Here is a 57,671-nt window from a genome sequence, read left to right as displayed (position 1 = left end):
TCAACTGGTCAGGAAGATAGCCCTAGTGACAATCGTTCAAAAGCAGCTTGGCCAAACTAAGGCAACATCAGGAAGGAATAACCCGAAGCATTTCGGGCAGCCACGGAACCTCACTTGTGGAGCTGACGATCAACCCAACAGTTCCAATTAGTATGCCCGTCATCAAAGCCTACGGCCTTCATGATTGTGAGAGAAACGAGCATCGATAGGCTGAAAAGATAATTTGCACAGTTCAGGGTTACTTGATCGCTGTTAATTTTTACTGTCGCTGAGAAGTCACCCTGATGAAACAGGGCATTTCGAATATGGAGATAGCTGGAAATAGAACGAGCTAGGCACTTTGGATTATCTTGATAAACTTCAAACCCAAAGCCCTGTAGAGTTTTCGTAATAGGAATTGCTGCATTCTTGCTCGTATAGTCCTTCTGAATCGCTCGAGATAATGCCTCCAAACCTGAGATTAGGAGAAAGTATGTAATATCTAAGAACGGCTGACGCTGCCTAAATGTCTCTACACACTTGAACAGCAAAGACCTAAAACGAGTTTCTTTACAAAAGCTTTCATCAGAGAGTTTATTCAAAGCAAGCTCGATAAACATTGAGCGGGAATCTCTCCATGGATTGAAGGCATCCGATTCGATTACTGCACCACCACCATTGTTGCGATGTCGCTTAATGAGCGCCGACTCAAAGTAGTCTCCTGGATTATCGGCTGCATCTTTTGCACTTTCCGGCTCCGAAACAAGAACCTCTAGATGCTCTATGAATGATAAAACTCCCTCAAGGTCAAACAGGGTTTCTCGCGTAAGCTTTTGCCCCGAGACAGTACCAGTGATCTCGTGAGCACTCAGATTTCGCGCTCTTTTCTTAGCAGCAGAGTAATCTGCCTCGACGGGCCTAAATAAAAATCCTGAGGCAGAAAAACTTCTAGTGAACTCAAATCCATATATAGCCGATGTCTTCAATGTTATTCTTCCAATTTAGAATTATAATTTGATATGTAAAAACGGAGTTGGACTTAATCCTAAGATGAACCTGACCCTGAGGTTAAGCCGAGCCACGAAGCGGCTTCGGCTTGGACGAATTGTTGAGCAGCTGGCTAGAACGGTTGTGCACACATGGGAACCCTAGCCCAACCCTCGCAGAGCAAAAAAACATCTTTAAATCAAATACCTGAAGAGCGATCCTAACGCTTTTTTAAACGAACTGAGCCGAAACCGTAGATCTCCCATCCCCCACGCGCACGCAGACTTTGAGAAATTCACTTATCAACCAGGCTCCCTATTCCGTCTACCATCTTTCTAGCTCTCGACTTGCACACAGGCCCGCCCTTTCATGCCGCCCACCAGCACGTCGGGGGGGCCAGCGACGACCAACGGATGGGGCGGCGTGATGCCGGTAGAGGGTCCAGTGAAATGTAAGCTGCTTAAGCGCGGTTTAAGCCAGCAGGCGGCGCTTTACCGATGCGCTCCTTTACCTCCTTCATCTTCGTCACCGCCGGTAGCGCTGCCTCGAGTTCGGGGCCGAAATCTTCCAAACGCACATCGATGACCGATATAGCTAGTTGATTGCCGCCGTGAGAATGGGAAATGAGCCTCTGGTGCTCTTTGTCGTAAGGTGCTTGAGCGGTGGATCCACCGAACTCGCCAATGTTTGCAATCAAGATGTGCTGGTACATGTGGTACCGAAGCGCGGCAACCATGCCATCGAAAGTCTTTACGTCCTTGTTCATGGCCGAAACCACGTACATGTGACTTTCATTTCGCAGATCTGAGGCTAAAGAAAGATCTGTAGCATCGAAGCAAACTGAGCCCGTAAGTCGGTAGGATTTCCCGGTCTTCGTGGTGGAATCAAGTAGTTCGATGACGACCTGGTATGGTCGCCACGGCTTTATGCCTAGGCTATGCTCCTCAGGAGTAAGATTGAATTTACCTTGATCTACTTCGACCCAAGAGCGGCGGCCCGCATGTCGCTGCGGCACGAGCCATCGAGCCGCATTGATAGGTTCGTCACTGGTCGGATCTTTCGCTCCCAACAGCCCGTAAAACAACATCGCACCAGTCGAGTCAGAGAACGATCGCATGAGATCCTGGTCGCCGACGTGGATGCTGAGCTCAGGGAATACGACGACATCAATATGTGGTTTCTCCGAGACCCCCAGTACGTACTCGCGTGCACCTAAATGCTTACTTGTGAGGTGCAGCAGCGCCGCAGTGTGGTTCCGATGCTTCTCCCGATAACCAGGATTATCGAGGCCGGCCAGCCCATCCTTAAAGTGGTGATGGAGCGGCATTAGACCCTGGACCATAGCAACTCGCAGCCCACGATCTTGATTCAATGGCCATTCGATTGGATAGCGGTATATGGGCACGCCGCTGCTGACTCCGTAGAGCTTCTTTTGAAATCCAAGACGATTCCTAACAGCGTCGTTGAAATCTCGCCGTGTCGTGATCGTCGCTGCCCCTAGGCTCTTCCGTTCGGCTACACCCGGCCATCTCAACAAATGCATCAGCAAGTCCGAAAACCAGGGTGTGATTGCAGCTGTAGTGCCCCTCAGGCCTTCGGCAGAATGGAGCATGCCCAAGCGACGCTTGTGCCATGTACTCTTTAGGCCGCTGTACCAACCTGTATCTTCGCTGGCGAGCCAGTGACGTGCAGTGAAGTCGGGCTCTCCCGTAGCCGCAGCGCGCAGCAAGCGCCCAAACGCATACATCCAGGCATCTTCAGGCCGACACCAGGGAGGCGTGTCATAAGTACCGTCCGTTTTTTTTAGTGAAATGACCGCCTGCGCCTCAAGTGTAGCAAAGCCCGGATTTTTCAATTCTTCCCAGTCATCGGACCTAACTTCCACATTTAATGGAGTGAGGAGTTCAGGGTCAAACGTTCGTACTGTTTTTGACTTGCCTAATGCTTCCGCAAGCTTTAGTAGCGCATTCTCTTGACTGAAGAATTGGCGTGGATGGGTGATAACTGTCAGGAGTGGCAACCACTTCTTTGTGGGCAGAGGCGCACTCCCGGCTGACCATCGCCTTTCTGCAAACCGGGTCAGATGCCTAGGCGCCCAAGCAATCAACGGCTGCATGCCATTTCGCTTGGAATTAAGAAGGTGCCTAAACAGCACCGGAGATGACTCAGCCACTATTTTCCAGGCCTTTGATACCTGTTTCCTGTTCCTCGCATCGCCAAAGCTGATGAACCACCGCGTGTAGTGCGCGTCGTCCATAAGAAGTTGGTGACCAACGAGTGACACCACGACTTCCTCCTCGAAGGAAAGGTCCACGGCAGGCGACTTTGCTCGAGCGAAGAGGTGAAGGGCTCTATGGAATCTAAGTTCAGGTGCATTCTGTGGAACTATTGCTGCCTGCCCGACCGAAGCTAGAAGGAGACTAGCCTGTTGTTGGACGTACCAAGGAGCATCCCGCTCATCTAGCATTCGCGATGCGAGGCCTGCGAGCGCAACTCGGTAGGCTCCCACGTCAGAAACCTTAAAGTTAGAGTCCTGTATAGCTTCTCTGCCAGTCTCAGTTGCCCCGGCTTTGAACAGGTCCGCGAGCACATAGAAGGCAACTCTTCGCCCAAACTCCGAGTTTGGGCGGGTGTCGTCCAACTTGCTCAACAGCGCCTGCTCTATGGGCTCCAACAGCTCGACGCTTGGCCATAGGTCCAGCGCATATCGAAGCACCTGAACAAGGGAAGGATTGAGTGCCCACGCAGAGACTAAGCGTCGTGCAGCAGCCTGGTAGTCATGCCGTAACGCATCAACTGCCTTCTCACCATCGTTGGCCTCAGTCAGGTCTGTAATCCTCCTGCGTTGGCGCAGCGAACGCACAAGTCGGTAGGCAGAGAAACGCGTAAGCGAATCATCTCTCACCTCGTGCTTCAGCGCAGCCACAGTCGCCAGGCTAAGAATACCCCTTGCAGGTCTTGTGCCCTCTACGAGCCCAAGTTCTGCGAGAGAGAGAAGCCCGTTGAGCCCGGCTTCAGCGTGACGCAAAGAGTCGAGGTCAAAAGGACCACTTAGTTGCTGCTGAAGCGTCTTCATGCGCGCCCCGGTACCGGACTCAGTCCCAATCTCGACGAGCGCTTCCAGTTGGGTCTTCTGCGCGTTCAGTCGCAGATATGTGCCGTCGGGCCCGAATGTCGTAGTGTGCTTTTTTAGAAGGCCCTGAACCCAATCAGTGATTTCGCCACTCAGATTGGCGAGATCATGAGGCGTCTCCTCGTCGGCTTCCACTGAAATGACCAACTTCAGGTCATCGACATAGCGGCAGTAATCGTGAATTCGGAAGCTCCTTCCCCGAGGCTTACGATCTATGAAAGAACCAATTCCACGGTCAAAATCGAGCAAGTAGGCATTTGCAAAGAACCCGCTCGCTACCAAACCCTGTGGAAGCCCGAGCGGGAGTACGCCATCTCGAAACAATGGACTCAGAGCCAAGTCACCTTCGCGCCACTTGAAACTCAAAGCCCTCAGCGCAATATCCCAGAAGGCATTATCCGCAGGTTGCAGGTCATCCTTAGAGCTATCAAAAAATACTTGGTACGCAGCCTTCAACTTGTCCACGAGCAAAGCGATGTCTATGTTGTCAAAGAAAGCGCTCACGTCCATGCTAACAATGAATATTTTGGCGTCTTCGCCCACTTCAATGTTTTTTGCGATTACTAAGGGCCTCTCAATGTACTTTTGGTAGTCCTGGAAGTACCTGCTGTACGTGTTAGAATTTCCCCATGCGAACGAGGCAACAGTACTACCCTTTGACCAATTGCAAAAGAGCCTGTTCCCGTAGCTAAAAACACCCATTTCCGCTGCTCTCTCCGCAGGGAGCGAAGTATCGCCTTGTGCTGATTCAACGCAATCAGCCAGGCAAAGCATAACGGCGGTAGCAATCGATTGTTCTCGCACACCAATGTGAGCAAGGGGGCGTAGCACCGGTGTTTGCTCCCCTTCGACGCGCCGTGGCTGCCAACCACCCTCCGATTCAGGAGAGAAACACCACAAGCCGTTTTTTGGCGCCGGAACTAGCCATGCCGGAGCTGTCGCGTAATCTCCGTTTGCGATGTCTGCGGACCAAGCAGCCAGGTTTTCTGGTAGGCAGACTCCGGACACGTCGAGTTCCAGCACATCTGCGTACCAGTTGTATCGACGAACAAATGTGTGAGTCTTTTTCCATGCCTGTGCAAGAACGATCTCATCTTGAACAATTCTTGCTCGCGGATAAAGCTTATCGTACCGCGAATCAACAACACTCATATGCAACCCTTTAAATGGCTAATGCGCGGTGTGCGCTCGGCTTCTTCCATGAAGAAGTAGCCCCCTACTGCCTCTTTCGGGAAACGGTCGGGGTGCAGCATCTCTGAAGACGGTCGTATGAAAACTTTGAATCCCGGCCTTGACACTGCAAGGTGCATTCGAATGGCATCCGTATAAAGTGGTGAGGTGAAGTCAATAAGCCAAGTTTGACCGCCAATACGTACCACTTGCACCCAAGCATGAAATGCGTCCTTATCGCTGCACTGGGCTCCGCTATCTTCGTCTCGCTTGGCATACGTGAGAGTATTCAACCCACTATCTCCTCGGATTCTGCAAAGAGGACCGCAGCCTGCCGCGAACGAGGTGCGCAGACCGTACTTTTGGACTCAATAGGTACGTTCCGGTGAGCGCAAAGAAGACGCGGGACTTGGCGATGTCCGACACATCTACCCAGACACCAGCTAGAACGCCTTGAATAACACCGTGGATTCGGGAGAACTCCTCAGCAGAGATGGGAGGCCTAGTGGGTGATTTGATCATATCCATATGCGTGAGATCGGTTCTGTAACAACGATAGGCCAATCATCTACCCAGGGAACCCGCCCCGCAACATTGCCACTGGTACAGTGCGGGCGCTGGCTCGTCACTCTGCAAGCCAACAACCAGGGTCTGAAACAGACATACAGAGCTCGTCTTCAAACGGCAAGTGGTCGACTTTCTGACAGGCACGAGAGACCGTCACGCGCGTTCACACATCGGTGTATAACGCACGAAGCTCTCTGGACGCTATCCCCAGAGGATCGGGAAATTTCTCCCACGCCCAGCTCTCCTATCAAAATTGGTCGCAGACTAAGAATCCAACGCCAATCACAAAGGCACTGTGTGCCCCAGCTTCCCGCGCGGCCCAGTACGGCAGCGCCCTGTCTATAAGGAGTACTCCTCCGATTGTTGTTGGCGACCTTGACCTCATCAATGCGACACTTTGTACTCATAACTAGGCGATTCACAAGTCGATTAAGGGCTAACGATGACCTTGATGTCCGAGCCCGAGATGCTCTTGATGTAGGAGTAGCTCGTTCCTAAAACGGCAAGCTGATCCTTCGACACCTTCTCTGCCGATATCGCAGGTTGCACGATCACAAATTTAAATATCAACTCGTGGTCGTGGCACTTGTTGCGCAGTATCTCTATCTGCTGAGGGGTGCCCTTCAAAATTCTGTCGAAGTCCTTGAGCAGTGATTGCTGGTAGCGATCCATCAGGCGGTTAAAGAACTTATCACCGGTATACAGCCATTTCACCGATCTCGACGTCTGCCCGCATACCTCGTAGACGTCGGCGACGCGAGCCCCGGGCGCGGCTACGCCATCAGTCATTGGGCAAAACTTGCAGTGGAAGAGGTCAACGTAGATAGCACCCCCACTCTCCCGGATTGCCACTAAGTCAGAAATCTCTCCTTTTCCGTCATCGTTGAAGACGATCGAGTAGTCATCAGCGATCTTGGAAAAGGTGAAGCCTTGTACAGAATCCATACGTCGCTCAGCACGCATAGACTCCTGATGAATTTTAGTCACCCCCCAATCCCAGGGCTCGAGCAAACCGTCGGGCAGTCTTACATCAGTGCTGCTGAGCGAATAGTGGCGGTAGTTACCTTGCACCATGGATCCGTCAACCTTGAGCAGCACAAGCGGGTCTCCATCCAAGTAAGCGTCTAACGGCATTTCGTGTGGGTATAGTATCTTCACGCCTGGGCAGGAGGTCTTATATCCGTCTTCCAATAAATTTATCGCAATGGACGTGAGGAGACGCTCCTCGCCATCGTCACCCACGATCCAGACGGGGATATCCAACGTCCGTTCGCCACTATACTCAGGCTTACCAAGCTCAATGTCGATAAGGTTATAAGTCTCCCCCTGAAAAAGCAGCGAGATCCTCTGCTCGTTTTCGATCGCGATCGATTCAGGCCAGTCGGCGTAAAAGAGGCCTGCCGGCCAACTTCCACTGATTTTCTCGGCACGCATGACGTTCTTGAGCACATCAGCAGGATCAATGGTGTTGTCATTTAGCTTTACCGACATTCGCTTACACCACTCAACCCAGTAATTAATAGGCGAGGAGTTCATTTCCCATATTTTACCTTTGTGCGAGCAACCAACGGTAGCTCGCGCTCCACCCTCAAAACCGGTCGCAAATATATTCGATTTTTTCGCGTTACCTTTCTCGATATCGCTGATTACTTGATTGATATCGCGCCCCACGTGCATCGTGAACCGAAGGTCTTTCCGCGCACGTGATAAGCCAACGTTCTGCAGCTTCATCAATTTGATGCCGTGTAGCGTACGGAATGTCGGCTCACCATTGATGCGACGGGGAGCACTTGCCACCAAGGTAAGAAAGCGATTTGCCTGGGTGTCGTCACCCGAGACGTGAACGAAGAGGGTCTCCAGCACCTTGTCATAGAACGCGATGTATAGATTCCAGTTAGTATCAGTGATCTCTTCGGTCTGAGCCCAGCCAACCAGAGTCTCTCGCCGGGTTACGGCAATGACTGTATCGGCTTCCTCGTTGATCGAGATGTGCTGAAGGACTTCTCTGCGCCCATCCAAACCGTGCGCACGTTGTGGCGTCCAGTCTTTGGGAAGAACGTGATACGCCACGGCGCTAATTTTTGGATTCGGGTTTAGTCCGAAAATCAACTGGGCATCGTCACCGTCGGCAAACTGCTCGTTGAACTCCGCCCTCTCAATTTCCCGGTTTACCTTCTGCTCGCTAACATCTCGGATGATTGCTCCCCAGTCGGCGCTCTCCTTGTAAAGGGCTGACATTTGGTGGTCGGTCCTCTGGTTAGCGACATTGGCAACGAATTTGGCGTCACCAAGAGCCGCATCTACCCTCGTCAACCGACCAATAAACTGAAGCGTCACGGCAGGACTTTGGTGTTGATCATGAATGGCGGCGATCTTAAGCTCGGGCAGATCGAATCCTTCGCCAAGCATGTCGACGCAGACTATGATCCGGTGTTTTTTCTTCACGATCTCCGCCATGATCCTGGCTTGGTCCGGCACCTTGCTGTGGATCAATACGGGTATCAGATCGGGGTGCTGCTTGTAAATTTTAAATAGGTCTGTCGCCCGCTTATGCGATTTAGCCCGCACCATCATCAAATGGTTGTAGCCTGCATTGAGGTCGGCCCTGAGCAGCTCAACTGCCTTATCAGCGATGGCTTGGTCGGACAGCTTGAGGTTGTATTCTCGTACTGGATGGAACTCGATACCTTTGAAATAGCCATCGATCTGCGCATCCCTGAGCGGGTAGCTGTAGACGATCTTGCCACCCAGAGGCAGACCATCCTCCCGGAAGGGCGTCGCTGTGAACTGCATGCAAGGTTTGCCGCTGAAGGCTGTTTTGATCCGATTCCAACTGACTGCTACGACATGGTGAGCCTCATCGATCATCAGGTGGCTGCACATATTCACCAACGCCGCCAGAGCGCCGCCCTCGAATAACTGCAGGGACTGGGGAGTGGCCACAATGATGTTCGCGGCAGCTAATTCTACAACCTGCGTCTCAGATAGCTTCGAGTCGATTGCCGAAACAATGGGGTTGTGAGCCATCTCCGATATCGCCCCAACTGTACGAAGGGTCTTCAGCTCCGCGCACTTGCTCACTAGTTGAGCTCTGAGAGCGTCCGAAGGAACAAGGATCAGGGTTCGTCTCATTCTCGCCGCGATAATCAGTGCGAGCATTGTGTCGGTTTTCCCTGTCCCCGTTGGCATAACCACGGTGGCTGTGGCAGTGGGATCGATCAACAGATGACCAAGGGTCGCGTAGAGCGCGGCTAGTTGAGGCTTGCGCAAGCCAAGCGCCTTGGTTTGAGGATCATCCAGCTTGAAATTGAAGAGATGGTTTTGCCAGCTCTGGTACACATCCGAATGCGATATTACTACTTCGTCCATGGTAATTACCTGAGGGCAGAAAGGGCTTCGTGGATAACTGGCGAAATGGTAGCACCACCTGAGTTAAGCCACGCCGCGAAGCGGTGTCGGCTTTAATTAATTTTTAGACCTTGCCCCAGTTACTGGTACGGAGGTCGTCATGAGAGAACACGAGGTTAGGTTGACTTATCAAGTGGACCTGACCCCGTTTTCTTGAGGCTAGTTTTTCCTTGGAAGTAATTCGTGCTGTAGCTAAGAAATTCGGAAATTAATTGCTTAAAAATGAAAATATCGAGGTCGAGCAATGAAGGCTTTGCCCGAAACGAGACATGCTTCGCGTTACTAGACGCAAGATTGAATCCAACGGCTGCGATCCGCTTCTCGCTTATCAAGCGTCTTTCTCGGTTCTCAGGTGACGCATAACGCCTGGATGAAGCCGGATCGCAAATCAGGTTCGGCTTGTTATTTTCAGGCTTACTTTGGTAGGCTTGCTTCCGGAACACCATTTTCTCTCTGTGCGGCTCTTAGCTCCGCAGCCTCAATCGTTCCACTAACCGATTTAGAAGCTAGGGACACCACATGCTCCCAATCAGGCCCCAACTCATGCAGGATAACGTCGTAGCCAATTTCTTTCAGGATAGTGGCAAGCATATTCGCAGATGGACGTGCGTCGAAGAACCAATAGCGATCATTATTATTAATTGATGACTGAGCTGCGGCCAGATGGGTTTTCTCAACGGCTTCTCGAAGATCGCTCATACCTCTCCCTTTGGACCTAAAGCGTGAATTAAGCCGCGCCGCGAAGCGGCGTCGGTTTGAATGAATTGTTATGCCTTAATTGCTCTTGCTCTCTAGAAGCTCGGCGATTTCATTAGCGATTTCTTCCACGGTGTGAGTAGCAGTACTTCGAGCAAGCTTGTCGGCTAGCGAGGGGCTAAATTCAATAACCTGCTGCTTGGTAATTTCGTGCCAAATTGGAAGAAGTATTTGTTCGCCAGATACGGTACGGGTGACGATTCCATCTAGCTCGTAGTTGGTCCAACCCTTTGCAATGAAAGATGGTGAGAGAACAACGAGACCGACGCGGCTATTGGCCAAGCCCTTATCGATTTTTTGCCTGAGGCTGTCACCGATCCTAAGAGTGAACTCGTCGTACCAGACTTTCAGTCCTTTGCCGATAAGAACACTGGCTAGCGATCTAACGATGGACTCCTTGTCTTCAGATGCGTGGGAAATGAAGACGTCATAAGCCTCTGCGCTTGCCGCAACTTGGGGCGGAAGGTCTCTGATTAGGCTCGGAACAGACGCAAGAGGTGCTTCCCTAATTACTGGAAGTGGGCCTGGCAAGGTTTTGACGGAGGCGCGAGTGCTTCCACGAAGTCCTTGCATATCCACAGCGACGTACCAGTGCCCGGATGTCGGAATTTGAAGCCGGATGGGGGACTGCTTGGCGAGACCGCCGACAAAGCGATGGGCTCTACCATTCTTGTAGCTAGAGAAGTCGGAACTGCTCATCAGACGCACATTTGCGCCATTTGTGAGAGTTACCTCGACGATCTCGCCGCGTTTGCGATTTCCTAGGTCAAACTGCAGAAAGTTCAAAGGCGCTCCGATTTAGGAATAACTACTATTGGACCGCCTAAGCGCGTCATAAAGTGATCTTTATCGAAAACGAGAGGACGTAGGCAATTAGTCCCCAATCGCTGCCCTCTTGGCTAATAGCAGCCACCCTTGTGCGAGGCGCCGTGGCCTGCGCTGTAGTGACCGCCGTGACTGGTGGTGTGGTGCGCGCCGGCGGCCCTGACGCGCGCTTGCGCGGATGCGGTAAACAATCCCAGTGCGGCCACAGTCAGTGCCACGACGCTCCATGCCTTGCTCAACATTGTTTCTTCCCCTTGAAGAAATGTGTGGCTTTGCGGCTGCATTAAGTACTGCGCGCCTTGATCCTCGCCGAGTTTTTGAGTTGCGTCAATGCGCTTGCGCGAGTGGTCGCTGGCTTTATCGGCTTTGCCCTCATCCGCACTGCGGGCATCTTCTCCCGCGCGTGGGAGAAGGCTTGTTGTCTTGGGTTATTGGCTGTTTTCTGCGGTTGCCGGCTTGGCCGGCGCGGGTAGAGCGAGTTTATTGTTGAGTTCGGTAATCTCTGGGACGTTGCCTTCGGTCACCACACGCAATTGCGCGTTTTTTAGATTTGCCGCGTTGGTTAGCGGCAGGCGTACCTGCGTGGTGATTGGCTGCAGATCGCGTGGTGCCGCGAGTGCCGGAAACGCGCTCCGCGTCAGCTCCTTGCCACGCGCATCTTCCAGCACCACAAACCCGGCCGGTGCATCAGCATGGCCGAGGCTGTGCACAGTCACTTCGATGGCATCTGCAGTCACCCGTACATCGCCATGACCAATACCCAGGTCCGGGCGCAGTTCGACCGGGGTGGTGGCTGCAATGCGTTCGAGCTGCAGGACGGTGGTGCGGCCTGCGGGGAAGTCGATGTCGATGGAGGCGCTTTTTTCGAAGGCGCGCTCTTGCGTCTTAGCGTTGCTGTCGAGCTTGCCGTCATTGCCTTTGCTCACGCCCTGGGTGATGCGCCATTGGCCCGGGGCGATGTTCCAGCCGGTCATGCTGGCGCGCTGGGCTTTGTTGGAGGTGTTGTAGGCGATGACGGTGAAGCGGTCTTGCTGGGGTGCGGGGATGGCGATGGCGACCTGGGTGGCGGCCTCTGGATCGGCGAAGCGCCAGCTCACGGTGTGGCCGGGGTAGGTTTGGTTGCGCTTGAGGGCCACTCCCCCTAAGCGGGCGCGCTGCAGGTTGACGGTGGGGGATTCCACGCGGTCGCTCCACCAGTGGCCTTCGGTGTTCATGTAGAAGTTCTGCAGTTTCTCGCGTGCCTCGCTGCGGTAGAGGGTGGCGAGATAATCTAGATTGCCGGTTTGCTCCCAGGCAACAAAGTGTGGGAAGTCCGGGGCGCTGCCGTCGTCTTTGTTGGCGGCGTCGATGAGCTTGCCGCTCCAGTCGCTGCGCTTGCCCATGACGTCGAGGAAGTTTTCGTTGAGCAGCGAGAGGCCGTTGGGGCCGCTGTTGGCGACGCGGTAGTTGATGGGCTTTAAGTAACGCTCTTCGCCGGTAAAGCGGTAGGCGGCCCAGAAAGTGTGCAAGGTGTCGGCGCCGCCGCTGCCTTCGAACAGTTCGCCGCCGCGGGTTTTGCTGGTTTGCCAGTTGATCTCGTTGGGCAGCGCCCAGTTGCCCTTGGCGTTGGTGTAGGCGTGGGCGAGATAGCCGTCTGCTAACCCTGTGACGATGCGTCGGCTGTTGGGGTCGGCGTTATAAGCGCCCAGGATGATGGCCGGGTGCACCACCGGGAACGAATACGGTTTTTGCCATTGCCAGTTGGGTTCGCGGTAGACCTTGCGGCCGCCGAACCAGTTGCTGGCGAACAGCAGGTGGCCTTGCGGGTTGACCTGGATGACATTATCGAAGGCCTTGACGGTTTCCATCAGGCGCTCGACGGTGCGCGGGTCACCCCAGTTGAGATACAGCAGGGCGCTATTGAGGTTGATGCCTTCTTCGTAGGCATGCAGCTCGTCGGTTTCGATGGTGGACAGGCCGTTGGTGAACATGCCGTTGCGGTAGTTGGCATCGGACAGCGCGAGCATGGAGGCGTTGAGCATGTCCGGGTCCACGCCCATCAGGGCGACGCCGGGCCATTGCTGCACCAGGTCCGAGTCGTCGGAAATGCCGCCGCCGAAATCGCCGTACGGCACCTGGCGCTGCTCGATCCACCAGCGGATGTAGCGGCGGGTGGCGCTGAGGTCTTGCAGCTGCCAGAACGCCCAGGCCGGCACGCCCTTGGGCACGCTGGGCATGTCCACGGGCAGCGTGCCCTGGTTGGCGTAGCTGATGTCGTTCCAGTACTGGCGGCCGAGGGCGTGGTCCGGGTCCACGCGCAGCAGGTCGGTGATGTCGGCATCCAGCCGCTTGTAGAGCAGCTGGCGCTTGGAGGTGGTGTGCTCTTCCACCAGAAAGCCCCAGTTGTCCTTGACCTGGTTGAAGCGGTCGGCGACGTGTTCTTTGATGGCCTCGTTGCGTGGTTTGAACACCAGCTGCAGTTGGGTGCCATCGAGCGCATTGGCGTTAAAGCCGGGCGCGGCGGCGGCGATGCTGAGCATCAGGCTGTCGTTGCTCAGGATGCGATCGCGCAGATCCAGCCACAGCGTACGGGCCTGGCCGGGGGCGACCGCGACCGAGACATCGATCATGTCGCGTGCGGGCCAGATGGGGTCCTTGATGCGGATGTTGAGCGGGATGCTGCCGTTGTGGGTGGCCGGCAGGTTGAGCGCGGGCAGCGTGATGGCGATGCCGTCTAGGCCGTCGTGCATGTTCTCCCAGCCGTAGGACCAGCTGCGCATCAGCGCCTGGTCCGGCGGCGGGTTGCCCAGGCTGGACGGCACCAGGATGTGCACGATGGGCTGCTGCGCGCTGCTGGCCGCAGTCTTGTCGCTGGGGCGCTTGCGGGCTGGGGCCTTGGTGGGCAGCGCGACCACGGTCTGGCGCTCGCTCAGCGGGTAGCGGCCGGCGATGACATCGCGCAGCGTGGCGAGGTTGTCGTAGTCGGGCTGGATGTCGCTGCGCACGGTGTAGCTGAGCTGCGCGCTGCCGGTGGGCACCTCGCCCGGCTGCACGTTGTAGGCCCAGATTTCCTGGATGGGGGTTTCCTGCGCGGTGTTGGCAAAGCGCAGCGTGCCGCCGCGGCGCTCGGCAAACGTATCCACGCTGCGCACCACGCCTTGCTTGCGGTCGAACAGCGGCTGCGCTTGCGCGTTGGTTGCACCGGTGGCGGTGGGCGCGGTGTAGCTGGCCTGGCCATAGGCGGCGCCGCGCAGCTCGATGCGGTTGACTGGCTCGTCTGGCAGGGTGAGGTCCAGCGCCTTGCCGCCTTCGACGTAGGTGTTCCAGTCGGGCAGCTGGAAGTAGTCGTTGCGGCCGGGCAGGCGCGAACGGTTATAGACGCCTGGCCAGGTGGTTTCGGCGATGCCGTCGGTGGCCTTCCACATCCATTGCTTGAGATCGCGCGCGTCGGTGAATTCCACCTTGCGGATGCGGGTGACCGGTGCGGTGAGCGCAGGCGGCGTGTGGCCGTTGTCCCAGCCGTAGCGGTGCAGGAAGGCGGCGTTTTGCGCTTGCGGGGTGGGTGCTTCAGCGCTGGTGGGTTCCCGCAGGCGTGCGAGCGCGGCGGCGCCGGCGTCATCGAGCATGCGGTCGTAGATGCGGATCTCGTCGAAGTCGCTGCCGCGCAGGAAGTTGTAGCGGCTCTGCACCTGGTGCGGCGACATCACGCGGCCGGCCAGGCCGAACTGGTCGAGCGCGGCGTCGAAGTCGAGCGCGCCACCGCTGGCACACGGTGGGCCGCAGTCCACGCGTGCGGCTTCCTTTCCATCCACGTACAGGCGCACGCCGCGGGTTTCATCCCAGGCAAAGGCGATGTGGGTCCAGTCGCTGGCAGCGGGATGTTTATCCAGCTTGAAGGAGACGCGGGTGCGCGCCAGGTTGGCGTCGGTGACGAAGGCATCGAAGCCGTGGCCGTTCCAGTCGATGCGCAGCCAGGCCATGTCCCAGCTGGTGTGGTCGGCGTAGCCGACACGGAAGATCACGAATGGTGCTTCGCCAACGGCGTAGCGCGCGCGCCAGAAGAAGCTCAGCGTGCCGCGCTGGGTGTAGAGGTTGCCGGGCGCATTCCACGACAGCACGCCGTCGTCGGCCCATTCGATGGCGTTGCCGCGTTTGCCGGTGGGCACCAGCGCGATCTTGTCGCGGAAGTTGGGCACGCCATGGCCGCGGGCGACATCGGCCTCCAGGCTGCGGTCGGCCGAGACACGGAACAACAGCTCCGGCGCGGTGGGGGTGGCCGCGCTCAGCGGCAGCGCGATCATGTACAGCATTCCCAACAAAACCTTCGACACGCTCACCTCGTACTGTTCACCACGCAAAACGGCCACCGCCTGGTTGGCGGTGGCGGCGACGCACTTGCTCAGCCCACCTTACAGGCCATTGGCGGCGCGCCACTTGGGCACGTCCTCCTTCAACAACTTGTCCGGCCAGGTGCCATGCCAGGCGTAGCCGACGCGGCGCTCGTTGGGCACTTTCATGTAGTCGGTCAATGCAACGCCCTCGCGGTTGGCATACAGCGGACGTTGATTCTGCAGGTCGTAGAAGCGCGCCCATAATGACGCACCCGGTTGCGCGACGAGGATCACATCCTTGCCGGTTTCCTGGGTGGGGTCGTCGATCTTCTTGGTGGCCAGGTCGCGCATGCGAGGGGTGTCGAACCAGGTGGCGGCCGCTTGCACCGCGGTCTTGATCTTGGCCGACGGGCTGGGCTGGCGCATCAGGAACCGCACGATGCTCACCGACTCACTGGACGACAGCGAAGCGAGCTCATACGCACGCGCCTTGGCCGGCTTGAGCGTGACTTCGTCGTACTGCGCGCCCCAGATGGTGAGCGTGCCGCCGATCTTGACCTGGGTGGCGAGCACGCATTCCAGGCCCTTGGTTACCGCCTGCTGCGCGCGTGCGCCGTGGCTGCCACGCAGCTGCGCGCCGGTGTCGCCCTTGCCCTCGCCGATGTCCTGCAACAGGTTGAGCACGCGCACCATGGCGTCGTCGTTGTAGGTGATCTGGTGGTGGTAGGACGACAGATCCGGGTAGAACTGCGGCCAGCCGCCGTTGGCGTATTGCGCCTTGAGCAGGTACTCCACGCCACGACGTGCGGCGGCAATGTACTTGGCGTTCTTTTCGTTCTTGAAGGCGGTGGACAGGTACGTGATTTCGTACGTGGTGGCCTTGTTGTCGATGGTGGCGTCGTCCTTGCGCCCGGGTTGCTTGAGCTCGGCGATTTCGGCGGCGGTGAAGGTGCGGGTGTAGTCCACCGCCACGCCCTTGTACTGCTTGGACCAGCCACCGGAGGCGGTCTGCAGCAGCAGCATGTTGTCGGCGATGTGGTCGGCCATGGCCGCCAATGGTGCGAGCAACAGGGCGCCGGCGAAGGCGAGCGTGGACAGGTGCAGCGTATGCGAACGGTTCATCAGAACGGCCTCCAGGAGCCCAGCACGGTGGAGCGGTCCAGCGCAGCGGCCTGTGCGGCGGTGAGCTGGCGTGACCATTTCACGCGGCGCGACGGGTTGGCCCCGGCGCCGGTGTTCTGGTATTCGCTGTAGCGGGCGGTGGCCTCGTTGGCCGCGTTGCCCCAGTTGTTCCAGCCCTCGGGCACGATGTGCGCGCCGAGCTGGCTAGTGATGAAACTCACGCTGGCGTACGGCCGCCACGGCCGGCCCAGGAACACGCGCGAGACACCGCTGGCGGCGGTGATGCGTGCATTGCGAAACACAAAGCCGCGTGCGCTCTCCTGCGGCGTGGAAGCAGCGGTGAGATAGCCATCGCCCAGCGAATGCAGCTGCACGTTTTCGAACAGGGCAGTGCCGGCGCCGAAGACGAAATCCACGGTGCCTTCGACATAGCAGTCGAGGAAATACGAGAGCTTGGCGCCGCGCAGGTACAGCGTGTCCTGGTAGCCGAGGAAACGCACATTGCGGAACGCCGCGCGGTCGCCATCCACACGCACCGCCACCGCCTGGCCCACCGGGCCTGCGTGGTTGCCGAAGCTCAGTTGCTCGGCGGTGAAGTCGTTGCCGGCGATGATGACGCTGGACGAGCCGGAGGTGCCGTACTCCTTACCGGTGGCCGGATTGATACGCGCAGCGTAGTTATCGTAGGTGATGACGGTTTGGGTGGCGCCAGCGCCAACCATCTTCAATGCCGGTGCGTTGGCCGGCACCACCAGCAGCTCTTGATACACGCCCGCGCCGACGCTGATCTGCGCGCGCTTGCCGCCCTGCACGGCGGCGTCCACCGCGGCCTGCACGGTGCGGTAGCCGGCGTTGCCTTGCTTGGCCACGGTATAGACCGGGTCGGCGGCGAAGGCCGCGGTACTGCCCAGTGCGCTCATCGCCAATACGGCGCTGCCGGCGATGCTGCGTAACACGCGTCTGCGATGCTCTTGCATGGCGGTTCTCCTGTCAGAACTTGTAGCGCGCGCCGACGTAGTACTGGCGCCCGGTGACGGTGTATTTGTCGGGCAGTTCCAGTGCGGAATCGACGTAGCGGCGGTCGGGGGTATCGAGCAGGTTGATGGCCTCAAACGTCAGCGACAGGTGGTCGCTGATCTTGTAGGACATGTTGAAATCGACGTTTTCCACGCTGTATTTGCCGGTGACATCGGCGGTGGCCAGGCGCTGGCCATCGAGGTTGTAGACGTCTTCCTGCGCGAGGATGTTGTTGATGTAGCCATCGCGGTAACTGGTGGACACGCGCGCACTGAAGCGGCCGTCGTCGTAGTAGACGGTGGCGTTGTAGGACTGCGGCGAGAGGTTGAGCAGGTCGCGCTCGGTGGTGGTGGTGGTGATGCTGGTATTGCTGTTGCCGGCGGTACTGAACAGGTAATTGATCTTGGAATCGACCTGCGTGTAGTTGAGCTGGATGCCGAAGTTGCGCCAGAAGCCGGGCAGGAAATCGAACGCCTGTTGGTAGGTCAGCTCGAAGCCCTTGAGCGTGCCACCGGGCGTGTTGAAGTAGCTCTGCACATTGAAAATTGTGTCCGGGGTGAAGCCTGCGGGCAGCAGATCCAGCGAGTAGCCCATCGCTTCCCAGGTGGTGAGCACGCGGGTGCGCTGCACGTAGCTGTCGATGTCCTTGTAGAACACCGCCGCCGACAACAGCGAGCCTTCGCGGAAATACCATTCGGCGCTGAGGTCGTAGTTGGTGGAGCGGAACGGGTCGAGCTTGGGGTTGCCCAGGTTGATCGAGAAGAAGCGCCCGTCATCGAAGAACTGGGTAGGGCCGCCGCTGACGCTGGGCGACAGATACGCCAGCGTGGGCCGCGCCATGGTCTTGGCCGCGCCGAAGCGCAGCACCACCTCATCGCTGACATCCCAGGAGAGATTCAATGAGGGCAGGATGTCGCGGTAGTTGTGGTTGACGGTGGTGGGCACCAGCAGGCGCTCGCCGGCCGCGGCGGTGGCGCTGGCCACGCCGAAGAACGATTCGCAGGCTGGCGAAATCGCACCGCTGGCAGTGGCCGTGCACGGCGCGTAGCCGCTGGCGGCAATCTGCGTCTGCACATAGCGCACGCCCAGGTTGCCGCGTAGCGCGCGGCCCCACAGGTCGGTGTTGAAGTCCAGCTGCAGGTAGGTGCCCAGGCTCTTTTCGTTGACCTGGAAGTTGTTGTTGGACGAACCGAAGTGGCCGACATCGGCCAACCGGTAATCGCCGCCCGGCACGCCGGTGTCGCAATTGCAATTGATGTTGAGCAGGTCGGCGACTTTCTGGAAATCCGGAATCACCCAACTGGTGGGGAAGTTGCCGTTCAAGCTGCGGCCAAAGCCATCCAGCGTGGTACTCAGGTCACCCACGCCCACGCCGGCCGGCAAGCCCTGCGCCAGGCGCCCGTAGGAGACATGCCGCGACTCCGACGTCTCCATGTCGTAGTCCTTGTAGGCCAACCCGGTGCGGAAGGTGAAGGTGGGGCTGATGTTGAATTCCAGGTCCACCTTGGCGGTGTCGAAGGTGTTGCTCACCGACTGCGGGTTGAGCCGCACCTCGCTGATGTTGGTGCCGCGCGCGGTGCCATTGCTGTTCACCGGCACCGCGCCATAGCCCAGCCATTGCCAGTTGTTGGCATCGGCGGCGTTGAACGGGAAGGTCATGCTCGGGTAGTCGCCACCGCCGCGGCGGTCCAGCACGAAGCCGTCCAGGTTGGTGTTGTCGAAACTCACCAGCGAGAACACCGGCCGCTCGTAATCGGAGGTGGAATGGCCGACCAGCGCGGTCATGCGCACCTGATCGTTGAAGCGGTGCTGCAGGTCCAGGCTGAATTGCTTGAACTCGGTGGATTCTTCGATGCTGCTGGATTCGGTGCGGTAGTCGACGTTGTCGAATACGCCGTAAACCAGGCGGTTTTGCTCGTCTACCTGCGCTTCGCGCACCGCAATCTGGGTCTTGCCGCCGAAGTTGGCGGTGCGGTGCAGATTGGCGCCGACCGAGTCTTCGCGCTGGTCCTTGTCCAGCTTGGAATACAGCATGTCGAAATTCAGCAGCGTGTCGTCGCTGACCTTGAATTGCAGCGCGCCGGTGACACCCAGGCGCTTGATCTCGTGATCGGTGCGGATGTAGCGCGGGTAGCGTGGAATCCACGCATCGGTGGCCGTTTCGTATGCCTGGATGTTTTCCGGTGTATTGGCCGGGCGCGCGATGCCGGTGCCGCAATTGGTGGCGCTGATGCCGTAGCTGCCCCAGCCGTTGTTGCGGTCCTGGTTGGCCTGCGAGCCCACGCCGGCGCGCGTTTCGTTCGACAACGGGTTGCGCGGTGTCTGCGGGTTGTAGCCCACCGGCGAGCAGAAGCCATAGGTGCCGTTGTTGGTGGCGGTGCTCTGGTTGGAGTTGCGGTAGTTGCCGTGCTCCCAGCGCACCGGGTTGTAGCCCTCTTCGCGCAGATGCCGCTCGCTGTAGGACACCGACATCAATGCGCCGAAGCGGCCATCGGCCCAGATGTTGCTGATCAGGCCGGAAACCCGCGGGTCTTGTTTGCGCGAGAGATCGTTGTAGCCGTACTGGGTGGAGGCCGCCGCTTCGAAGCCGTCGAAGTCGAACGGGCGCGAGCCGCGCAGATCCACCGTGGCGCCCAGCGAGCCTTCGTCGGTCTGCGCCGATTGGGTCTTGCTGATGGTGACGCGGCTGAAGAGTTCCGAGGCAAAGGTATTGAAGTCGAAGCCGCGGCTGCGGTTGACGCCATCGCTGCCGCTGCCGGCGGTGGCCAATGCTTCCAGGCCGTTGATGCGCACGCGGGTGAAATCCGAGCCCAGGCCGCGCACCGAAATCTGCTTGCCCTCACCGCCTTCGCGGTCGATGGACACACCGGCGATGCGCTGCATCGATTCGGCCAGATTCAGATCGGGAAACTTGCCGATGTCTTCGGCGTAGATCGCATCCACCTGCTCCACGCTGTAGCGCTTGGCGTCCAGCGATTGCTGCAGGCTTTCACGATAAGTGGCCTTGACCTGAACGCGGTCCAGGTCCACCGCATCGGCCGGGGTGGCCGGCGGGCCCACGGTTTGCGCGGCAACGCCGACACCGTGCAAGGCCAGAACGATGGCCACCGACAAACGCGCGGCGGACAGGCGGGCGCCCGCCTCTTGGGCAGGACGACACGAACGGGCTTGCATGATGCGGCTCTCTCCAGGGCACTGGGGTGCAATGACGCGCTCAGCCCCCCTAGGCCACCGGCGTCGAACGAAACATCACGCCCACCGCGTTGCATGCGTGCGTATCGGCAGCGCATGCACGGCGATCAAGCGTTTGGAATGGGGCCCGCTGCGCGTATGCGCAGCGGGCGGGTAACACTCAGAACTTGTAGCGCAGGCCCAGCAGGTACTGGCGGCCGGTTTCACCGTATTGCAGCGGCAGCTGGCCGGTGCGCGGCGACGACACCCATTCGTCGGAGGCTTCGTTGGTGAGGTTGATGCCTTCCAGGCTCAGTTCCAGCTGCTTGCTGATCTTGTAGCGCAGCGACGCATCGAGGATGGTGGTGCCGGTCATGCCGTGCACGCCGTCCACGTTGAAGCCGGCTTCCGCACCCGGTGCCTGGGTGAGGTAGTCGTCGCGGTTGGTGGCGGAGATGCGGCCTGCGAAGGTGTCGCCTTCGTAGAACAGCGTGGCATTCCACGACGAGCGCGACAGGCCGAGCAGGTCGTTCTTCATCACCGGTGCGCCACTGCTGGCCAGGTACTGGATCTGCGAATCCACCCAGGTGTAGTTGAGCTGCACGCCCAGGTTGGCCCACTTGCCCGGCAGGAACGTAAACGGCTGCACGTAGTTGGCTTCCACGCCCTTCAATTCGCCGCCCGGGGTATTGAGCGGGATGCTAAAGGCGAAGTCGTCATTGACGCTGGCGCCGGTGCCTTCCAGCAAGGACGCCGGCAGGCCGCTGCTGGAATACGGACGCACTTCGCGCGCGGTCTGGATGAAGCTTTCGATGTCCTTGTAGAACAGGCCCACACCGACCATCGCGCCTTCGTTGAAGTACCACTCCAGGCCGAGGTCGACGTTGGTGGCTTCGATCGGGTCCAGATCCGGGTTGCCGCCCGCCACGGTGCGCGCACCACCGGCCACGGCCACGGTCACGCCGGGCGTGAGGCTGCCCAGGCCGGGACGCGACATCACCTTGGCGGCGCCAAGACGCAGCAGCAGGTCCGGTGCCAGTTCGGCGACCAGGTTGAACGAGGGCAGCGTGTTGTTGTACTTGCGGCCCACGGTGGTCAGTGCCGGTGCGTTGTTGATCAACGCATAGCCGGTGGATTCCTGCTCGGTGCGCACGTAACGCACGCCGAAATTACCGGAGAACGGAATCGAGCCCAGGTCGGTGGAGAACTCGCCCATCAACCACACGCCGCGGTCTTTTTCTTCGACGCTACGGCTGTTGTTGACGCGCGGGGCCACAGCGAAGGTGCCGCTGTTGCTGTAGATGCCGAACTGGTCGGCCACGGCATCCAGGTTGGGCACGACCCACGCAGCGGGGCTGCCGTTGATGCCCTTGAGCCCGGCCTGTTCGGTGAGATCGGCCGGCACGATGCGCGTGCCATTGGCGAAGGTCGGCACCGACAGCTCGTTGGCGCGGCGCAACTCCACCGTGCTGAAGGTGTAGTTCTTGGCCAGCACGCCGCCTTTGAGGCGGAAGCCCGGGCTGATGTTCCAGTTGAAGTCGATCTGGCCGGTATCGAAGTCGTTGTCCACGGTCTGCGGACGCAGGCGGATTTCCGCCAGTTCCCAGCCGGTGGGATCGGTCGGGTTGATGCCGTAGTTCAGCACCGGCGCGCGGTTGTTGCCGCGGTAGTCGTAGCTGTACCCGTCGACGTCGTACTTGTCCATGATGATGGTGGTCTGCACCGGGTTCTCGTGCGCGGAGCGCGAGGTGCCGATGCGCGCGTTCATGCTGAAGTCGTCGCTGAAGCGGTGCTCCACGTCGAAACTGATCTGCTTGAACTCGGTGTTCCACTCGTCGTGGCGGTTTTCGGTACGGATATCGACGTTGTCGAATTCGCCATACACCAGCGCGTTGTTGCGGATCTCGCCGTTGCGCACAACGGTGGCCGGCTTGCCGACCAGCACCGGGCGCGCATTGCCGCCGCGGCTGAAGGAGATCGCTTCGATGTAGTGCTCATCGCGCTTGGCATCGATCTTGGAATACAGCATGTCCAGCGACAGCGTGGTGCGGTCGGAGGGCTTCCACTGCAGCGAGCCGGTGACGCCCAGGCGCTGCTGGTCGTGGATCTGCTGGGTGTAGCGCGGGAAGCGCGGGTGATACACGTCGGCCGAACGCGCCGCGGCAAACGGCGAGGTGGCGCTGAAGCCGCCGTTGCTCGGCCCATTGGCCCAACGGCCGGTGTTGGAGCCTTCTTCTAGCACTTCGCGTTCGGTGTAGGCCACCGACAGCAAGGCGCCGAAGGTGTTGTCGGCCCAGGTGTTGGAGATCAACGCGGCCACGCGCGGGTTGGCCTTTTCGGCCATCGCGTTGTAGCCGGCCTGGCCGCTGGCGGCGAAGGTGAAGCCGCTGTAGTCGAACGGGCGCGCAGTGCGCAGGTCGACGGTGGCGCCCAGCGAGCCCTCTTCCACATCGGCCGAGGCCGTCTTGCGGGCGATCAGCTGCGAGAACAGGTCCGAGGCGAACACGTTGAAGTCGAAGCCACGGCCGCGGTTGGTGCCGCCGCTCTGGTCGCCGGCGCCCACGGTGGTGAGCGCTTCCATGCCGTTGATGCGCACGCGGGTGAACTCCGGGCCCAGGCCGCGGACCGAGATGGCGCGGCCTTCGCCGGCTTCACGGGTGATCACCACGCCGGGGATGCGCTGCAGCGACTCGGCCAGGTTGAGGTCGGGGAACTTGCCAATGTCCTCCGCGACAATGGCATCGACCACGCCGGCTTCGCCGCGCTTGATGTCCAGGGCCTTTTCCACGCTGGCGCGGTAACCGGTCACCGTGACGGTGTCCAGGTCCACGGCAGGTTCGGCAGGGGTTTGTGCTGCATCTTGTGCGGCCGCGTGGCCGCTCAGTGCCAGGCCGATCGACAGCGCCAGCAAGGTAACCGGTGTCTTCCGGTTGGTGGTCCGAAATTGCATGTCCTCCCCTCCCAAGGGTCCATGAACAATGTGAAATGTCTGGTTGTGAGCGGCAATGACACCGCTGGTCAAAACGACGTTACCAGCTGAATCGCCCCGCAACATCTTGCAGCGCAGCAGAAAACGTCACCAAATTGGCCCCAAAGGGATGCAAGCCGTCACTGAGCGTCGCATCATGGTCATCGCCGGACGTGTCAGGCGACAGCTAGAATGACACCGATGGTCATCCTAACGCGCGCGGAATCCCCCACCCCGTGACGCACCACACAGCCGAGGTAATTGCCGTATGAGTCGTGCCCGCATCCTGTGCTTTGGTGAGTTGTTGCTGCGCCTGGGGGCGCCTGGTCACGAGCTGCTGTTGCAGCAACCGCGACTGGAGGTGCACTGCGGTGGCGCCGAGGCGAACGTGGGCGTGTCGCTGGCGCACTTCGGCCATGACGTGGCGATGGTGAGCACGGTGGCCGACAACCCGCTGGGCGCGGCGGTGCTGGGCGAGCTGCGCCGGCACGACGTCGATACCCGCCACGTGCGGCGGGTGGATGGCCGCATGGGGCTGTACTTCCTCACCACCGGTGCGATCCACCGGCCCAGCGAGGTGGTGTACGACCGCGCCGATTCGGCCTTTGCGCTGGCGCCGGCCGATGCCTACGACTGGCCGCGCCTGCTTGACGGTGCGCAGTGGCTGCACCTGTCCGGGGTCAGCCCCGCGTTGGGCGCCGATGTGGCCCAGGCCACGCTGGCCGCCGCCCGCGCCGCGCGCGCGGCCGGGGTGAAGGTGTCGTTCGACGGCAACTACCGGCCCAAATTGTGGCAGCGCTGGCAAGGCGATGCGCGCGGCATCCTGCACGACCTGTTCGCGTGTGCGGACGTGGTGTTTGCGGACTATCGCGACATCGGCGTGGTGCTGGGCGGCGAGTTTCCGCAGGACACGCTGGAAGCACGTGTGGAAGCGGCCGCGCAGCAGGCATTTGCGGCCTTCCCGCATCTGCAGCTGATGGCCTGCACCCAGCGCACCACCCACAACGTGGACCACCACAGCCTGGGCGCAATGCTGGTGCCGCGCGATGGCGAGGTGGCACGTGCGCCGAGCGAGGAACTCACCCCGATCATCGACCGCATCGGCGGTGGCGATGCGTTTGCAGCTGGTGTGTTGCACGGCCTGATCGAAGGCTGGTCGCTGGACGACACGGTGCGCTTCGGCCTGGCCGCCGGCTGCTTAAAGCACTCAATTCCGGGCGATTTCAATCCGCTCTCGGTGGCAGATGTGCAGGCGTGTGTGGGCGATGCGCGGTTTGATGTGAAGCGGTGAATCGGGAGTGGGGAATCTGACGTGGGGATGCGCGGCGTCCCCTGCCCATGCTGCCTTCCCTGCAATCGGGGACCGGCGCTTCTCGATAGACTGCAGGCCTTTCCGGATTTTCCGAGATATCTATGGATGCTTCCCATCAGACCGTGATGCTGCCATGAGCGGCATCGCGATCGCCGCCGCCCTCGTCGCCGCACTGATGGGCGGCGCATGCCCCTGCCCGTCCTACGCACAGACGCCGTCAGCCCAGCCGGGATGGATTGCCAGCTGGGCCACCAGCCCACAGGCCGGGGAGGCCGATGCGGAAGAGCCGCTGGCAAACATCGACGGGCAGACGGTACGGCAGCGTGTTCGCATGTCCATCGGCGGTACCCAGCTGCGTGTGCGCCTGTCCAACGAACTGAGTGCATCACCGCTGACCATTGGGTCGGCCTCCATCGCCGTGGCGAAGGATGCTTCGACCGTGGAACCAGCTTCGCTGCGTCAGCTCACCTTCGGCGGGCAGTCCTCCGTCAGCATCCCCGCAGGCGCTCCCATCCTCAGCGACCCGGTCGATCTGCAGGTTGCGCAGGGTGCACAGGTCGGCATCAGCCTGTTCTTTCCGGAGCGGGTCACGTCCAACACGCTGCACTCCCTGGCGCTCAAGCGCGCGGTGGTGAGCACACCCGGCGACCACACGCGAGAGACGTCCATCGCGCCGGCCGCGACGTCCACCTCGTCCATCGCGATCAGTGCGGTGTTGGTACCGCAGGCACGTGCGCAGCGGTTGCTGGTGGCATTCGGAGACTCGATCACCGACGGTGCGAGGTCCACGACCGACGCTGACCGCAGCTGGCCAGCCCAATTCGCACAGCGCGTGGCAGCGACCGACCCTGGCCTGTCCGTGGTGAATGCCGGGATCGCCGGCAATCAGTTGTCGCATGAGGGGTACGGCGCAAGCGGCTTGGCCCGCTTCGACCGGGATGTCCTGGCGCTGCCGGGCGTGACGCACATCGTGCTGCTGGAAGGGATCAACGACATCGCCGCGCCGGGGGTCAAGATCGGTTCGCGTTACTTTGCGCCGCCGACAGAGGTGAGAACCGCGGAGCACGTGATCAGCGCCTACCGGCAGCTCATCGCACGCGCGCACGACCATGGGATCAAGGTAATCGGCGCGACCTTGACGCCGTTCGCCGGCAATACAGTCCCCGGCTTTTACTCGCCGCAGAAAGAGGCGGCTCGGCAGACGGTCAACGCATGGATCCGCAACAGCCACGCGTTCGATGCAGTGATCGATTTCGATGCGGTGCTGCGCGATGCCGAGCATCCGCTCCAGCTTCAAGCCCGCTTTGCATCCCGCGACCGGCTCCACCCCAACGATGCCGGCTATGCGGCCATGGCGGACGCGATCGACGTGACGCTTTTCCGCTGAGCGCGCGCTACCTGTTATTCGCTGCGCTGACGCGTATCAGGCGGGCGCGCGGGCGCGGCGTTTGTTGGTGAACCATTTCAGCGTCGCGCTCAGCAGGACCACGCACAGCGAGGCCGGTACGCTGAAAAAAAGCGTGATCATCAGTGCGAACTGAAGCGGTGGCGCCGAGCCGTCTTGCATGACCACCGCACAGACAACGGCGGTAGTGATCACCAGATTGATGATGGCCTTGAGTGACCAGTGCAGCGTGGCGAACCGCAACAGCACGGCACAAATCACGCTGACCAACAGGGCCAGCAGCAGAAAAATGATTAATTTGTCCAACACGTCGTGCGCTCCATGCTGTGCGGATGAGATTCAAGGACGACGCTGCTTTTTAGCGATGTACAGACACGTCAGCGATTCGTCGCAACGCCTTGGCTGGCAGGCCAAAGCGTATGCGTCAAAGACACTGCGTGCTGCACAAGAGCCGTGACATGACGCCACGGCTCTTGCGAATCCCTAATCCCTAATCCCTAATCTCGGCAATCACCCCAACTCGATGCAATCGAACTTCACGTCCGGATCCACATCGGCGTCGTAATCCACGTCGTCGCGCTCGAAGCCGAACAGCTTGAGGAACTCGTGCTTGTAGCCGACGTAGTCGGTGAGGGCAAACAGGTTCTCGGTGGTGACCTGCGGCCACAGCGCCTTGCAGGCGTCCTGTACGTCGTCGCGCAGTTCCCAGTCGTCCAGGCGCAGGCGGTTCTGCTCATCCACTTCGGCGCGCTGGCCGTCTTCGCGGTACAGGCGCTCGCGGAACAGGCGGTCAAGCTGTTCGATGGTGCCTTCGTGCAGGCCCTTTTCCTTCATGATCTTGTAGACCATGGAGATGTACAGCGGCATCACCGGGATGGCCGCGCTGGCCTGGGTCACCACCGACTTGAGCACGGCCACATTGGCGCCGCCGCCACTGGCCTGCAGGCGCGCATCCAGCCGCTGAGCGGTGTGGTCCAGGTCGACCTTGGCCTTGCCCAGCGCGCCGTGCCAGTAGATCGGCCAGGTGATCTCGGTGCCGATGTAGCTGAAGGCCACGCTGCGCGCGCCCTTGGCGAGCACGCCGGCGCCGTCCAGCGCGTCGATCCACAACTCCCAATCCTGCCCGCCCATCACGGTGATGGTGTCTTCGATCTCCTGCTCGGTGGCCGGCTCGATCGAGGCCTGGATGATGGTGTCCTTGTTGGTGTCGATGGCGGTGGCGGTGTAGGTGTTGCCGATCGGCTTGAGCGCCGAACGCTTCACTTCCCCGGTGCTCGGCAGCTTGCGGACCGGCGAGGCCAGCGAATACACCACCAGGTCCACCTGCCCGCCCATCTCGGTCTTGATCAGCTCGATGACCTTGGCACGTGCTTCATCGGAGAACGCATCGCCATTGATCGATTTGCTGTACAGGCCGGCGGCCTTGGCATGCGTGTCGAAGGCAGCCGAGTTGTACCAGCCGGCGGTGCCGGCCTTCTTGTCGCTGCCGGGTTTTTCGAAGAACACGCCCAGCGTGTCCGCGCCGAAACCGAAGGCCGCGGTGATCCGCGAGGCCAGGCCGTAGCCGCTGGATGCGCCGATCACCAGCACCTTCTTCGGGCCGTCGTTGCGCACGCCGCGCGCACGCGTGGCGGCAATCTGGTCGAGCACGTTGCGCTCGCAGCCGAGGGGATGCGTGGTGGTGCAGATGAAGCCGCGCACTTTGGGATGGATGATCAACGTGGACTCCTGGTCAGCAAGATGCTGGCGGCATCTTAGGGCCTGACAGCGCGCTGGGGTAGGTCGCACGCGCCACCCAGGCGGTGCCTGCACACGCCCGCGGGGTGCGAATCGCTTGTGCGCCAACGCACTGCGCGCACCGGGCAGCGCGTGCGCATGCAGCGCGCGGACGTGCAACGGCGCGGCACGGAATGCGCTGGCTGGCGTGACGGCCAGTGCGTGCATCGGACTACGCGCGCTTCCACACGCTGCTGTATGGAAGCGTATCGGTCGGCAGCGCTGCGCACGCAACCGGTGCCTGTGCCGCAGGTGCAACGCCACCCGCCGATACTGAGGCAGCGCGCCTTCACCTCAGTGCGTGGGCGCCCGCAATGCACCTTCACACCACGCCATGGCGTGGCCACAGACGCAGCGCTGCGGACAGAGACCATGGTCGAATTTCGGCACCAGTGGCTGTGCTATGTTCCGGCCCTGCCGTGCCGTGCCTGTCCGCGCCCTATTGGCGATCGTCAAGGCCCCTTTCAGCTGTACGACCGGTAGTCAAGCGAATGTCCCTCCGAAGCGAGCGCGTCACGCAGCTGGGCTCTGTCCCGCGGTTCCGTCTTGGGCCGTTGCTGGTCGAGCCGGAGCGGCTCACGCTGATTGGCGACGGCGAAAACATCACGCTGGAGCCGCGCATGATGGAGGTGCTGGTGGCGCTGGCCGAGCGCGCCGGCGAGGTGATCAGCGCCGAGCAATTGCTGATCGATGTCTGGCACGGCAGCTTTTACGGCGACAACCCGGTGCACAAGACCATCGCCCAGCTGCGCCGCAAGCTGGGCGACGACAGCCGCCAGCCACGCTTCATCGAAACCATCCGCAAACGTGGTTACCGGCTGCTGCCGAAGGTGATCTTTCCCGAGGATTACCGCGGTGCGTTGCCGGGCATGGGTGCGTGGGGGCACGGCAGCCCGTACGTGGGCCTGCGCGCGTTCGACCCGGACCATGCGGAGGTGTTCTTCGGCCGCAGCCACGCCATTGCGCAGGTGCTTGCCGCGGTGCGTGCGCAGTTGCAGAGCCAGCGCGCGCTGGTGTTGCTTAGCGGGGCCAGCGGCTGCGGCAAGACCTCGTTGCTGCGCGCCGGTGTGGTGCCGTTGCTGGCGCAGCCCGGTGGGCTAGATGGCCTGCAGGCGGTGGCGGTGGCGTATTGCAGCCTGGCGGCGTGCCGCGGCGGTGATGTGGCCGACACGCTGACGCGTGCATTGACCGAGTGGGCAGCGGACGGGCGCGCGGTGTTTTCTGCCGCGCAGATGGCCACCTGCACGCAGTGGCTGACGCAGCCGGCGGCGTTGCATGCGGCCATTGCCGAGGCCATGCGCCACGCCGCCCCCGCGCGTGACACCGTGCAGACCCACCGCCATCTGTTGCTGGTGATCGACCATGCCGAAGCGCTGGTGGCCACACCTGGCATCACCGCACAGGACCGTGCTGCCTGCACGGCGTTGCTGCAGGCGCTCTGCGCCAGCACGCACGTGGCGGTGCTGATGGTGACCCGCAGCGATTTCTATCCGCGGCTGATCGAAGCGGTGCCGGAGCTGGTGGAGCTCAAACGTGGCGACGGCCATGTGGATCTGCTACCGCCGCGCGATGGCGAGATCGGCCAGATCATCCGCGTGCCCGCGGCGATGGCCGGGCTGCGTTTCGAAGAAGACCACGACAGCGCCAGCCGCCTGGACGATGTGCTGCGCGACGCCACCGCGCGCCAACCCGATGCACTGCCGCTGCTGCAGCATCTGCTGCAGGCGTTGCACGAACGCCGCAGCGACGATGGCCTGCTTACCTTTGCCGCATATCGCGCACTGGGTGGGCTGGAAGGCGCGCTGGCGCACCATGCCGAACAGACCTTCAGCGTCCTGCCGGCCCCTGCGCAGGCGGCCCTAGGCGACGTACTCACCCAGGTGAGCGTGATCCACCCCGACAGCGCGGCGGTCACCGCGCGGCGGGCGGTATGGTCGGCGCTGCCCGATGCCAGCGGCGCACGCGCACTGGTGGATGCCTTCGTGCAGGCGCGCCTGTTCGTCAGCGAACTGGTTGCCGGCGAGCCGGGCTTTGCAGTGGCGCACGAAGCCTTGCTGCGGCAATGGCCGCGCGCCAGCGAATGGATCCATGAAAATCGTCGCCTGCTGCAGGCACGCAAGCGCCTGCAACTGGCCGCGCAGCGCTGGGCCAGCGAGGGCCGCCGTGACGATCACCTGCTCAACAGCGGCCGCCCCCTGAGCGAGGCGCGCGAAGCGGCGCGGCGCATGCCGCAGGACCTGGACGCGCTGGACGTGGCGTTCCTGCACGCCTGCGAGCGCGCGCACCGGCAACGGCGCGGGCTGTATGCCGCGGCCGCCGCCTTGCTGGTGGTGCTGGCCAGCGCGTCGCTGCTGCTGGGCTGGCAGGCGCGCCAGGCGCAGCAAGTGGCCGAACAACGCCGCGACGAAGCGCAACAACTGGTGGGCTACATGCTGGGCGATCTGGCCGAGCAATTGCGCACCGTGGGCAACCTCAAACTGCTAGACAGCGTGGGCACGCGCGCACTGCGGTATCTGGAAGAACTGCCCAATGCCAGCATGCAGGCCGGCGATCTGATCAACCACGCCCGCGCCCTGCGCACCACCGGCGAAGTGCTGATGAATCAGGGCAAGCTGGACCAGGCGCATGCGGCCTTCACCCGCGCCGCAGCCACCGCCGCGCAGGCACGTACGCTTGCCCCGGATGTCTTGGAGGCGCATGCGGAAACCGGCCAGGCGGCGTATTGGCTGGGCACCATGGCCTACCGCAACAAGCAGTTTCCGTTGGCGCGCAGGCACTGGACGCAGTATCTGGCCGCGAGCGAATGGCTGGTGCGCGCCAAGCCGGACGATCCGCGCTGGCAGCTGGAGTTGTCGTACGCACTCAACAACCTTGCGATGCTGGCCACCACGCAAGGCAATGCCCCAACAGCGATTGGATTCTTTGCGCGCGACATCGCGCTCAAGCGCGTGCTGGTAGCGCGCACGCCGGACAACGCATCGCTGCGTTATGAATTGATCGACAGCTTGTCTGGGCTGAGCCTTGCGCAGGAAAACCAGGGCCTGCTGGCGCCGGCCGAGCAGGGCTATCGCGAGCAACTCGCCATGCTGCGGGTGCTGGTGGATAAAGACCCGGATGCACATGCGTGGCGGCGGCGCCTGGCTGGCTCGTTGATTCGCACGTCCAACCTGGCGCTGGCGCGTGGCCAGCTGGTGCAGGCGCAGCAAGATGCGCGCGAAAGTCTGCGTCTGCTGCAGCCGCTGGCGGCGCTGCAGCCGGACAATGTGGCGTGGCGGCGCGATCTGGCGCACGCCTATGCGCAGGCCGGCTGGGTAGCCGCGCTGGATGGGCACGCAGGGGACGCCACGCAGCAGCTTGCACGCGCGCAGCAGACCATGGCCGAGCTGCTGCAACAGGCGCAGCCACTACCGGAGTGGCAATGGCTGGATGCCATCATCGCGCTGCGTCTGCAGGCCGCGCGCGCACCACCACTGGCGCAGGACTTCGCCCCGATCGTGGCCCGGCTGGAAACCCTGCACGGCGCAAAACCCGATGAAGTTGTCGGTATTTCAGCGCTGGCCCAGGCGCTGGTCTGGCACGGCGAACAACGCGCCGCCGCCGGCGATGACGCTGGTGCGCGCACGGCGTGGCAACGCGCACTGGCGGTGCTCGGCAAGGACGCGGGCAACAGCCGCGACAAGAATTTGCTTGACCCCTGGATCCGCGCACACGTGCATCTGGGGCAACGCACCGCCGTTACGCAACAGCTCGGATGGCTGTACCAAGCGGGCTACCGCCACCCGGGATTCGTCTCCCTCTATGCCCCGCTTTTCAAAGGACAGGACAAGTCATGACGGAATTGAAGGCAAAAGAAAAAGGCAAAGCGAAACCGACCGTGATCATCACATTGACCGTGGCTCGCGTGGAGTTTGGCGGCAATACCGGAAAGGGCGAGTACTTCTACAGTTTCTCACCGGATCTGCTGCTGGTCGGCAAGGGACAACAGGACGTGACCCTGGTGTACCGCTTCGACGATGAGGTGCCTTATCAGTTCCGCATTCGTAGCCTGCTTAGCTCCGATGCGCATGATCAGATCAAGAAGCCCCACATTGCCGAAGATGGCCGCAGTGTTTCGGTCATGAACAAAAACAACAAGGCAACGCTGATCTTTTTCACCGTGATCATCGAAGATGAAAAACGCAAATTGCTGTTCAGCTGCGACCCGCAGGTAGGAAACGACCCGCAAATCTCCCCGCAGTAAGGCATGGCCGCACCTGTCTGGCGGCCTGCCGCTGGACAGGTGTTTGTGTTGCCGCCGATGGCGCATCACAGGTGGATGAGATGTACCGCCTGAGCGCGTGATGCTGCAACGGCGCGTTGTCGGGGTGTTCGCTGGACCATGCCCGCAAGACGGGCGCATCGCTCGGACAGATCCCACGCTGCCCGATATTCAGGGCGCTGCCAGCACTTTCAGATCGCCCCTGCGCGCACCCATGCGTGCGGCTGCAACCGTACGCCCGGCTCGGGCTCGTTGCTGAAAGCCACGTTGATCTGGCCGCGGATGGCCAGACCGCCCGGTACCCCGCCGTGGCCGTTCCAAGGCGGACAGGGGCGGTTGCGCGCGCAGGTCATTGAGCCCACGGCGATCGCCAGGCTGGCGCAAGGCAAGGACGCCGCCGCCTGCGGTGCCACCGCGCAGGGGGTGATCAGCACTTTGAGGTCGCGCTCGCTTGGAGGCAGGGTGTGCAGCGCGGCCCTTGCCCAGGCGCCGGGGAGTTCGGGCTGGGTGGGTGCCGCCCAGGCGCTGGTGGAGAGCAGGACGATCAACACGATGAGGTATCGGACCAGGCGCATGACGGACTCCGCAGCGGACCGGAGCGCGACGCGTCCCCGGGCGGCTCCCGTGGCCGCCGGACGACCTTCGTGGCTGGCAAGGCGCGTGACCTGACGGCAACCTTACGGTTGCTGCCGGAACCTGCCGAAGCGTGGAAATGCTTGCTGAAACAACCACATGCGCAGATCACGCGTTGGTCGCAACGGGCCTGTTCCGCAGCCCACCGCAGCCGTTTGGAGACGGACAGGCCGCCGGATTCTGTCCATGAACTCCGGGTCTAGCGCGACCGGCCAGACCGAGCTCAACCAATAACCCGACGTCAACACCGCAAGGCCAACGCAAAGCCCCCTCCACTCACCGGGCCAGGGAATAGCTCTTCCGATTCCCGATTCCCGATTCCCGATTCCCGATTCCCGATTCCCGATTCCCGATTCCCCATTCCCGATTCCCCATTCCCGATTCCCCATTCCCGATTCCCGATTCCCCATTCCCAACTCCCCATTCCCCATTCCCCGCCCTCAAATCACCCGCAACGTAATCGCCTTCAGCACCGCACGGGTGCGGTCGCGGGTGCCGAGCTTGTCCAGGATGGTGGAGACGTAGTTCTTCACCGTGCCTTCGGCCAGGAACAGGGTGCGGGCGATTTCCTTGTTGGAATAGCCGCCGGCGAGCAGGCGCAGGATCGCCACCTCGCGCTCGTTGAAGGTCTCGCGCGGGGCCTGCTGGTCACGGAACTGGTAGCGGGCGCGTACCGGGTCGGTGCTGACCGGCTGCAGCAGGGTCTCGCCGGCCGCCACGCGGGCGATGGCTTCGTGCAGGTCGTCCGGCGCGGCGTCCTTGAGCAGGAACCCCTGCGCGCCGGCCTCGCAGGCACGCAGCAGCAGGTCGCTGTCGTCGAAGGTGGTGAGCAGCAGCACGGGGGTGCGGTCGCCGCGCGCGCGCAATTGTTCCAGCGCGGCAATGCCGTCCAGGCCGGGCATGCGGATGTCGCTGAGCACCACGTCCACGCGGTGCGTGGCCAGCGCATCGAGCAGGGCCTGGCCGTCGTCGGCCTCGCAGACCACGGTGATGCCCTGCTGCTGCAACAGCGCGCGCAAGGCCGCACGCACCAGCACCTGGTCATCGGCCAGGGCGATCCGGAGCGCGCTCATGCCGGCAGCCTGGCGGTGAGGTGCAGGCCGCCGTGGGCGGCGCGGCGCAGGTCGAGCTGACCACGCAGCGCGGCCAGGCGTTCGCGCATGCCGGCAATGCCGTTGCCTTCGTGGATCTGCTCGGCGCAGCGGCCATCGTCCTGGATGTCCACACACAATGCGCCGGCGTCGCAGCGCACCGCCACGGTCACCGTGTCGGCATCGCCGTGGCGGGCGGCGTTGGTCAGTGCTTCCTGCACCAGCCGCACCAGTGCTTCGGCCACCTGCGGGTCGCTCACGCGTACCTGCGCATCGATCTGCAGCCGCAATGCCGGCCGCGGGAACGGCGCGGCCAGCGCGTGCAATGCGGTGTGTAGATCCAGCCCGGCATCGTCGCGCAAGGACTGCACCACGCTGCGGATATCGCCCAGCAGCTCGCCGGATAACTGCTCCAGCATGCGCAGGTCCTCGCGCGGGGCCAGCGCCGGTTCGGCCCGCAGCAGGCGCAGGTGGATGCGCATGGCGGTGAGTTTGTGGCCGGCCACATCGTGCAGCTCGCGGGCCAGGCGCAGCCGCTCGGCGTCGCGGGCACTGTCGGCCAGCAGCGCGCGGGTGGCCAGCAGATCGGCATTGACGTAGACCAGCGCATCGCGGGCACGCTCGGCGCTGCGTGCGTAGTTGGCGGTGAGCGCGGCGAACGCCTGGAAGCTGGTGTAGATGGCCACCATCAGGAAGGGACGCGGCACACCCGCCTGCACGAACACCGCGTACATGGCCGCGTTCAACACCAGCATCAGCGCCAGCACCTGCGGCGGCTGCCAGCGCATGGCCGCCTGCGCGGCCACCAGCACCAGCAGCACCGGCGAGGTGCCGGTACGTGGTTCCAGCCAGATCAGTGTCACCGCCAGCAGGGCCTGCAGCAGCAGGGCCGCATGCTGTGGCAGCGGCCGTGGCGGCAGCAACGCGCGAAACAGGAACAGGGCGGTGAAGCCGATCACCGTGGCCCAGCGCCACAGCCCGTGCGGCGCGAGATCCTGGCCAAACGACAGGGCGACCGCGACGATGGTGAACACGCCGGCCAGGTTCAGGGGTTTGAGCAGATCACGCAGGAGAGTTGTCATGCGGCGATGCTGACCGCCGCACCCGCCAACAGCAATGGCGGCGATGCAGAAAGTGACTTCCGGCAGGTGGGATCGATGACCTGCGGCCACTGTGGCCGGTGCCGCGCCTGGGCAGACTGGAGTCACTGGCCGAGTGACGGTTCTGCCAGGTGATGCTGGCGCCTGGAAACATGCTGCGGGGCACCGGCAGCACCGGCCTTGCAGATGCGGCCCTTCTTCACCGTGCACACCGTCGCCCTGGCGCATCGCTCCTCACCATCACCCTCATTCCTGGAGTCACCCATGTCTGCATCTCATCTGCTCACCGCGCTCAGCCTGCTTTGGGTGGGCTACGAACTCTGGCTGCGCCGGCAACGTCGCGCCGCCGATGGCGGGGCGCACGACCAAGGCACGCTGGGACAGTTGTGGCGGGTGTTGTCGCTGTCGATCGCGGTGGCGGTGGGGCTGGCCTTCGCCGGCATCAGCCACTGGCCGCCGGCCTGGCAGGAGCCGCTGCGCTGGGGTGCCTGCGCGCTGATCGCCGGCGGCCTGGGGCTGCGGGTGTGGGCGATCCAGGTGCTGGCGCGCTGGTTCACGGTGGATGTCACCATCCAGGCCGACCACCAACTGGTGCGGAGCGGCCCATACCGCTGGTTGCGCCACCCCTCCTACACCGGCGCGTTGCTGTGCTTCTACGGAATGGCGCTGGGCATGGGCAATGCGCTGTCACTGCTGGTGATCGTGCTGCCGGTGACCTGGGTCTTCCTGCGCCGCATCCGCGTGGAAGAAGCCGCGCTGCGCCACGCCTTCCCCACCCGCTACGCCGAGTACGCCACCCAGAGCTGGCGCCTGCTGCCACTGGTGTGGTGAATACGCACGCGGTCACAGCGGCAGATCCCCGCGTGGCGGCGCTTCGTCAGGCTGGACAGAGATTCGGTGTGCATGGCGCCTGCGGTGCTGCCGCTACGCTGTGGCGCCACCGCAGGCGCAGCGTGATAGCGAAGAGGCCGTGTTTTAACCGTGGCGGCGCATCCGGGCACATCCGGGCCGGCCGCCTGCATCGCTGTACACCCACGTGTGCGCGTTGGCCGCGACGGTTCGCGCCACGGGCGATCGTCTTACACTCTGAGGCTGCCCCCGCCGCCCCCGCCTTCGATGATCATTTCTGCCGCTTCCGATTACCGCGCCGCCGCCGAAGCCCGTTTGCCGCCGTTCCTGTTCCATTACATCGATGGCGGCGCGTATGCCGAACACACCTTGCGGCGCAATGTCTCGGACCTGGCGGATATCGCGTTGCGTCAGCGCGTGCTGCGCAACATGTCCGATCTCAGCCTCAGCACCGAGCTGTTCGGCGAGACGCTGGCCATGCCGGTGGCGCTGGCACCGGTGGGGCTCACAGGCATGTATGCACGCCGCGGCGAAGTGCAGGCCGCGCGTGCAGCCGCTGCGCGTGGCATTCCGTTCACGCTGTCCACGGTGTCGGTGTGCTCGATCGAGGAAGTGGCACCGGCGATCGACCGCCCGATGTGGTTCCAGCTGTATGTGCTCAAGGACCGCGGCTTCATGCGCAACGCGCTGGAGCGCGCCAAGGCCGCCGGGGTGACCACGCTGGTGTTCACTGTGGACATGCCCACGCCGGGCGCGCGCTACCGCGATGCGCATTCGGGCATGAGCGGGCCCAACGCCTCGCTGCGGCGCATGCTGCAGGCGATGACGCACCCGCGCTGGGCGTGGGACGTGGGCCTGCTCGGCAAGCCGCATGACCTGGGCAATATTTCGACCTACCGCGGCAGCCCCACCGGATTACAGGATTACATCGGCTGGCTGGCAGCCAATTTCGACCCCTCCATCTCGTGGAAGGATCTGGAATGGATCCGCGAGTTCTGGACCGGGCCGATGGTGATCAAGGGCATCCTCGACCCGGAGGACGCACGCGACGCGGTGCGCTTCGGCGCCGACGGCATCGTGGTGTCCAACCATGGCGGGCGCCAGCTCGATGGCGTGCTGTCCAGCGCGCGCGCATTGCCGGCGATTGCCGATGCAGTGAAGGGCGAGCTGAAGATCCTGGCCGACTCGGGCATCCGCAGTGGGTTAGATGTGGTGCGCATGCTGGCGCTGGGTGCCGATGCCGTATTGCTCGGCCGCGCGTTCGTGTACGCACTGGCCGCCGGCGGCCAGGCCGGCGTGGAAAACCTGCTAACCCTGATCGAGCGCGAGATGCGCGTGGCGATGATCCTCACCGGCACGCATTCCGTGGCCGAGATCAGCGGCGACACATTGAGCCGGGTAACGCGCGAGGCGGCGGTTGTGCCTTGAGGCTGGGGATCGGGAATTGGGAATTGGGAATTGGGAATTGGGAATTGGGAATTGGGAATCGTTAGAGCATCGCGCGCGTACGGTTTTCGATGTCCTGGGCTTGCTGCTTTTGGTTGAGCTAGCAACAGGCATGGTTACCTCACAGCGACCAACTCCGCGCCCTTCGTAGGAGCGCGCTTGCGCGCGATGGGGCATCACCGGGACAGCTTCATCGCGCGCGAGCGCGCTCCTACGTGAGAGGTGCTGCCCTCAGCTATTCCGATCATATCTAGCGCACGCCACCGGCAAAGTGCCGCAGGCCCATCATGCATGATCTGTCCCTGGCACCTAGCCGGGCAAAATCTGCACCCAGCACCTAGCCAGGCAACACCTGCTTCAACGCCAGCACTTCCGCCCAGGGATCCTTGCGCTGACGCTTTGCGCGCTGCACGGCCTTGTCCAGCGGGAACGCATCCGGGCCGCTGAGTTTGCCCAACTCCTCCCAGCGCAGCGGCACCGCCACGGTGGCGTGCTCGCGCGCGCGTAGCGACCACGAACACACGCTGGTGTTGCCGCGCCCGTTGCGCAGCCAATCAATAAAAATCACGCCGTGGCGCTTGGCCTTGCTCATGGTGGCCACGTAACGCTCCGGGGCCTGGGTGGCCAAGGCCTGTGCGAAGGCTTCGCAGAAATCACGTGCCTGGTCCCAGCTGGCTTGCGGCACGATCGGCACCACCACGTGCAGCCCTCTTCCACCCGACAGGCGCACGACGCTTTCGAGCCCGGCCGCACGCAACTTGCTGCGGATCTCGCGTGCGGCCGCCACCACCTGCGTCCAGGCCACGCCGTCACCCGGATCCAGGTCGAACACCAACCGGTCGGGGTGCTCGGGGTCATCCACCCGCGCGCCCCAGGGATGCAGCTCCAGGGTGTTCATCTGCACCAGTTCCAGCAGCCCGGCTACGTCTTCGATGTACAGATAATCTTCGGTGCCGCTCTTCTGCTTGAGCGGGATGGCCTTGATGTGCGCACCTAGATGGCGGCCTTCGTGCTTCTGGAAAAAGCACGCACCCGCAGCGCCATCGGGGCAGCGCAACAACGACAACGGCCGGCGCGCGATCTCCGGCAACACCAGCGGTGCAACCGCGCGGTAATACGCGGCCACATCGCCCTTGCTGATGCCGGCGGCAGGGAACACCACGCGCTCGGGATGGGTAATGGCAATGCCGTCTGGCGCGGTAGAGGCCGATGCCTTCGTTTTCCGTGTGGATGGCGCTGCCGTTGCTGTCGAGGTTTTCCTGGCCGATGACGTAGCTGGTATGCGTGCCGTTTTGGACGATGCGGCTTTGGTCGGCGTGGCCGGCTTGCCGGACGCTGCGGACCCGCTGCGCTTGCCCGACCTCGCCGCAGACGATGCGCTGGCGGCAGCCACCACGCCTCGTGTGGTCACACGTGGCGAGGCATTGCCCGTGGCCGCTGCTGACGACTTGCCCGGCTTTCCTGGCTTGGCAGCGGAACTGGCTGCAGATGCCACACGTTGTTTGGCGACACGCGACCGTGTGCTGACCTCGGCCGCAGTGGAAGACTTGCCCGCCTTCCCCGGCTTTGCAGCCGAACCGCCAGCCGATACCGTCGCAGTGCGCGTCGCTGCAGCACGTGAGGCCTTGCCCGCAGCAGCTGCAGCCGTCCGCGTGCGTGCTCCCCGCGCCTTGCCCGGCGTGGCGCGGTCGCCGCCCAGATCGCTCATTGGTTTGTCCTCGCGTAAACGCTTGAAGGCCGCCTGCCGCAGCAGGCCCTGCTTGGCCCAACCGCGAAACGCCACCTCGGCAATCAACACCGGGCGTACCCAGTGCACATCGCGCGGCCGGCCGGGAATGTGCGCGGGCAATTCCAGCGTGGGCTGCGGGCTGTGCAATGCCTGCAATTGCGCGGTGATCTCGCCGAGCAGGGCACTGTCGAAACCGGTCCCGACCCGGCCCACGTAGCGCAGCTGCGTGCCCACCAGCTGTGCTAGCAACAGGGCGCCAAACCCGCTGCGTGCGCCCTTGGGGTCGGTGTACCCCACCACCACGAACTCGTCGCTGTCTTCGTGCTTGGTCTTGACCCAATCGGCGCTGCGCCCGCCACGGTACGGCGCGTCCGCGCGTTTGCTGACGATGCCTTCCCAGCCTTTGTCGGCACTGGCGGCGAACACCTCCGGTCCGCGGCCGATCACATGCGCGCTATAGGCCAGCGTGCCCGGTGTTTCGCCGAGCAACGCACGCAACAACTGCTTGCGCTCCAGCAGCGGGGTGGCGCGCAGATCCACGCCGGCAACGCCGAGCAGATCGAACACCAAGTAGCGCAACGGTTGACGCGCAGTGCCGTCGATGGCGCGTTGCAGCGCGGAGAAATCGCTGCGGCCTTGCGCGTCGAGCACCACCAGTTCGCCATCCAGGCGCGCATCGCGCACCGGCAATGCCTGCACGGCTTTGGCAACTTCCGGAAAGCTGTCCGTCCAGGCCTGATCGTTGCGCGAGCGCAGCTGCGCCTGGCCATCGACCAGATCGGCCAGCAACCGGTAACCATCCCACTTGATCTCGTGCAGCCACTGCGCACCATCCGGCGCCTCAGCGCGTAGCAACGTCAGTTGTGCGCGCAAGCCGGTAGGGCAGGCCGCATCGCGCGCGCCCGGCAAGGCCAGTGCACGCGTGCGCCAGTGGGCCTGTGTGGCTGCGGAAGCACGCGGGCGGCTGGCGGATGCGGATTGTTCTGTCACCAACGCCTCGGCCGGCGTGCGTCGACGACGGCTGGCCTTGGCACGGCGCGCCGGCACGGCGGCGGCCGATGGAGTCTCAATCGCCCGCGCTGTGGCGTCGGAATCGGCCACCAACGCATCGGCATCCAGATCGGCGGCATGGGCGTCGTCGCGCTTGATCAACAACCACTGCGGCTGGCGTCCACGCAAGCGGGTGCGTACCAGTGCAAAGCCACCGCGCAGCTTGTCGCCCTGCAGGTCAAAGTCCAGCTTGCCGGCATCCAGCGCCGCCAACGCATCGCCGTCGCAGTGCCAGGTGCCGTGGTCGAATACCTGCACGTGTCCCGCCCCGTACTGCCCTTGCGGGATGTCGCCCTCGAAGCCCGCGTACGCAAGCGGGTGATCCTCCACCTGCACCGCCAGGCGTTTTTCGCCAGCACGCAGCGACGGGCCCTTGGGCACCGCCCAACTCTTGAGCACGCCATCGGCTTCCAGGCGAAAGTCGTAATGGCGCGAACTGGCGTGATGCAGTTGCACCACGAAGATCGGCTGCCGATGCGCTGTCGCCGCGGCGTCATCGGCCGGCTCCGGGGTCTGGTCGAAGCGGCGCTTGCGGGTGTAGTCGCGCAACGACATCGGCGCTTACCCGGCCTTGCGCCGCGGCGCCGCCTTCTTGGTGGCTTTCGTGGCGGTTTTCTTGGTCGCTTTCTTTGCCGCCTTCTTGGTGGCGGTTTTCTTGGCCGGCGCCGTGTCAGCCGCGGCCGTGGTTTTCTTTGCCGGGGTACGCGTATTGGCTTGCAGGCTTTTTTGCAGCAACGACATGAAGTCCACCACGTTGGTGGTGGCGTCTTCGTGCGGGGCCGGTTCGTCGTCCACCTGCGTGGTGCCGCCCTTGGCGTGGATGCGCTTGCGCAAGATCTGCTCGAGCTTGCCGCGGAACTCGTCGTGGTAATCCTCCGGCTGCCACTTGCCGGACATCGACTCGATCAGCTGCTTGGCCATCTCCTGCTCCTTGGCGGTGATGCGGTACTCGCTCACCGCCCCGGACGGCAGCTTGAAATCTTCCGGGTCCACCACTTCCTGCTGATAACGCAGCAGCAGCAGGATCAACGCATCGCCCTGCGGCATCACTGCGGCCAGGTATTCGCGGGTGCGGATCACCACCTTGGCAATGCCTACCTTGCCGGTATCGCGCAAGGTCTCGCGCAGCAGCACATAGCCTTTTTCGGCCTTCTTGCCGGGCACCAGGATGTAGGGCTTTTCGAAGTAGCGCGGGTCGATGTCGGCGGCATCGACAAAGGTCTCGACTTCCACCGTCTCGTGACTTTCCGGCGCTGCGGAGCGGATGTCCTGCTCCTCGACGATCACATAGCTGCCCTTGTCGTACTCGAAGGCCTTGACGATTTCCTTCCACGGCACTTCATCGCCGGTGTCGGCGTTGACGCGCTCGAAGCGGATAGGCTTCTTGTCGCGCGAATCGAGCATGCGAAAATGCAGGTCCACCTTGCGCTCGCCCGACATCAGCGAGACCGGCACGTTGAGCAGGCCAAACGACAGCGTTCCGGTCCAGATCGGTCGTGCCATCAGTGCGCCACTCCATGCACGGCCGCATCGGGAATATGGTCCAGCGCCAGCCAAGCGTCCTCGACCACATCGCGGGCATGCGGCCAGTCCAAGCGCGAGTCGCCACGCATGCTTTCCCACTGTGCGGCCAGTGCCTGCTCGCATTGCAGATCTGCACCGCGTGGCCAGTCGGCGGCGTGGGTGATGCGGGCGAAGGCATATGCAGGAGAGAGATCGCGCCAGGTGGGCCCGCCGCGCCGGCGACGGCGCTGGAAATCGGCCACGCTGTAACAGTGGAAATCCTGCGCAACACCTGCCGCATCGCTCTGCGGCGTACGGCGCTTGCGCTCGGTTGGTGCCGGCGCAGCGTGCGCGCTGAACAGGCGACGATCGGGGCGACGGTCCAGGGGGCGCATGGCGGACTCCACGTGCTGGCGTTTGGGGGAGCACAGCAGTAACGCGGGCGCCGTGAGCCATGCGTGAGAAATTCGCTTGCAAACTGCGATTTGCGTCGCCTTCACCACCGACGCGGTGAACTGCGTACCCGACCCTGCTGGAGACCTACGATGTCCCGTGACCCACTACGCGATCAGCCGACGCATCCCGGCGAACAGCATGGCAAGCGTGACGCCGAACATTACGAAGACCGTGGCGCCGGCGACGCCCCCGAGACCGTCATTCCCGCCGACGACGATACGCCCGCCAAGACGCCCGGCACTGCGCCGTAAGCGGCGCGCGTTGGACTGCGTGCGGGATGTTGCAGGCGCCGGGAGGCTGCGGCGGGAAAGCTTCATCGCGCGCAAGCGCGCTCCTACCAGGGCGTGGTAATTGCGCCAAGGTGTCGTGAGCGCGAGCGCTAGGTGTTTGAGGCTTTTAGCGCATTCAGAACTGGATGCGCTGTGCCTTGGGAATTTCTCGGAAAACTGTGGCGAGTGATCCGGGCGCCCGGTTGATCTTGGCCCTGCGCGCTATTTGGTATTCAGCCAACAAGCGAGGTCGTTACACGTCTGCCAACCCCCGCGCAGGGTTACACCCGCTTGGCCAGCTGCAGCTGCGCGAATTCGTCGTCGCTAAACAGGCGCGAGCGCACCAAAAAACGCACGCCCTCGCCGTTTTCCAGCGAAAACATCCCGCCGCGCCCGGGCACCACATCGATGATCAGCTGCGTGTGCTTCCAGTATTCGAACTGCGGCGCGCTGATATAAAACGGCGCACCACCGATCTCGCCAAGCAGCACATCACGGTCGCCCACAATGAAGTCGCCCACCGGGAAGCACATCGGCGACGACCCATCGCAGCAGCCGCCAGATTGATGGAACAGCACGTCACCGTGACGCGCACGCAAGGTGTCGATCAGCTGTAGTGCGTGCAGGGTCGCCATGACCTGCAGTGGTAGAGCGACCTCGGTTGTGTTGTGCACTATTTCTCTCCGCTGCTCACTCAGCAGCTCCGTACACTGGCAAGCAGTCTGCTCGAACGTGCTGACACGTCGCCGTGAAAGCATTCGTCTGCGTCATTGTCCGGCAAGCGCACCGAGGCATGCGGCAGGATGGACCTACCACATGCCGCTCGCCTTGCATCAGAAGAACCCAAGCGCCTTTGGCGAATAGCTCACCAGCAGGTTCTTGGTCTGCTGGTAGTGGTCGAGCATCATCTTGTGGTTTTCGCGGCCGATGCCCGACTGCTTGTAGCCACCGAAGGCGGCGTGCGCGGGATAGGCGTGGTAGCAGTTGGTCCACACGCGGCCGGCCTGGATCGCGCGGCCCATGCGGTACAGGCGCGAGGCATCGCGGCTCCACACGCCGGCGCCCAGGCCGTACAAGGTGTCGTTGGCGATCGCCAGCGCGTCGGCCTCGTCCTTGAAGGTGGTCACCGACACCACCGGGCCGAAGATTTCTTCCTGGAACACGCGCATCTTGTTGTGGCCCTTGAACACCGTGGGCTTGACATAGAAACCGTCGGATAGCTCCCCGTCGAGCATGTTGCGCTCGCCACCGATCAGGATTTCGGCGCCCTCCTGCTTGCCGATGTCGATGTAGGACAGAATCTTTTCCAGCTGCTCGCTGGAAGCCTGCGCGCCGACCATGGTGTTGGGATCGAGCGGGTTGCCCTGCTTGATCGCCGCCACGCGTGCGAGCGCTTTTTCCATGAACTTGTCGTAGATCGATTCCTGGATCAGCGCGCGCGAGGGACAGGTGCACACCTCGCCCTGGTTGAAGGCAAACAGCACGAAGCCTTCCACCGCCTTGTCGAGAAAATCGTCGTCTTCGGCCATGACATCGGCAAAGAAGATGTTGGGCGATTTACCACCCAGCTCCAGCGTCACCGGAATCAGGTTCTGGCTGGCGTACTGCATGATCAGCCGGCCGGTGGTGGTTTCGCCGGTGAAGGCAATCTTGGCGATGCGCGGATTGCTGGCCAGCGGCTTGCCCGCCTCCAGTCCGAAGCCGTTCACTACGTTGAGCACGCCCGGCGGCAGCAGATCGCCGATCACCTCCATCAGCACCAGGATCGAGGCCGGGGTCTGCTCGGCCGGCTTCATCACCACACAGTTGCCGGCGGCCAGGGCAGGCGCGAGCTTCCAGCAGGCCATCAGCAGCGGGAAATTCCACGGGATGATCTGCCCCACCACGCCGAGCGGTTCGTGGAAATGATAGGCGATGGTGTCGCTGTCGATCTCGGAGATGCCACCTTCCTGCGCGCGGATGGCACCGGCGAAATAGCGGAAGTGGTCCACGCATAGCGGCACGTCGGCGTTAAGCGTTTCGCGCACTGGTTTTCCGTTGTCCCAGGTCTCGGCATACGCCAGCAATTCCAGGTTCTGCTCGATGCGGTCGGCGATCTTGAGCAGCACGTTGGAGCGATCGGTGGTGGAGGTCTTGCCCCACGCCTCCTTGGCCGCGTGCGCGGCATCCAACGCTGCTTCGATATCTGGCGCGGTAGAGCGCGCGATCGAGGTGAAGACCTTGCCGGTGATCGGCGTGGTGTTGTCGAAATACTGACCACCCTGCGGTGCCACCCACGCCCCACCGATGAAGTTGTCGTAGCGTGGTTTGAAGATGGATTGCGGGTCGGTGTTGAGGGACTTGGCGGAAGGAAGTGCATTCATCGGAGTCTCCTGCAGGGGCGAATCCGCACGTGTATACCCAAGCACCATTTGCACGCAATGGTGCGCGCGACGCTGTTGCATTGCGTCATCGCTGCGCAGTTGCCGTAGTGCGCATCGCGCTGCAATTGCGCTGCAGCGCGTCATTGCCGAACGCCCCCGTGCAATCTTCAGCCGGCGTGAAATCCACGCCGGTGCGTGCGCGGGCGTGTCTGGCTCATGCGCGACTCAACCCTGCGATGCGGCGCCAGGCAGTGCAGCCATCGCGGCCGTGCAGTCCGGCACGCGCTCCAGTTCCGAGGCCTGCAGCTGCCAGCCGGCCTGCGCTGACGTGGCGTCCCAGCGATAGGTCCAGTGCAGGCGTGTGTCGCCGGCACAGCTGTCGATACTCACTGCATCGCCCGTCTGGCCCCGTTCCGGGAATGCCACATCGGTCCTGGTCAGCAGTGCCCGGCGTGCAGGGTCGGACGCGTGCATGACGTAGCTGGTGCGCACCTGGCCCAACGCGGCGGCCGTCGCTGGTGGCCGCATCTTTGCAGGCTGCTCAAGCAACCAGCGATGCACCTGCGACACGGCCGGGCTATCGGCGGGAAACGTGCGGATCACCCGCAGTTGCGCCTGTTCAGTGGCAGGTGCAGCTGCAACCGCTTGCGCGCCGGTGGCACACAGGGCTGCAAAGAAAACCAAGATCATCGAACGCATCACATGCTCCGTGCGGTGTGCTTGGCCGCAGCTTAGCATCACGATTCCGGCGGGCACTATGGCGTTATCGCTCCACAGATCCAGATGGCATTGCCGGTGGTGTGGAGCTCACCCATGTCGCGAGCTGCTCACGTGGCTCGACCAGCAACATGCCGTCATCGTGCTCAGCCATCGCATACGGCATGCCCACGCCCGGGACCATGAACACCCTCTTGCGGGACGGTGTGACCTGCGTGCCGAAGACGTTCTCTCACCGCAACGCACGTTTTGTGCGCCGAACAGTTGCGCGGTAACCGCGTTTGCCGCGCCGCGCGCGGAACGCGTGCGGTGGACTGTAGTGCATGCGCCCTGCCTGCCGACAGCCGTGACTATGCCGAACCTGCCGCACGCCAGGCGTGCACCGCTGCGGTCACGCGCGCGCCATGCACCGAGGAGATGTCACGCGCGGCAAAATCCCGCGGGCACCGCTGTACCTGCGCTGCAAGCTGCAGGCAAGCGGCGTGACCATGCGCTACTACGGTGTCACGCTCACCGGCATCCAACGCCAGCAAGATCGAGAAGCCCGTTGCAGACATGTTGCAGTTCACGTCCAGCCAATACCCATCGTCTGCATCGCGCAGCAGAAACCAGTCGGCCGGTGCGTGGTCTACGACGATCATGCGGGCCTCTCGTGTATGCAGGCGATAGCAGTCAGTGGGTAGGAGCGCGCTTGCGCGCGATGCGGTGTTGTCTGATGCATCTGCATGCGTGCCAAGCCGCGCCAATCAAGTGCCAGGTGACGCTCTAAGGCGGCGCTCTACACACTTGAGACATTCAGCACATGAAGCAGAAGCGCGCGCGTGGCCAGGCGTCATGGGAATGCCTCATTGCGCGCGAGCGCGCTCCGTTACGAAGCAGCGCGCAGTCGGGCGCGTGCTTCATGGCGAGCGCCCGTCAGCTGCCAAAATCCCACTGCAGGCCTACGGTGTAAGTGCGGTCCGGGCCGGGTTCGTAATAGCGGCCGTTGCCGTCGTTGACGATCACCGAGCCCACGTACGCGCGGTCCAGCGCGTTGTCGATGCGGGCGAAGGTGCGCAGTACGCCGTGGGCGGTGGTCCAGCGCCGTGAGGCTTCCAGGTTCACCAGCGCGTAGCCGGCCGCGCGCTCGGTGGCCAGGTCGTTGACCACGGTGGCATCGGAGACCACCGATTCGGCGGCGAACTGCCACTGCAACGGCTGCCATTGCCAGCGTGCGAACAGCTGCTGCCGCGGCACGCCTGGCAGCCGCGCGCCGCTGGCCACCGGTGCGGTGGGCGTGGCGCAGCCGCTACTGGCGCAGGTGAGGTAGCCGTCGCGCACGGTGGCGTCGACAAAGGTATAGGCCAGTTGCACCTGCTGGGTTTGGCCGATTGGCTGCTGCCAGCTAAGCTCCGCGCCCTGGCGCCGGGTGGCGCCGATGTTGCGGAAGGTGCTGCGGCCGTTGGTGTTGCTGGCCACTGCCAGTTCGTCGTCGGTGTCGGCGCGGAACAGCGCCAGTTCCAGCGCCGCACCGCTTTGCGAACGCCACTTGGTGCCCACTTCGACATTGCGGCTTTTCGCCGCGCCCAGGTCCAGCGCCAGGCCGGCGCCGCCGTCGCTGCGGTAGCCCAGTTCGTTGAAGGTGGGCGTCTCGAACCCGCGTCCCACCGAGGCATACACCCGCAGATCGTCGCTGGCGCGGAACACGATGCCGGCCACCGGCGTGGTGGCCGAATAATCGCGCCGGCCGCTGTCGTCCGGATTACGCCCGACGATGTAGTTGTCGTCGGAACGGAAGCGCACCTCGCTGTGGCGCACGCCCAGCAGCGCCGACCAGCGGTCGCTCCACTGCCACCACGCCTGCGCGAACTGGTCCACGTTCTCGACCTGATCGCGCTGGTTGCGGCGCAGCGCGCCCTTCACCCCGAGCGTGGTGCCGACGAAGTTTTCGTAACCGGTGCGGTGCTGGCGCTGGCGGTCGACGTTGGCCCCCACGGTGAGCTGCAGCGGCCGCCCCAGCGCCTGACCTTGCCAGGCCCAGCGCGCATCGGCGCCTTCATAATTGCTGTCCAGGTCGATCACCCCGCCCGAGTGCAGCGGATTGCGCTGCACCGCCACCGGAATCGCCAGGAACTGCTCCACGCTGCGCTGGCCGCCGTAGGCCATCAAGCGCAGCGTCTGGGTATCGAATTGCTGGGTGAAAATCGCTCCGGCCTGCGACTGCCGCACCGACTTGCGGGTGTTGAACTGCGTGGCCACCGCGGTGGCCTGGCGCGGGTCGGCGTTGACCTGTGCGCGGGTCAGGCCCAACGGGTCCTGTGCGTCCGGGGCATCCAGATAGTTGAGCACCAGGTCCAGCCGGCTGCCGGGCGCCAGGTCGAAGCCGAGCTTGGCGTTGACCGACTCACGCTTGGCGCGGCTGTGGTCGCGGAAGCCGTCGGTTTCGAAGTGGTTCGCGGCCAGGTTGTAGTGCACCGCACCCTGCTGGCCGAGCAACTGCGCCCCGGTATTGACGGTGGCATTGCTGCCGTAGGTGGCACGCAGCCGCCATGGGTCGTCGGGCTTGCCGTCCGCGCTCCACAGCTGCAGCACGCCGCCGGAGGAGTTGCCGTACAGCACCGAGAATGGCCCGCGCAGCACTTCCACCCGCTGCGCGCCCAGTACATTGAAGTGCGAGAGCTGGCCCTGGCCGTCGGGCATGCTGGCCGGGATGCCGTCCACCAGCAGGCGCACGCCGCGCACGCCGAAGGTGGAGCGCGCACCGAAGCCGCGGATCGACAGCTGGGTGTCCTGCGCGTAGTTCTGGCGGTCGCGCGCCACCAGCCCGGGAATGCCGTCCAGCAGTTCGGACACCTGCGCGCCGCGGCGGTTGTCGTCATCGGCCGCCACCACCGTGAACGAGGCCGGCAGGTCGAAGTCGTCCACGCCGTGCACCCGCGCGGCATCCACCTGCACAGCGGGCAACGCGGCAATCGGCGGGGCCGCGTCGGCGGCCAGGGCGAGCGACGACGCGCTCGCTACGAACAGGCCGCACGCGGCGGCCAACAGGGTCAGTCTGGGCATGGCGCTAGTGTCCCTCATCCGTACTGTGGCCGCATCGTTTCGTACGGAACGAAGCATGCTACCCCGCGCCGTGCCCTGTTAGGATGAGGCGGTTTGGCCGTGCCGCGGCCCGACGCCCGGCAGTATCCCCACCTTCCGTCCTCCAGCGAGTCATGCCGTGTCCTTCTTTGCAAATGTAGAACAGGTTCCAGGCGACCCCATCCTGGGCCTGACCGAGGCCTACAACGCCGACAGCCGCCCAAACAAGGTCAATCTGGGTGTTGGCATCTATTACGACGAAAACGGGCGCATCCCGCTGTTGCGTGCCGTGCAGAAGATCGAGCAGCAGCTCGCGCTGGATGCCAAACCGCGCGGCTACCTGCCCATCGACGGCCTGGCCGCCTACGACAAGGCCACCCAGGAGCTGCTGTTCGGCGCCGAGTCGGCGCTGGTGGCCTCCGGCCGCGTGGCGACCTCGCAGACCGTCGGCGGCAGCGGTGCGCTGCGCGTGGGCGCGGACCTGCTCAAGAAGCTGCTGCCCACCTCCACCATCGCCATCAGCAACCCCAGCTGGGAAAACCACCGCGCGGTGTTCGGCGCGGCCGGCTTCGAGGTGGTGGATTACACCTATTTCGACGCCGCCAGCCACGGGCTGAACTTCGACGGCATGCTGGCCGACCTGGCCAAGCTGGAGCCGGGCACGGTGGTGCTGCTGCACGCCTGCTGCCACAACCCCACCGGTGCCGACCTCAGCCGCGAGCAGTGGAAGCAGCTGGCCGGCCTGTTGAAAGAACGCAACCTGTTCCCGTTCGTGGACATCGCCTACCAGGGCTTCGACAAGGGCATCGAGGCCGACGCCTACGCGGTGCGCCTGCTGGCGGCCGAAGGCATCGACACCTACGTGGTGGCGAGCTCGTACTCCAAGTCGTTCTCGCTGTATGGCGAGCGCGTGGGCGCGCTGTCGGTGGTCTCGGCCACGGCCGCCGAAGCCAAGGCGGTGCAGTCGCAGGTCAAGCGCATCATCCGCACGATCTACTCCAGCCCGTCCACGCACGGCGCCGCATTGGTGGCCGGCGTGCTGACCAGCCCGGAGCTGCGCGATGTGTGGGAGCAGGAACTCACCGAAATGCGCGAGCGCATCCACGCGTTGCGTGCCGGCCTGGTCGCCAAGCTGGCCGCGCTGGGCGCACCGGAGTTCGAGTTCATCCAGCGCCAGGCCGGCATGTTTTCGTACTCGGGCCTGACCAAGTCGCAGGTGGACCGCCTGCGGGACGAGTTCGCGATCTATGCCGTCGGCACCGGCCGCATCTGCGTGGCCGCGCTGAGCCAGCGCAATCTGGACTACGTGGCCCAGGCCGTGGCCACGGTCAGCCGCGGCTGATCCTGCGCCGCCGCTTGCGCGATGAAGAGCCGGGAGCGCTGACGCCTCCCGGCTTTTTTGTGGGCGACGCGCACTGCGATAGGCGCGCAAAGATGCAAAGCGCGCAGCCGGTGATCGAAATCTAACGGCGCAATGGCGACAATGGCGGCCCACTTCCTGCACAGGCTGCCCGCTCCATGTCGCGTCCCTCGCTGACCCGCTTCCTGATCGAAGAGCAACACGCCGGCCGTATCGACCCGGAATTGCGCCAGCTGATCACCATCGTCTCACGCGCCTGCAAGCGCATCTCCATCGCCGTGAGCAAGGGCGCCCTGGGCGGCGTGCTGGGCGATGCCGGCACCGGCAACGTGCAGGGCGAGGCGCAGAAGAAGCTCGACGTGCTGAGCAACGACATCCTGCTCGAAGCCAATGCCTGGGGCGGCCACCTCGCCGCCTGCGCATCGGAAGAGATGGACCACAGCCAGCCAGTACCGGACCAATACCCCAGCGGCGATTTCCTGCTGCTGTTCGACCCGCTCGATGGCAGCTCCAACATCGACGTCAACGTCTCGGTCGGCACCATCTTCTCGGTGCTGCGCGCGCCCAAGGGCACCGAAAAGCCCGGCGACGAACACTTCCTGCAGCCGGGCACGCAACAGGTGGCCGCCGGCTATTGCATTTACGGCCCCAGCACCATGCTGGTACTCACGCTGGGCCACGGCACCCACGCCTTCACCCTGGAGCGTGAGGAAGGCAGCTTCCTGCTAACCCAGGCCGACATGCGCGTGCCCGAAGACACCGCCGAATTCGCCATCAACATGTCCAACCAGCGCCACTGGGAGCCGGCCATGCAGGCCTATGTGGGCGACCTGCTCGCCGGCAAGGACGGTGCGCGTGGCAAGGATTTCAACATGCGCTGGATCGCCAGCATGGTGGCCGACGTGCACCGCATCCTGACCCGCGGCGGCATCTTCATCTACCCCTGGGACAAGAAGGACGCGTCCAAGCCCGGCAAGCTGCGCCTGATGTACGAAGCCAACCCGATGGGCATGCTGGTGGAACAGGCCGGCGGCGCCGCGACCACGGGGCGCGAGCGCATCCTGGATATTCAACCGACGCAACTGCATCAGCGTGTGCCGGTGTTTTTGGGCTCAAAGAACGAAGTGGCCGAGGCGACGCAGTATCACGTGGAGTTCGACAAGGCGCAGGGCTGAGGGTTCGGCTCGCGCGACAAGCAACATTGATCGATGCAAGACACCCGCCCAGTGCGGGTGTCTTTTTATGCAACGCATGCCGATGGCGTCGCTGGCGATGCGCTGGGGCGCGAGACCTGCGCCAACGCCCCGCTTCGTGCCGTGAGTTGACTCACCAGCGCCCGGCGGTGAGTATCGCCCTCGGGCCGGGGTGGGACGGTCTACGGGAAGTCAATCTCTACGCGCAGTGCCCTGCAAGCGGTCGCATGACTGCACGCGGGGATCACGTATCGGCAAGGGAGTTCTCATGAAAACCGCATGCGTTGCACTGGTGGCTGCCCTCATGTTGCAAGCCACACCCGCCTTCTCCGCATCAACCACGCCATCGCCACTGGTCGGAACCTGGCTGCTGGATACCAGCAGTCTTCCGATGCCAGCAGCGGTACGCCCCAAGCGTGTCGTCCTGGAGTTCAAACAGGTTCCAGGCAACAAATGGGCAACCAGCGCCGAAATCATCGAACACGACAACAAGACGCTGCAGGCGCAATCCACGCTATTGCTGGACGGCACGCCGGGTAAGGCCTCGGGCACTTACCTGGTGGATCGCGCCGCAGTCAAAATGCCCGAGCCCGGCGTGCTGGTGATGCAGTTGATGTATCAAGGTGTTCCGGCATCCACACGCACCTATACGGTCAGTGCCGACGGCAAGGTCATGACCGAGATCGAAGCGTACTTCAAGGACGGCAACCCGGTGATGCGCACGGCGTATTTCAAACGCGCGGCAAGTCAGTCCAAGTGAACACTTGCGAGCCGACGCTGCATCGCGGCGCGGCTCGCTTTATTTGAGGAGCAGCGGCAGTTGAAGGCAGGGAGCCTGTATGCGATATCTTTCACCGATCGATATTCCAGCCACATTACGGCGCGGCGCGTCGGTCGAGCAGTTTCTCGGAAGAAGTCCAGTCGATGCGACATACATTCGCCATGTCGAGTTGCGGCCGGCAAACGATTGCATCGAGGTATGGATGTATGACGTCGAGGACGTTGGCAGCGAAGACTATTCGGATCTGTATGACTTCGCATCTGTCGAACCAGACGGCCCCCATGCCCCTGCCGCCATTTTTGCGGACGCTGCCTCTGCCGTAACGTACGCCAGCACATTCCTGGCGGCGGATCCTACTCGCTGGACCAACCTCGGGATTGCCGAGTCCGAATACCTTGACTACCTTCGCGCAGGCCGGCCTTCCCATTGGCCGGTTGCCATCTGACCCTCCATCGCGATGCCGACCAGGCAAGCGGTCGGGTTCGATCGCCAGGAATCGCCCCAAGTTGCCTGTGTCGCAGTGCACGTCGTCCCGCTACCGTCGTTGAGCCGACCACAAAGCATCCATGACCGAGATCAAATTCACCGAAGGCGAGCGGGCGGCGATCACCCACAAGATCCAGCTGTACTTCAGCGAGGAACTGAAGCAGCAGATCGGCCGCTTCGATGCGGAGTTTCTGCTGGATTTCTTCGCCGAAGAGGTGGGGCCCTATTTCTACAATCGGGGCGTCTACGATGCGCAGGCCATCGTTGCCGGCAAGCTGGATGACCTGGGTGAGGCGATCTACCAGCTGGAACGTCCTACCGACTTCAGAAAGTAATCAGCCACCTCACGATGCCACAGCATTGAGACGTTCCACGTCTCTGCTGCGAGTAACGACAACATGCGCGTGCCCGAGGAGACCGCCGAAGACGCCATCAAGTTGCGTACTTCCGCTGCATCGTTCAATGAGTCCTGCAACGCAAGGGTGTCACCGCGCTATTCCGGTCTCCAGCTGGCCAGCATCCTTGAGAAGTGCAAGCGCCCACTCCACACGGGCCGATGCGCTGGCGATCAGGTCATCCGGGTGCTCGCCCAGCAGCGCGCGCAGTTGATGCGGGGCGAAGACCAGGTCGACGAAGTGACTTGCCAACGCAGACGGATTGGCCGGTTGATCCGGGCCGTCCAGGATCGTCATCTGCACGCGCCGCAGCCCGCCTTCCCAGCCGATGCGGTTGACTTCAGCGGCAAGCGCTGGCGCGCGAATGGAGGTGCCGACGACCAGACGCATCATGGCCACCGTCTGGGGCTGTAGTGCATGCGCAAGCATCCCTTGTCCTGCGTGTCTCAGGCGCCCCTCCAGATCCATGCGGACGCTGACTGCGGCAGGCAGGGGCTGGGTGTCGACATCGCGACGGACCACCGCCTCAAAAATGGCGTCTTTATTGGCATAGCGCGCATAAAGGCTTGCCTTGCCCGCGCCTGCCAGCCGCGCGATGTCCTCGCACGAGGTGTCCTCGAACCCGCGTTCCAGGAAGAGCTGCAGTGCCGCATCGAGCAAGCGTCGTTCGACATCACCGGCTTTATCGAGTGGCGGCCGTCCGCCTTTTGATTTTTGCTTGACCGCTTTCATACACGAAAAGTTACACGCCGCTTGCACTTCCATCAACTGAACGTTATCGTTCAGTTACTCGCTGCATGGCCTGCCAAGCCAGCGAATGGCCTGGGTGCTGCGTGACAGACAGCCTGCGTCTTCTGTTGCAGTTCCCGTTGCCGTTGTTGGCGCAAAGACCCAAGCGAGAGGCAAGTCGTGACTCCAGATGTGAGATCCCAAATCGTGATTGCAGGCGCCACCGGCGACCTGGGTTGCCGAATCGCCTTTGCCCTGCAGGAACAGGGCGCCGCGGTGGTCGCGCTTGTTCGGCAAGGCGCAGGCAAGGACCGCATTGCGGCCTTGCAACGCAGCAACATCAAGATCCGCTACGTCGAGATGGAAGACGCCACATCGTTGCGTGAAGCGGTCGGGAATGCGGCATGTGTCGTTTCTGCGCTCAACGGCCTGGAAAACGTCATGCTGGGTCAACAGGGAAAGCTGCTGCATGCAGCTGTCAGCGCCGGCGTGCCCCGCTTCATCCCGTCTGATTTCTCGCTGGACTATACGAAAACACGGCCGGGCGACAATCGAAACCTGGATTTTCGGCGCCGGTTCAGAGACCAGCTGGACGCCGCGCCGATCGCGGCCACCTCGGTTCTGTGTGGCGGTTTTCTGGAACTTCTTGAGGGCAGTGCGCGCCTAGTGGTCCCGGGCCGTCGTGTCATGCATTTTGGCGACGCACACCAGCAGCTCGATTTCACCGCCAAAGATGATGTCGCCAGTTACACGGCGGCGGCCGCACTGGATCCCACGACCCCACGGGACCTGCGCATTGCCGGCAATTGCATTTCGCCCAACGACATCGCGCAACTACTCACCCAACTCACCGGGCAGCGCTATCGCACGCTCAGGCCCGGCGGGCTCGGGACGATGTCGGCAATCATCAGTACGGTGCGTGCACTCACGCCCGCAAGCGATGATCCCTTCCCTCCCTGGCAGGGCATGCAATATCTGCGCGACATGATGAGCGGGCGCGGCAAGTTGGTCCCATTGGATAACGATCGCTACGGTGCGCGCGCCTGGCAAACAGCCCGCCAGGCACTGGCCAACACGTATGTACGGGAGTCTTGAGATGCGCGATGACATTGCAGCGTTCCACATCCAGGTTGCAGAAGCGGAGCTGGATGACATCGCACACCGGCTTAGGCAAACGCGTTGGCCAAGTAGGGAAACCGTGGAGGACCACAGCCAAGGCCCACAGAGCGAGCGCATCCGGCGCCTGGTGCAGCGCTGGCAGTCTGGCTACGACTGGCGTGCGACAGAGCAGCTATTGAACGGCTGGAACAGCAGTCGTACCACGATTGATGGACTGGAGATCCAGTTCCTGCATATACGCTCGCCGGAGCCAGATGCGCTTGCTTTGCTGGTGACGCACGGATGGCCCGGATCGGTGCTCGAATTCCGCGAAGTGATCGGCCCCTTGAGTGACCCGGTGGCCCATGGCGGGCAGGCGTCGGACGCCTTTCATCTCATCATCCCATCCTTGCCTGGTTTTGGTTTCTCTGCAAAGCCAATCGCCCGTGGCTGGGGAGTCGGGCGCACGGCTGCCGCATGGGTCGAACTGATGCGCCGTTTGGGTTATGGCGAGCGTTGGGCCGCACAGGGCGGCGATTGGGGCAGTGCGATCACCACCGCGCTTGGATTCATGCAGCCACCGGGCTTGCGGGGTATCCATCTGAACATGGTGATGTTCGAACCCAGCACGCAGGAAATCGCCGAAGCCACACCGGCCGAGCAGAAGATGCTGGAAGACGCCAAGCGCTACTACACGGAATTTTCCGGCTACATGAAGCTGCAAAGCACACGGCCGCAGTCGGTGGGCTTCAGTTTGGCGGACTCCCCGGTGGGCCTGGCTGCATGGATCTATGCACTCTTTCAGGACGTCTCACAAAGCGAGGGCGAGCCGGAGAACGTGTTCGGGTTAGACCACCTCATCGATAACATCATGCTGTACTGGCTCCCGAACGCAGGGCCCAGCTCTGTACGCCTGTACTGGGAAGCCGCGCATGACGCCAGCGCGCAGATGCCGTCGCATCCAATGCCCACGCCAACCGGCATCAGCATGTTTGCTGGCGAGCAGGTGCGCGTTTCCCAGCGCTGGGCACAGCGACGCTTTGCCGATCTACGCTTTTTCGGCGAAGCGGAGCGGGGTGGACATTTTGCGGCGATGGAGAATCCGCCGGTCTTTATCGATCATCTGCGAACGACGTTTCGGTCTCTTCGGTGACGGCGGCCGAGCATTGCGTGCCCGCACTGCCTTCGGGCCACGGCCATGCCGACGGCGCCGACGTATCCGCTCTGCAGTTGGAGCCGCCTGACGCCAGGCCAGCACCGCCCTCTTGACCGCTGTCGCCTACACGGGCGAGTCTCGGGGGCTGGCGCGGCAGGCAGTCGTGCCGCTCGCCTTCAACGGAGAACCGCTGTGGACCGTCGTACCTTCCTCACCTTGTCCGGCATCGGTGCTGCCGGGTTGCTGCTGCCGAACACGCGCCTGATCGCTGCCGAGCAGTTGCTCAGCCCGGTGGATGCAGCGCGCAATCGGCGCCTGGCCGACACCGCACTCACCACCGCCAAGGGCGCGGGCGCCAGCTATTGCGATGTGCGCGTGGGCCGGTATCTGCGCCAGTTCGTGATCACCCGCGAAGCGCAGGTGGAGAACGTGGTCAATGCCGAATCCAGCGGTGTGGGCGTGCGCGTGCTGGCCGATGGCGCGTGGGGTTTTGCAGCGACCAATACGCTCACCAGCGATGGCGTGGCCACCGCCACGCGGCAGGCAGTGGCGATCGCCAAGGCCAACGCCCGCCTGGGCGGTACGCCGGTGCAGCTGGCGCCGGTGACGCCGGCCGGGCAGGTCAGCTGGAAGACGCCGATCAAGAAGAACGCGATGGAAGTACCGCTGCAAGACAAGGTGGCGCTGTTGATGGACGTCAACGCCGCCGCGCTGAATGCCGGCGCCACATTCGTCGCCTCGCGCATGTTCGCCATCAACGAACAGAAATACTTCGCCAGCAGCGATGGCTCCTATATCGACCAGGACGTGCACCGACTGTGGTTGCCATTCACGGTGACCGCAGTGGACAAGGCCAGCGGCAAGTTCCGCACCCGCGATGGATTGTCTTCGCCGATGGGCATGGGCTACGAATACCTGGATGGCGACGCAGGCGAAAAGCATCGCCTGCCTGGCGGACTCATCGGCTACGGGCGCAGCTACGATGCACGCGAAGATGCGATCGCTGCGGCCAAGCAGGCGCGCGAAAAGCTCACCGCGCCGTCGGTGAAGGCCGGCAAGTACGATCTGGTGATCGACCCGAGCAATTTGTTCCTCACCATTCACGAATCGGTGGGCCACCCGCTCGAGCTCGATCGCGTGCTGGGCTACGAGGCCAATTATGCGGGTACCAGCTTTGCCACGCTGGACAAGCGCGACGCCGGTTACCGCTGGGGCAGCGATGCGGTGACCTTCGTCGCCGACAAGACCCAGCCCGGCAGCCTGGGCGCGGTGGGATACGACGATGAAGGCGTCAAGACCAAACAGTGGGACCTGGTGAAGGACGGCATCCTGGTCGACTACCAATGCACGCGCGATCAGGCGCACCTGCTCGGCAAGACCGCCTCCGACGGCTGCAGCTACGCCGATTCATGGTCGAACGTGCAGTTCCAGCGCATGCCCAATGTGTCGCTGGCCCCGGGCAAGACGCCACTAGCGGTGGCGGACATGATCAAGAACGTCGAGCGCGGGCTGTACATCCATGGCCGCGGTTCGTACTCGATCGACCAGCAGCGCTACAACGCGCAATTCGGCGGGCAGCTGTTCTACGAGATCGAAAACGGCCAGGTCACGCGCCTGGTCGAAGATGGCGCTTACCAGATCCGCACGCCGGAGTTCTGGAACGCCTGCAGCGCGGTCTGCGACCAACGTGACTTCCGCCTGGGCGGGTCGTTCTTCGATGGCAAGGGACAACCCAGCCAGGTCTCGGCGGTCTCGCATGGGTCATCCACCGCGCGCTTCGATGGCATCAACGTAATCAATACCGCGCGTTCGTTGGGCTGAGAGCTGCCAACAAACGGCTTGTTAGGTCGCTTTGTTAGAGCTGTCCTGGTTGCAAGTAGACACACCCACAATCTCAGCAAGTCGTTGCGTCGTTTAGGTGCGATCAAAAGCTTGGTTAGTCGAGTGCGCGGTGCCCTCGCCGCTCGCGGGACACGCCGCAAGTACGCCCATGTAGGCTCGGTGGCGGCATCCATGCCGCCACACGGTCCCGCAATCGGCGAG

The 57,671-nt window shown here is 62.7% G+C and carries 40 protein-coding genes; 15 read left to right on the top strand and 25 right to left on the bottom strand.

The window, feature by feature from the left end; translation table 11 throughout:
• Window positions 1–110: 110 nt before the first annotated feature.
• From QRM60_RS16570 to QRM60_RS16520, 11 genes are all read right to left on the bottom strand, one after another.
• Window positions 111–965 carry a hypothetical protein gene (locus QRM60_RS16570; RefSeq protein WP_285446638.1) on the bottom strand — a complete coding sequence of 285 codons (855 nt, stop codon included), beginning with the start codon at window positions 963–965 and terminating at the stop codon, window positions 111–113.
• Window positions 966–1,426: 461 nt separating this feature from the next.
• On the bottom strand, window positions 1,427–5,251 hold the full coding sequence (locus QRM60_RS16565; protein WP_285446637.1) for an RNA-directed DNA polymerase: 3,825 nt from the start codon (window positions 5,249–5,251) through the stop codon (window positions 1,427–1,429).
• Window positions 5,248–5,562 (bottom strand): DUF2026 family protein, encoded by a 315-nt coding sequence (locus QRM60_RS16560; protein ID WP_285446636.1) that lies wholly within the window; start codon window positions 5,560–5,562, stop codon window positions 5,248–5,250. Before QRM60_RS16560 ends, QRM60_RS16565 begins: the two co-directional genes overlap by 4 nt.
• Before the next feature lie 703 nt (window positions 5,563–6,265).
• Complete coding sequence (locus QRM60_RS16555) at window positions 6,266–9,205, bottom strand: DEAD/DEAH box helicase family protein (protein WP_285446635.1); 2,940 nt, start codon at window positions 9,203–9,205, stop codon at window positions 6,266–6,268.
• A gap of 453 nt (window positions 9,206–9,658) precedes the next feature.
• Window positions 9,659–9,943, bottom strand: coding sequence for a hypothetical protein (locus tag QRM60_RS16550; RefSeq protein ID WP_221261761.1), 285 nt, complete (start codon window positions 9,941–9,943; stop codon window positions 9,659–9,661).
• 75 nt (window positions 9,944–10,018) lie between these two features.
• Window positions 10,019–10,786, bottom strand: coding sequence for a DUF1883 domain-containing protein (locus QRM60_RS16545; protein ID WP_285446634.1), 768 nt, complete (start codon window positions 10,784–10,786; stop codon window positions 10,019–10,021).
• A gap of 467 nt (window positions 10,787–11,253) precedes the next feature.
• Window positions 11,254–15,114: a LamG-like jellyroll fold domain-containing protein gene (locus tag QRM60_RS16540; protein ID WP_285446639.1), complete on the bottom strand. Its 3,861-nt coding sequence runs from the start codon at window positions 15,112–15,114 to the stop codon at window positions 11,254–11,256.
• Window positions 15,115–15,213: 99 nt separating this feature from the next.
• The gene (gene pelA, locus QRM60_RS16535; protein WP_285446633.1) at window positions 15,214–16,257 is read right to left on the bottom strand and encodes a pectate lyase; all 1,044 of its coding nucleotides are present in this window, start codon (window positions 16,255–16,257) and stop codon (window positions 15,214–15,216) included.
• Window positions 16,257–17,234 (bottom strand): pectinesterase family protein, encoded by a 978-nt coding sequence (locus QRM60_RS16530; protein WP_285446632.1) that lies wholly within the window; start codon window positions 17,232–17,234, stop codon window positions 16,257–16,259. The genes pelA and QRM60_RS16530 overlap by 1 nt, the downstream gene beginning before the upstream one ends.
• A 13-nt stretch (window positions 17,235–17,247) precedes the next feature.
• Entirely contained in the window at window positions 17,248–20,448 is a 3,201-nt protein-coding gene (locus QRM60_RS16525) for a TonB-dependent receptor (RefSeq protein WP_285446631.1), read from the bottom strand.
• A gap of 178 nt (window positions 20,449–20,626) precedes the next feature.
• The gene (locus QRM60_RS16520) at window positions 20,627–23,395 is read right to left on the bottom strand and encodes a TonB-dependent receptor (RefSeq protein WP_011035377.1); all 2,769 of its coding nucleotides are present in this window, start codon (window positions 23,393–23,395) and stop codon (window positions 20,627–20,629) included.
• A 286-nt stretch (window positions 23,396–23,681) separates the two neighbouring features.
• Between QRM60_RS16520 and QRM60_RS16515 the strand changes: the two genes are divergently transcribed.
• Window positions 23,682–24,704 carry a sugar kinase gene (locus QRM60_RS16515; protein WP_285446630.1) on the top strand — a complete coding sequence of 341 codons (1,023 nt, stop codon included), beginning with the start codon at window positions 23,682–23,684 and terminating at the stop codon, window positions 24,702–24,704.
• Window positions 24,705–24,858: 154 nt separating this feature from the next.
• Window positions 24,859–26,112, top strand: a complete 1,254-nt coding sequence (locus QRM60_RS16510; RefSeq protein ID WP_285446629.1) for an SGNH/GDSL hydrolase family protein — start codon at window positions 24,859–24,861, stop codon at window positions 26,110–26,112.
• 36 nt (window positions 26,113–26,148) lie between these two features.
• Here QRM60_RS16510 and QRM60_RS16505 read toward each other — a convergent pair whose 3' ends face one another.
• Together QRM60_RS16505 and fabV are read right to left on the bottom strand one after the other, a co-directional pair.
• Window positions 26,149–26,436: a hypothetical protein gene (locus tag QRM60_RS16505; RefSeq protein WP_042595570.1), complete on the bottom strand. Its 288-nt coding sequence runs from the start codon at window positions 26,434–26,436 to the stop codon at window positions 26,149–26,151.
• 204 nt (window positions 26,437–26,640) lie between these two features.
• On the bottom strand, window positions 26,641–27,849 hold the full coding sequence (fabV, locus tag QRM60_RS16500; protein WP_042595545.1) for an enoyl-ACP reductase FabV: 1,209 nt from the start codon (window positions 27,847–27,849) through the stop codon (window positions 26,641–26,643).
• 548 nt (window positions 27,850–28,397) lie between these two features.
• Between fabV and QRM60_RS16495 the strand changes: the two genes are divergently transcribed.
• Together QRM60_RS16495 and QRM60_RS16490 are read left to right on the top strand one after the other, a co-directional pair.
• Window positions 28,398–31,739, top strand: a complete 3,342-nt coding sequence (locus QRM60_RS16495) for a winged helix-turn-helix domain-containing protein (RefSeq protein WP_285446628.1) — start codon at window positions 28,398–28,400, stop codon at window positions 31,737–31,739.
• Window positions 31,736–32,146 (top strand): hypothetical protein, encoded by a 411-nt coding sequence (locus tag QRM60_RS16490; protein ID WP_042595542.1) that lies wholly within the window; start codon window positions 31,736–31,738, stop codon window positions 32,144–32,146. The genes QRM60_RS16495 and QRM60_RS16490 overlap by 4 nt, the downstream gene beginning before the upstream one ends.
• Window positions 32,147–32,355: 209 nt before the next feature.
• On the opposite strand, the gene QRM60_RS16485 is transcribed toward QRM60_RS16490, so the two are convergent.
• The 3 genes from QRM60_RS16485 to QRM60_RS16475 all read right to left on the bottom strand — a co-directional run bounded on the left by QRM60_RS16485 (window position 32,356) and on the right by QRM60_RS16475 (window position 34,970).
• Window positions 32,356–32,739, bottom strand: a complete 384-nt coding sequence (locus QRM60_RS16485) for a hypothetical protein (protein ID WP_228427113.1) — start codon at window positions 32,737–32,739, stop codon at window positions 32,356–32,358.
• A gap of 498 nt (window positions 32,740–33,237) precedes the next feature.
• Complete coding sequence (locus QRM60_RS16480; protein ID WP_115006573.1) at window positions 33,238–33,870, bottom strand: response regulator transcription factor; 633 nt, start codon at window positions 33,868–33,870, stop codon at window positions 33,238–33,240.
• Window positions 33,867–34,970 carry a histidine kinase gene (locus QRM60_RS16475; RefSeq protein WP_285446627.1) on the bottom strand — a complete coding sequence of 368 codons (1,104 nt, stop codon included), beginning with the start codon at window positions 34,968–34,970 and terminating at the stop codon, window positions 33,867–33,869. Before QRM60_RS16475 ends, QRM60_RS16480 begins: the two co-directional genes overlap by 4 nt.
• A 282-nt stretch (window positions 34,971–35,252) precedes the next feature.
• On the opposite strand from QRM60_RS16475, the gene QRM60_RS16470 reads away from it, so the two are divergent.
• Window positions 35,253–35,819 (top strand): PEMT/PEM2 methyltransferase family protein, encoded by a 567-nt coding sequence (locus QRM60_RS16470; protein ID WP_285446626.1) that lies wholly within the window; start codon window positions 35,253–35,255, stop codon window positions 35,817–35,819.
• A gap of 285 nt (window positions 35,820–36,104) precedes the next feature.
• On the top strand, window positions 36,105–37,265 hold the full coding sequence (lldD, locus tag QRM60_RS16465) for an FMN-dependent L-lactate dehydrogenase LldD (protein WP_115557111.1): 1,161 nt from the start codon (window positions 36,105–36,107) through the stop codon (window positions 37,263–37,265).
• Window positions 37,266–37,620: 355 nt separating this feature from the next.
• Here the strand turns inward: lldD and ligD are convergent, their stop codons facing one another.
• From ligD to QRM60_RS16450, 3 genes are read right to left on the bottom strand one after another with little or no spacing between them, the layout of a single operon-like run.
• Entirely contained in the window at window positions 37,621–40,617 is a 2,997-nt protein-coding gene (ligD, locus tag QRM60_RS16460) for a non-homologous end-joining DNA ligase (protein WP_285446625.1), read from the bottom strand.
• Window positions 40,618–40,623: 6 nt separating this feature from the next.
• Window positions 40,624–41,565, bottom strand: coding sequence for a Ku protein (locus QRM60_RS16455; RefSeq protein WP_285446624.1), 942 nt, complete (start codon window positions 41,563–41,565; stop codon window positions 40,624–40,626).
• Window positions 41,565–41,960, bottom strand: a complete 396-nt coding sequence (locus QRM60_RS16450) for a hypothetical protein (protein ID WP_161960711.1) — start codon at window positions 41,958–41,960, stop codon at window positions 41,565–41,567. Before QRM60_RS16450 ends, QRM60_RS16455 begins: the two co-directional genes overlap by 1 nt.
• A gap of 150 nt (window positions 41,961–42,110) precedes the next feature.
• On the opposite strand from QRM60_RS16450, the gene QRM60_RS16445 reads away from it, so the two are divergent.
• The gene (locus tag QRM60_RS16445) at window positions 42,111–42,272 is read left to right on the top strand and encodes a hypothetical protein (protein ID WP_014506038.1); all 162 of its coding nucleotides are present in this window, start codon (window positions 42,111–42,113) and stop codon (window positions 42,270–42,272) included.
• Window positions 42,273–42,571: 299 nt separating this feature from the next.
• Here the strand turns inward: QRM60_RS16445 and QRM60_RS16440 are convergent, their stop codons facing one another.
• The 5 genes from QRM60_RS16440 to QRM60_RS16420 form a co-directional block, all read right to left on the bottom strand.
• Window positions 42,572–42,925: a DUF779 domain-containing protein gene (locus tag QRM60_RS16440; RefSeq protein ID WP_161960838.1), complete on the bottom strand. Its 354-nt coding sequence runs from the start codon at window positions 42,923–42,925 to the stop codon at window positions 42,572–42,574.
• Window positions 42,926–43,123: 198 nt separating this feature from the next.
• Entirely contained in the window at window positions 43,124–44,653 is a 1,530-nt protein-coding gene (gene adh, locus QRM60_RS16435; RefSeq protein WP_042595532.1) for an aldehyde dehydrogenase, read from the bottom strand.
• Window positions 44,654–44,878: 225 nt separating this feature from the next.
• Entirely contained in the window at window positions 44,879–45,352 is a 474-nt protein-coding gene (locus QRM60_RS16430; protein WP_016944730.1) for a hypothetical protein, read from the bottom strand.
• A gap of 368 nt (window positions 45,353–45,720) precedes the next feature.
• Entirely contained in the window at window positions 45,721–46,011 is a 291-nt protein-coding gene (locus QRM60_RS16425; RefSeq protein WP_042595531.1) for a hypothetical protein, read from the bottom strand.
• Window positions 46,012–46,285: 274 nt separating this feature from the next.
• Window positions 46,286–48,412 carry a TonB-dependent receptor gene (locus tag QRM60_RS16420; RefSeq protein ID WP_042595530.1) on the bottom strand — a complete coding sequence of 709 codons (2,127 nt, stop codon included), beginning with the start codon at window positions 48,410–48,412 and terminating at the stop codon, window positions 46,286–46,288.
• Window positions 48,413–48,569: 157 nt separating this feature from the next.
• On the opposite strand from QRM60_RS16420, the gene QRM60_RS16415 reads away from it, so the two are divergent.
• From QRM60_RS16415 to QRM60_RS16395, 5 genes are all read left to right on the top strand, one after another.
• Entirely contained in the window at window positions 48,570–49,772 is a 1,203-nt protein-coding gene (locus QRM60_RS16415; protein WP_011035355.1) for an amino acid aminotransferase, read from the top strand.
• A gap of 176 nt (window positions 49,773–49,948) precedes the next feature.
• A complete protein-coding gene (locus tag QRM60_RS16410; protein ID WP_042595529.1) occupies window positions 49,949–50,965 on the top strand; it encodes a class 1 fructose-bisphosphatase in 1,017 nt (338 codons plus the stop codon).
• A gap of 310 nt (window positions 50,966–51,275) precedes the next feature.
• On the top strand, window positions 51,276–51,743 hold the full coding sequence (locus tag QRM60_RS16405) for a LuxR family transcriptional regulator (protein WP_080869942.1): 468 nt from the start codon (window positions 51,276–51,278) through the stop codon (window positions 51,741–51,743).
• A 79-nt stretch (window positions 51,744–51,822) separates the two neighbouring features.
• The gene (locus QRM60_RS16400) at window positions 51,823–52,209 is read left to right on the top strand and encodes a hypothetical protein (RefSeq protein ID WP_042595527.1); all 387 of its coding nucleotides are present in this window, start codon (window positions 51,823–51,825) and stop codon (window positions 52,207–52,209) included.
• Window positions 52,210–52,330: 121 nt separating this feature from the next.
• Window positions 52,331–52,585 carry a DUF2164 domain-containing protein gene (locus QRM60_RS16395; protein WP_042595526.1) on the top strand — a complete coding sequence of 85 codons (255 nt, stop codon included), beginning with the start codon at window positions 52,331–52,333 and terminating at the stop codon, window positions 52,583–52,585.
• 150 nt (window positions 52,586–52,735) lie between these two features.
• Here QRM60_RS16395 and QRM60_RS16390 read toward each other — a convergent pair whose 3' ends face one another.
• On the bottom strand, window positions 52,736–53,377 hold the full coding sequence (locus tag QRM60_RS16390) for a TetR/AcrR family transcriptional regulator (RefSeq protein WP_042595524.1): 642 nt from the start codon (window positions 53,375–53,377) through the stop codon (window positions 52,736–52,738).
• A gap of 177 nt (window positions 53,378–53,554) precedes the next feature.
• Here QRM60_RS16390 and QRM60_RS16385 point away from each other — a divergent pair, with 177 nt between their 5' ends.
• The 3 genes from QRM60_RS16385 (at window position 53,555) to QRM60_RS16375 (ending at window position 57,449) form a co-directional block, all read left to right on the top strand.
• The gene (locus QRM60_RS16385) at window positions 53,555–54,469 is read left to right on the top strand and encodes an NmrA family NAD(P)-binding protein (RefSeq protein ID WP_115529599.1); all 915 of its coding nucleotides are present in this window, start codon (window positions 53,555–53,557) and stop codon (window positions 54,467–54,469) included.
• A gap of 1 nt (window position 54,470) precedes the next feature.
• Window positions 54,471–55,625: an epoxide hydrolase family protein gene (locus tag QRM60_RS16380; RefSeq protein ID WP_285446623.1), complete on the top strand. Its 1,155-nt coding sequence runs from the start codon at window positions 54,471–54,473 to the stop codon at window positions 55,623–55,625.
• Window positions 55,626–55,820: 195 nt separating this feature from the next.
• Window positions 55,821–57,449, top strand: coding sequence for a TldD/PmbA family protein (locus tag QRM60_RS16375; RefSeq protein ID WP_042595520.1), 1,629 nt, complete (start codon window positions 55,821–55,823; stop codon window positions 57,447–57,449).
• Window positions 57,450–57,671: the final 222 nt, after the last annotated feature.

Source organism: Xanthomonas sp. fls2-241-TYG-148 (assembly GCF_030208815.1).
Classification (GTDB): Bacteria; Pseudomonadota; Gammaproteobacteria; order Xanthomonadales; family Xanthomonadaceae; genus Xanthomonas; species Xanthomonas campestris.
Note: the sequence above shows the minus strand (reverse complement) of the source record. Positions and strands in the feature narration are given on the sequence as shown.

Coding starts and splice junctions, on each gene's coding strand:
- QRM60_RS16565 (WP_285446637.1), bottom strand. CDS start 5,251: ATGAGTGTTGTTGATTCGCGGTACGATAAGCTTTATCCGCGAGCAAGA.
- QRM60_RS16555 (WP_285446635.1), bottom strand. CDS start 9,205: ATGGACGAAGTAGTAATATCGCATTCGGATGTGTACCAGAGCTGGCAA.
- QRM60_RS16550 (WP_221261761.1), bottom strand. CDS start 9,943: ATGAGCGATCTTCGAGAAGCCGTTGAGAAAACCCATCTGGCCGCAGCT.
- QRM60_RS16540 (WP_285446639.1), bottom strand. CDS start 15,114: ATGCTGTACATGATCGCGCTGCCGCTGAGCGCGGCCACCCCCACCGCG.
- pelA (WP_285446633.1), bottom strand. CDS start 16,257: ATGAACCGTTCGCATACGCTGCACCTGTCCACGCTCGCCTTCGCCGGC.
- QRM60_RS16530 (WP_285446632.1), bottom strand. CDS start 17,234: ATGCAAGAGCATCGCAGACGCGTGTTACGCAGCATCGCCGGCAGCGCC.
- QRM60_RS16525 (WP_285446631.1), bottom strand. CDS start 20,448: ATGCAAGCCCGTTCGTGTCGTCCTGCCCAAGAGGCGGGCGCCCGCCTG.
- QRM60_RS16520 (WP_011035377.1), bottom strand. CDS start 23,395: ATGCAATTTCGGACCACCAACCGGAAGACACCGGTTACCTTGCTGGCG.
- QRM60_RS16515 (WP_285446630.1), top strand. CDS start 23,682: ATGAGTCGTGCCCGCATCCTGTGCTTTGGTGAGTTGTTGCTGCGCCTG.
- QRM60_RS16510 (WP_285446629.1), top strand. CDS start 24,859: ATGAGCGGCATCGCGATCGCCGCCGCCCTCGTCGCCGCACTGATGGGC.
- QRM60_RS16495 (WP_285446628.1), top strand. CDS start 28,398: ATGTCCCTCCGAAGCGAGCGCGTCACGCAGCTGGGCTCTGTCCCGCGG.
- QRM60_RS16490 (WP_042595542.1), top strand. CDS start 31,736: ATGACGGAATTGAAGGCAAAAGAAAAAGGCAAAGCGAAACCGACCGTG.
- QRM60_RS16485 (WP_228427113.1), bottom strand. CDS start 32,739: ATGCGCCTGGTCCGATACCTCATCGTGTTGATCGTCCTGCTCTCCACC.
- QRM60_RS16480 (WP_115006573.1), bottom strand. CDS start 33,870: ATGAGCGCGCTCCGGATCGCCCTGGCCGATGACCAGGTGCTGGTGCGT.
- QRM60_RS16475 (WP_285446627.1), bottom strand. CDS start 34,970: ATGACAACTCTCCTGCGTGATCTGCTCAAACCCCTGAACCTGGCCGGC.
- QRM60_RS16470 (WP_285446626.1), top strand. CDS start 35,253: ATGTCTGCATCTCATCTGCTCACCGCGCTCAGCCTGCTTTGGGTGGGC.
- lldD (WP_115557111.1), top strand. CDS start 36,105: ATGATCATTTCTGCCGCTTCCGATTACCGCGCCGCCGCCGAAGCCCGT.
- ligD (WP_285446625.1), bottom strand. CDS start 40,617: ATGTCGTTGCGCGACTACACCCGCAAGCGCCGCTTCGACCAGACCCCG.
- QRM60_RS16455 (WP_285446624.1), bottom strand. CDS start 41,565: ATGGCACGACCGATCTGGACCGGAACGCTGTCGTTTGGCCTGCTCAAC.
- QRM60_RS16450 (WP_161960711.1), bottom strand. CDS start 41,960: ATGCGCCCCCTGGACCGTCGCCCCGATCGTCGCCTGTTCAGCGCGCAC.
- QRM60_RS16445 (WP_014506038.1), top strand. CDS start 42,111: ATGTCCCGTGACCCACTACGCGATCAGCCGACGCATCCCGGCGAACAG.
- QRM60_RS16440 (WP_161960838.1), bottom strand. CDS start 42,925: ATGGCGACCCTGCACGCACTACAGCTGATCGACACCTTGCGTGCGCGT.
- adh (WP_042595532.1), bottom strand. CDS start 44,653: ATGAATGCACTTCCTTCCGCCAAGTCCCTCAACACCGACCCGCAATCC.
- QRM60_RS16430 (WP_016944730.1), bottom strand. CDS start 45,352: ATGCGTTCGATGATCTTGGTTTTCTTTGCAGCCCTGTGTGCCACCGGC.
- QRM60_RS16425 (WP_042595531.1), bottom strand. CDS start 46,011: ATGATCGTCGTAGACCACGCACCGGCCGACTGGTTTCTGCTGCGCGAT.
- QRM60_RS16420 (WP_042595530.1), bottom strand. CDS start 48,412: ATGCCCAGACTGACCCTGTTGGCCGCCGCGTGCGGCCTGTTCGTAGCG.
- QRM60_RS16410 (WP_042595529.1), top strand. CDS start 49,949: ATGTCGCGTCCCTCGCTGACCCGCTTCCTGATCGAAGAGCAACACGCC.
- QRM60_RS16400 (WP_042595527.1), top strand. CDS start 51,823: ATGCGATATCTTTCACCGATCGATATTCCAGCCACATTACGGCGCGGC.
- QRM60_RS16395 (WP_042595526.1), top strand. CDS start 52,331: ATGACCGAGATCAAATTCACCGAAGGCGAGCGGGCGGCGATCACCCAC.
- QRM60_RS16390 (WP_042595524.1), bottom strand. CDS start 53,377: ATGAAAGCGGTCAAGCAAAAATCAAAAGGCGGACGGCCGCCACTCGAT.
- QRM60_RS16380 (WP_285446623.1), top strand. CDS start 54,471: ATGCGCGATGACATTGCAGCGTTCCACATCCAGGTTGCAGAAGCGGAG.